Below are 42,272 nucleotides of genomic sequence, written 5' to 3'. Positions count from 1 at the left end.
GGTCGTCGTGGTCGTCGTCCCCTGGCAGTTATCCACGTTGGCGCGGATCATGGCGTTGCCCGCGTGAAAATCGTTCATCGGGCGCCATCCCTGCGTGTCTTTGAGAACCCAGCTATGGTCGTCGTCGTTGTCTTCATCGCGGCCGACATAGTTCACGCCGCCCGCGATGCGCCGAAGGCCGACGCACCAGGATCCGCTCACGATCGGATCGTCGAACTCCGGTATCCCCGAAACGGACGCGTCGTTCCACGCTCCGGCGATCGGGGTGAACGTGGACGACTCCCAGATGAAACCGTCCGGCGGGCCGTTGCCGTCCGGATCTTCGTACACAACCCAGCGCATCGTGCCGCCATTGACCTGCGTGATGTAAGCGGAAATTTCGCGCAGATAGCTGGGGTATTGCGACGGCGAAAGGCAGGCGACGATCGCGGACAGGCCGTCGTTGATCGGCGTTTCGCCTTCGGCGGTGCCGTCGTCCTCGATCATTGATTCCCAGACGACGTCACCGCAGTCGTCGAGGATCGCGCCGATCAGGTCATATTCGCCATCGAAGAACCAGACGGCGTGCAGCAAACCGTCGTCGGCAAGCTCCCAGTCCCAAACCGCCGTTTGCGCGAGGGCCGAACCATCAGCGACCGCAAGCGCGTTGTCCGGCGCGCGATCAAGATCCGCCGCAAGAAAAGCGGCCGTCAATCCCCCGGCGATCAGGCAAATTCCGAAAACGGTCAGAAGACGGTTCCCTGGCATTGTTTGCTCCTTTTTCTTGCGCAAGCGCGAATTTTTCGACGCTGCCAGAATATATATAAATTATTCAAATGAATAGACGAAAAATATACGGCATAAGTCGCACAGCATTACGAAATTACACGATTGCGAAGTTGCGGGTAACCGCACGCAAACGAATGGGAGGAGCGCGCCGCGCGAGCGGTAAGAGCGCGTCACCTTTCGCCTTATTTATTACGCACCTTGATTGGCGGATGTCAGGCGATCGGCGGGGCGGCGACGGCCGGTTCGGCACCGACCATCTCCAAATAGCGGTTTGTCATCCCGTGTGGAATGCGAAGTTCTTCGATGAGCTTCAACATGCGATACAGGCGTTTTTGACGCACTTCGTAAGTATTCATACCGTCCTCGGAATACCACTGGCACCAGTGCTCCGGCTTGGGCAAAACGATGCCGAATCGCTTCGGATCGTTTTCGAGCGGGCTTTGCGCCGTGACGATGCACGCGGACAGGGCGGAGATGCTGTCGATGAGATCGCGGTTCTCGCGCAGGAAATCCATCGTCTCGGTCAGTTCGATTTCCGTCTCGCCGGGGAAGCCGACGATGAGGTTGACGATGACCTTGATGCCGGCGCGTGTGCAGCGTTCCATGACCTCGCGCGCCTCGGCCGCGGTGAAGCCCTTTTTCATGAGGCCGAGCACCTTGTCCGAAAAGCTCTCCACGCCGAACACCAGGCTCGTGCAACCGGACTGCTGAAGCAAAAGCAGCGTTTCGTCGTCCATGCGCGTGTCGATGATCGCCTGGCCGGAGTAGTGCATTTCGACGTTGTTCTCGATGACGAGCTCCGCGAAGCGCCGCAGGTTCTTGAGGTAGCCGTTGATGAGCAGATCGTTGAACTGGAAGTCCGTCACGCCGTAGCGGTCCTGGTAGAACTTCACGATCTCCAGCATCTTTTCGGCGGAATGGTATCGGTACTTCGGCGTGATTTGCGGATCGTTGCAGAACGTGCAGCGGTTGACGCATCCCCGCCCCATCATCAGCGGCAACTGCCGCGTGCGGTAGAGGTCGAGGTTGAAATCGTCGAACAACGGCACGGGGATCTGATCGAGCGGGCGCACCGTTTCGTCGATCGTCGGTTTGCGGCAAATCTTTTCCGGATCGTCGGACATCCACTCGATGCCCGGAAGTTCCGAGAGATCCTCACCGTCGCGCAGCGCCGAAAGAAAGCGCGGAAAGTTCAACTCGCCCTCGCCGAGCATCACCGCGTCGAACGCCTCGCCGACGAGCTTTTGCCGATCGACCGGCCAGGCCGTGCCCGGCCCGCCGAGGATGATCTTGGCGTCCGGCAACACCTCGCGCACGCGGCGAGCAACGCGGCAGGAGAACGGCAGGTTCGATTCGTTGGTCGAAAGGCCGACGACGCGGGGCTTGCGCCGCTTCACCTCGCCGATGAACGCATCGACGCGCGGTTCGACCGCCTTTGCCACCGCGTCGAACTTTTCGCCCGGTTGCCAGAACTTGAGGTTCTCGGGCTCCCACCAGCGCTTGAGGCGCTCGTCGCACGACGCGTAACACTCCACATTCAGGTCGCGCGCGACGACCGCGAATCCCTTTTCGCGCGCGGCGGTCGCGATGGACGCAATGCCCATCGGCGGGAAGTTCACGCCCCACGGCGGCGCGAGCAGCAACATCGCGTCGAGCGGGCCGGCGTCCGTGTCCGAATGGCCGTTGCCGTTTGACTTGCCGTTGCCGTTTCCGGTCTTGCCGTTTGCGTCGTCCCCATGACCGATGTGCTCGGCCATCGCCATGCGACGCGGAACACGCGCGGCCTTTTCCGACAACGAACGGTTGACGTCGGTCGCCAGCGCCGCGGTGGCAAGGCCGTTGGCGAGCGCCTCGCGCGCTTCGGGCGACAATGAATCAAAGTCGATGGTCGATTCCACGGATGCCGCCTCGCCGCCGGCTTCGCGGGCCAGAGCCGCTTCGGCCTCGCGCCGAATCTTTTCCATACGCGCGCGTTCGCGGGCGGCGTTGTCGGCGACGTCGCGCTGATCGCGGTCGGCCTCGTCGTAAATGTTCACCGTGTGGATGTGCTTGTTGCGCTCGGCCAGAAGCGACGTGACGCGGATGACGCGCTCGAGGCGCTTTTCGTATGTGTTCGAGCCGTCGGCCGTGAACCATTTGACGGACCCGCCTTCGGGCGCGAAACGAATGTCGAAATCCTCGAACCGCTCAAAAAGCTCGCTGCCGAGATTCACGAGGCACGGCGAGACGGAGGCGACCTGGCCGATGATGTCGCGGTTGTCGCGGATGAAGTTGTAGGTGTCGAGGAATTCCTCCTCGCCTTCGCCCGGGAAGCCGCAGATGATGTTGATGATCGGTTCGATTCCCGCCTTCACGGTGTTGCCGAGGACTTCTTTCGCCAGCTCCTGCGTGTAGTACTTGCGCATCACGCGAAGGACCTTGTTGTTGAAACTCTCGATGCCGTACACGATGCTCATGCACCCGGCCTTGCGCATCTTGGAGAGCAGCTCGAGCGTCATCTCCTTGCGGATGATGCACTGCCCGCCCCAGGCGACCTGATAGCCCTTCTCGAGGATGAGATCGCAGAACTCCTCAAGCACCCCGACGTGGCCGTTCATCAAGAGGTCGAGGAACGTGAAGTGGTGCGCGCCGCGATGGAGCACGTGCCACTCCATATCCGCGAAGATCTCCTTCGCGGGCCGGTGGCGGTACTTCTGATAGATCTGGTGGTCGTTGCAGAACGTGCACTTGCGAACGCACCCTCGGCTGCCCAAAAGCGGAATCGCGGTGCCGGTGTATTCGTTGACGTTCAGCTCTTCCATCGTCGGCGTGGGGATCGACGTGCCCTTCTTGACGAGCGCGCGATCGACGCTGTCGTACGTGAAGCTCGTGCCGATCTTCACCAGGCCGTAGACGTCCTTCGGCGCGCGATTCTCGTTGGCCGCGCTGACGATCTCCGGAAAACCGACGTCGCCCTCGCCGAAGAACAGGTAGTCGCCGTCCGCGGGCGTGAGCGTCTGCACGTCGAAGCTGTTGGTGATCGCCGGGCCTCCGAACACGATGACCTTTTCGGGCGCCAACTTCTTGAGGCGCCGCGCGGTTTCCATCGTAAAAAGGTAGTTCGACGTGCAAACGGAGAACCCGACGAGCCTCGCGGGGTGCGCGGCGATCTGTTTCAGGTAATGTTCGGTCAGCTCCCACAGCGATTCGTAAGTCGCCGGGAAGAACTCCGGATCGGCCCACTCCTTGTAGCGGTCCATGCGCCAGAGCGAACGATCGTGGCAGCGGTTGTGGATCTTCACGTTCATATCGACCGCGACAACCTTGAACCCGGCGTCGCGGGAGACCTGCGCGAGATACGCGATCGCCAAAGGCGGCACATCGACGCCCCAAACGGGGCACTTGATGAGCATGACGTGCGCGAAATCCGCCGGCACCGTCTCCCAGCGCGGCTCACCCTTGGACGGGTCGAAATCGTCAAGCGCCGGCGCGCACGTCGCCATCGTCGAAAGCAGATTCGCGCCCACGACGGTCGTTTCTTCCTCGAAGATCTCCGGTTCCGCGACGGGCTCGGGCAGCACGTCGATATCCGCCGCGCGTTCGGCCGCGTTGGTCACCACGATCGGCAGGCCAAGCTCCTTGACCGCCGCGGTGAGCTTCGCGAGGCGCGCCATGCGCACCTCGGGCGTGTTGTCGCCGAGGCGCCAGCCGACGTCGCGCGTCGCGTAGTCGTCGAACTCGATGCCGAGCTTGTGCCAGTTCTTCTCGATCGGCGCGTCCTCGAGGAGGATGCACGAGTTCAGCGAGGTGATGCCGCAAATCCACTCGCGGTTGCGGCGGATGAAGTCGATGGTGATGTCGACGTCTTCTTCCTGCTCGCCCGGGAAGCCGACGAAGAAGTTGAGCATCGTGTTGATGCCGGCGCTTCGCGCCTGCTTGAGCGCGCGCTCCATGTCGTCGACGCGGAAGCCCTTGCCCATGCGCTTCAGAACGCGGTCCGAGCCGGACTCCACGCCCATGTTCAGGGTATAGCAGCCGGCCGTGGCCATCTTTTGCAGCAGCTCGCCCGTCATGTCGCCGCGCGGCTGGAAGAGCGCAATCCAGCGGATGCCGAGGTCCATCGCGATCAGGTCGTCGCACAGCTCCTCGAGAACCTGGAGGTCGCCGTTGATGAGCAGGTCGTTGAAGCGGAAGCTTTTGCGTCCCGTGGTTTCGACAAGGTGCCGAAGCTCGGAGGCGATGTGGCTTCCCGGCCGGGTGCGGAAGCCCGTGTTGCGATTGTTGTCGTTGCAGAACGTGCAAAACGCGACGCACCCGCGCGAAAACTGCACGGGCAGATCCTCGCCGCGATAGGCGTCGAGCGGGAACAGATCGTACGCCGGCGGCGGCAGGAGCGTCAGGTCGGACAGGCGCGGGCGCGGCGTGTATCCCGCCAGATCGCGGCCGACGAAACGATCCGTGCCGGGCAGGCCCGTGGGGTCGCCACCGCGAAAAATGCGTTCGAGAAGCGGAATGAACGTCACCTCGCCTTCGCCGATCACGAAGTGGTCGACGAGATCGTGCGGGAACAGGCGCCGCTCGTTTTCGGTCTGGATGCCGCGCCCGCCGATGATGTGGATGATCTCGGGATTCGCGCGGCGCAGCCGGCGCATCACCTCGATCGTGAACAGGCGATTGGGCGAATAGACGGTGAAGCCGACGACACGCCGGCCGGACTCGATGATGCGCGCCACGGCGGCGTCGATCGGCCGCGAAAACGCGGCGACGATGCGCCGGCACGAGTCTTCATCCGTCCAGTGGCGGAAGCTGTCTTCCTCGAAGAAGCGCCGAAGCGCCGGAGACGCGGCCTGATACAACTCGATATTGAGATCGACCACGAGCGGGTCGTAGCCCTGATTGCGCATGAAGCCCGCGACGGTCGCCATGCCGAGCGGCGGCATGTCCACGCCCCAAACCGGGCAGAGCACGAGTGCGACCTCGTTGTGGCCCGGAACCTCGCGCACCGGCTCGCCGCGCAAAACCTTGTCCACGCGGCCCATCAGCGCGATCAACTCGGCGCCGACCGCGTCGAGCCGGGATTGCGTATCCTCGATCTTCTTCGCGTAGAGCATCTCGCTTGGCATCACGTCTTCCGTGTTCTGGAACTCGATCCGTATGCCGAGCTCATGGAGCTTACGTTCGATACGAGCCACGCGTTTTGCGCGTAAATCCGGCGTATTGTCACCTGAAACCCAGTGATTGGTCCAACCATTCTCCAGTCGGTCGATCGGTTCAATGCCAAAAACGTGAGATTTCTTCTCAATCGGCGTGCCGTGGATGATGACAAGGCCGTTCAAACTGCGCACCAGCCCGATCGACTCGCGGTTTTCCTCGAGAAAACGCAGCGTCGCCTCGACGTCCTCGTCCGTCTCGCCCGGGAAGCCCGCGATGAGGTAGATGACCACGTCGATCCCCGCCGCGTGCGCGTCTTGCAGCATGCGCCCGGCCTCGGCGGCGTCGTAATATTTGTTCATCCGGCGCAGCACGCGATCGGAGCCGGACTCGACGCCGAACTCCAGGCGATAGCACCCCGCCTGCTTCATCTTGTGGAATTGTTCGGCGGTCAGCGGGCGGTTTGGCGACATGCCCGCGGACCACGTGACATCGAGGTTGGCCTCGATGATGCCGTCGCAGATCGCCTCGAGCATCGCCGGGTCGTTGTTCACCATCGGATCGACGACAGAAAAGATTTTCGTGCCGTGACGTTCGACGAGCGTCCGAAGTTCGCGGACGACGTTCGCGGCGGGCTTGTAGCGCGCGTCCTGCCAGAGGTCGGGGATGTTGCAGAACGTGCAACGCCCGACGCATCCGCGGCTCCACTCGACGACAAGCGCGGGCGAGCCGTAGGCGTTCGCGTCGAAATCGCGGAAATCCGGCGGCGGCAACGCGGCGAGGTCGGGGAAGAACGCGGGCGCGTTCAGCGTCTCCTCGCCTTCCACGCGATCCCAGCGCGCAAGTCCGGGGCAATCGAGGATGTCGCGCCCCTCGCGGATGCGCGTCAACAGCGCCTCCATGACGGCTTCGCCTTCGCCGACGAGGAATCCGTCGATGAACTCGTGCAGGAACGACGTCACGTGGCGGCGCAGGTCGATATGGCTGGCATGCGGGCCGCCGACAAAAACGAACGAATCCGGCGCAAGCTCTTTCAGGCGCTTCAGGAAGATTCGCGTCGGCACCTCCTTGCGCGAGACCATGTTGATGCCGAAGACCTTCGCGCCGGACGCGGCGGCTTCTTCCGCGAGCGTGCGCAGATCGTCACCGAACGCGGCGTCCACCTGTTCCTCGCCTTCCCAGAACGGACCGCGTTCCCAATCCCAAAGGTTGCGCTTGGGCGGATCGGACATGTTGTAAAGCCGCACGTTGCCGTCGAGCACCTTCACCCGCCAGCCCTTTTCGCGCAGGTAGCCGGTGATCGCCCCGATGCCGAGCGGCGGCGCCGATACCTGCCACGGCGGCGGAAGGAAAAAGAGCGCATCCGCGTTGCCGTCTTCCGCGGCCTCCATTTCGGTCGCCGGACCGACGGGCGCGGCCGGGTCAATCGTCACCGCGTCGCCAAGATCGTAGCTCGCCGGCGAATCGTCGCCGGCGTTAGGCGGAAGCGGGCGCGGGTTCGCGACCGACCGCTCGCTATCGCTCGCGGCACTGACATCGCAACCCGGCGTTTCGGGTTCCGCGTCGCGCGTGTCAATCGGCACGTTCGGCTTGCCGATGAAGTTGACCGCGACGAAATCCCCGGCGCCTGGATGGGGGCCGGTCGCGGCAACGGAAAGATCGCGATCCTGGGCGAGGTTGGCGCCCTCGGCGGGAATGGCGTCCTCGCAACTCACGCAAAGAAATTCGTCGGGGAGGCGCTCGCCGCTTCCGAGCGCATCGAGAAATCGCGCGCGCCCTTCGCCGCGCCACACCGCCGCCAGGCCGCCGTCGCGGGCGACGTTGCCGAACACGACCTTGCGCCGCCAGTCCATGCAGCAGGGAATGACATCGCCGTTGAACAACACGTGCGCCATTTTGTACGCCCAGATCGTCTTGCAACCGGACGTGCGCGGCGTGTACGCGCGCTCGTGTCCGTAAACCGGCACGCTGCCCGCGCGGGAGATGTAGCCGTCGTCGAGGTCCACGCGCGTCACGCCGATCTCACGCCAATGTTCGGCGGCGCGGGCGTATTCCCCGGGTGTGATGTGCGGGCGCACCTTGGTGATGTTCACCTGGATGAAATTATCGCCACGCACCGCGAGGGCGCGGTCGATGAAACGTTCGAGCCTCGGCCGCGCCGTCGCCCAGTCCTTGCGCCCGGTGATTTTTTCGTAGGTGTCCGGTTCGAGCGCGTGGATGGAGATGCCCAGCCAGGACAGACCCGAGTCGATCAGCCGCTCGCCGAAGTCGCCGTCAAGCAACAGGCCGTTCGTGATGATGTAGATCTCCGCGTGCGGCAACGCGCGGCGCATCATTTCGATTCGCGCGGGGAGCTTTTTGTCGAGCGTCGGCTCGTTCATCAGATAGAGCAGAACGCGCGACAGATCGGGGAAGCGCTTCACCTCGTCCACGAGGCGCGCGTACACCGCGTCGTCCATCTCGCCCTGGGCCTGCGTCTTTGCGGTATCGGGCCACGGGCACATGACGCACCCGCTGTTGCAGCGCGAGACCGTCTGGACCATCAAGTGTTTCGGGAACTCGATGGACTTGGCCTCGCGGGCGTTCACGACTGCGAACCCGTGGGGAACGACGCGCACATGATCGAGCTGCGCGGCTGCGCGACCTTTTGGGCGTCGGACGCGCCCTCGCCGCCGGCCCACTGGCCGTGTTCGTCGTGCGTCGCGTGTTCGGGATCCGTGATGACCTCGGTTTCGATCGGAATACCGAGATCGTGCACCTTGTCGATCACCTTGCGCACGCGCATCGCGCGGCGCAGCGGCGTGTCGTCGCCCTTGCCCTGCCAGTTGTCCTTCCACTGCACGTCGTGACGGTCGAACTCGACGCCGAACAGGTCGGCGCGCTTTTCGATGGCGGTGCCGTATTCAATCGTCAGGCTGCAAAGATTGCGGATCATATCGACCGCGCCCCCCCATCGATCGAGCCAGTCGCACGTCTCCTGCACCGTTTCGTCCGTTTCGCCGGGGAAGCCGACGATGAGGTAGAGCATCACCTGGATACCGGCGTCCTTGCAGTCGCGCATCATCTGGCCGGCCTCGTCGGGCTTGAAGCGCTTGCCCATCTTGCGAAGCATCGTGCGGCTGCCGGAATCGACGCCGAACTCAAGCTTGAAGCAGCCCGCGGCCTTCATTTTTTCGAACGTGGATTTGCCCACAATACGATTGGGCGAGATGCCCGCGGACCATTTCACATGGATGCCTGTCGCGACGATCGCGTCGCAGATCGCATCGAGCAATTCCGGATCGCCGTTGACCATCGGATCGACGATCGTGAAGCGCGAAATGCCGTGGCGCTCGTGCAGCGTACGCAACTCGTCGGCGACCTTTTCGGGCGCCTTGAAGCGGAACGCGTTCCAGTAATCGTTGATGCTGCAATACGTGCACCGCGCGACGCACCCGCGGTTCCACTCGACGACGAGCCCCTGCTCCTCGTAATCCGCGAGGCGGAAATCGGAGAAGTCGGGGATCGGAAGCTGGTTCATATCCGTGATGAAATGCCCCGGGATGACGCACTCCTCGCCGTCGGGGCGTCCGGACACGAACCCCGGCAGATTCGCGAGCGGCGCACCGTCGCGCAGGCGCCTCAGCAACTCGTCGCAGGCCAGCTCCCCCTCGCCGACGATGAAGCCGTCCACGAGATCGCCGCAAAGCTGGCGGATGTGATCGCGCGACTCGCGCCAGCCCGCTCCGGGCCCGCCGACGAAGACCTTGAGATCGGGCAAGCGCTCCTTCAGGCGTGCAAGGAAGATGGCGCTCGCCGCTTCTTTTCGCGAAACGACGTTGATGCCGAGAACGCGCGGGCGATGCGTCGCGACCTCGTCCGCCAATTCGCGCAGAAGGGGGCCGAATTTCACCTCGACCGGTTCGGGATCTTCCCAGAACGCGCTGTTGTCCCACAGCCATAGCGGGCGCAGCGACGTGTCCGTCTTGTGATAGGCGCGCGTGTTGCCGTCGATGACCGCGACATTCCAGCCGCGCCCGCGAAGCCAGGCGGACAACGCGGCAAGCCCCAGCGGCGGGCCGGTCACCAGCCACGGCGGTGGCGAGAACAAAAGGATGTCCACGGGCCGCGCGGACGCCCCTGGCTCGCGCGCGCCGTTGGCGCGGCCGTTCGCGCCGGGTCCGTTAATGAACATCGACATTCGCTGCCTTTCGCCGCGGACGAACCAGGAACGGGCCGAGCGCGAGCGCGTCGAGCCCGGCGGCGAGGAAAGCCCGGATCGCATCCCGCGGCGTGGCGACGATCGGCTCCTCGTGCATATTGAAGCTCGTGTTGAGGATGGCCGGCAAACCCGTCAGATCCTCAAAACGCGCCAGAATATCATAGTATAGCGCGTCTTCGGCCCTCTTGAACACCTGCGGGCGCGCCGTGCCGTCCACGTGGACGACGCCCGGGCACTTCGTTTTCATCTCGTCCGTGCAGTCAAAGCAGATATTCATGAAGCGCGCCGTGAATTCGGCGCCGGCGATCCCCACAAACAGGTCCGGCGCCCGCTCGGCGCGCACCGCCGGCGCGAATGGCATGAACTCGCTGCGGCGCAGTTTCTCGTTCAACCAGTCGTTGGCCGACGGGTCGTCCGGGCGAAAAAGGATCGACCGGTGTCCGAGCGCGCGGGGGCCGTATTCCATGCCGCCGTCGAAACGCGCCACGATCTTGCGATCGGCGACAAGCCGCGCCACCGCCGTCGCGAGATCGTCGGGCCGCTCGTGTTCGAGCCGGGCGTCGCGGATCGCCGCCTCCAATTCGTCCTCGCCGTACGCCATGCCGAGATAGGGCGTCTCGAGAGTCTTTCGACCGCGGCGCGAAGCGCCAAGCGCCGCGCCGGTCGCGAGGCCGCCGTCGGACATGTTCGGGAAGATGTAGATTTCCTGCACGCCCGAAAGCTCGTGCAGGCGCTGATTCAACTTGACGTTCTCGAAGATGCCGCCCGCGAGCGCGAGGCGCGACTTGCCGGTGCGCTCAAGCCATCGGGAAACGAACCTGCCCATTTGCGCCTCGAGGTTGCGCTGGCAGGCGGCCGCGATGTCCTCGCGCCTGTGGCCGCGAATTTTTCGATAAAGCCCCCACGCGCGCGGGTTCGGCATCCAGACGCGAAACGTCGAAAAACCCGGCCCGCGAAAATGCGCACTCTTTTCGAATTCGTCGAGTAGCAACGACGGATCGCCGTACGCCGCGAGGCCCGTGACCTTGCCCTCGTGCCGGTTCGGGATGAAACCGAGGTATTCGGTAATGCGCGAGTAATACGGGTTGAACGCGCAGCGGCCATCCTGGGCGAAGATGCGGGATACGCGCCCGGCGCAGGCGATCGACACGGTTGCGGACAGGCCGTCGCCCATCGCGTCCGCGGTGACGACCGCCGCGTCGTCAAATGGCGCGGTGAGGTACACGGACCAGGCGTGGCACAGGTGATGATCGAAAAGCTGGACGTCGCAGTCATAGCCGTGCGCGCGCAAGCCGCGCCCGATCCACCAGCGCGACAGGCGAATTTCGATGGAACGCAACACGGAAATGGCCCGCGCCAGCAGGTGGTACATGATGTACAGATCGAACAGGAAGCTGAACTGGCCGGCGCTTCGTTTGACGCGCCGATGCCAGCCCTTCACGAGGCGAAGGCCGAAAATCGGCGTGAACTCACTGCCGACCGCGACGAGATCGACATCGTCCGGAGTCACCCCCGCGATGGAAAGGCATGCGTCGATGGCGCCCCACGGGAAGGCCATCGAATTTTTTTCACGGTCGATGCGTTCTTCGTTGACGGCGGCGACGAGGCGCCCGTCGATGACGACGGCCGCCCCGGCTCCGTGGTTGTCGGAGATGCCGAGAACGATCATGCCGTCAAAGCTTGCAGCACCGGGCGCAGCCGGGAGTGAGTCCTTTGCGCAGGAGCGCGCGGAAGCGGCGGTAGCGTTCGCCGTTCCAGATCTCGGCGAGCGGCTTCTCCTTGATGTTCCCCATCTTCATGTAGAGGAACTGGCAGGGATAGACGTCGCCGTCGGAGTTCACGTACGTCGAACGCCAGATGAAAACGCACCGGCGGTCGAGGTCGAACTTCGGGCTGTACCAGGTCTTCATCTCGTCCGCGTTCAACACCGGCTTGGTGAAGATCTCCCGATTCTTTTCGAGGATGTCGAGGATCGGCTCGTACATGCGTTCGGGCGGCTCGTATTGGAAGTGCAGGAGCTTGTCCGGCGCCTCGCCGAAGTTTTCGATCCAGTAGTTACGGTTGGCCTCGGCTTCCGTCGGCGTCACGAAGTTCAGGTGCGACAGGCGCATGACGAGGTTGTCGCGCCCGTCGAGCTCCCGCACGAAATCCGGCAGGTGGGGCAGCGACTCCGCGGTGATGACGTAGTTGATCATCGGCCCCGGCGACGGCCACGCGGCGCGGAACAGGTCGAGCGCGTGCATCGTCTTGTCGTACGCGCCGTCCATCAGCACGGCCTTGTTGTGGGCCTCGCGCGTGCCGTGAAAACTCAGGATGACGACGTCAAGGCCGATGTCGCGAAGGCGCGTCACCTGCGGCTCTTTCAACAGCGTGCCGTTTGTGACGACGCCGACGGGCATGCCCCGCCGCTTGGCCTCGACGATGATGTCGTAAATGTCCTTGCGCGCGAAAGGCTCGCCGCCGGAGAGAAACAAACCCGCGCCGGTCTTCGAGAGTTGATCGACAAGTTCGACCATTTCCGCCGTCGAAAGTTCCGTGCGTTTGCCGAGAATGTCGTTATTGAAACAGAACGGACACTTGAGATTGCAGACCGTCGTGATGTTCAGGTTCACGATGCTCGGCATGCCGTGCACGCGCCCGTCGCCGAGGTAGTAATCGACGGGGAACGTGATCGCGTCGCGCGCGACGCGAAGCGGCGTGAAGAACGGGCGGAAGGCCCGCATGTTGATGACCTGCGACTTGATTCCGGAAAGAAGCGACATCAGACGCCCCCCCCGCTTGCGCGCGCCCACGCCATCGTGCGCGCGAGGCCTTCGGCGAACGTGACCGCGGGCGCCCATCCGAGCCGTTCCTTCGCGCGCGCGATGTCCGCCGCGCAGCGCTCCTGATCGCCCGGCCTTCGTGGCCGGCGCATGATCGGATAAACCGCCGGGTCCTTGCCCGCGGCCAGGCACACTTCGCGAACCAGGTCGTTGACCGAGCGCTCAACGCCGGAACCGAGATTCACGGCGGTGTTGTCGGCAACACCGGGACGCGACATGCGCTCCCACGCTTCGCACACGTCGTCGACGTAAACGAAATCGCGCGACTGCGTTCCGTCGCCGTCCACGGTACACGGCTCGCCGCGCAGCACCTGGCCGATGAAGATCGCAAGGACGCCCTGATAGGGGTTCGTCAGACTCTGTCCGGGTCCGTACACGTTGAACATCCGCGGCACGGTGACGGAAAATTTCGCCCCCAGGTCGACGCGATTCGCGGTCGCCATCAGAAAGTGTTCCGCCGCGGCCTTGCCGACCCCGTAATACGAGATCGGCACAAGAGGATGCGCCTCGCCCACGGGCAGGGCGCTCAGGACACCATACTCGGTCATCGAACCCGCGTACACGAGCTTCGGCACTTTTTGTTCGATACATTGCAGGGTTACGTTCACGGTCCCCAGCAAATTCGTATTCAGATCGGCGAGCGGATCGTCGAAGGACCGGATGTTGCTCGCCTGCGCCGCGCAGTGAAAAACGACGTCCGGTTGGGTCGCAAACGCCTCGCGCACGTCGGCGACGTTGCGAACGTCGCCTTTGAGGTAGTCGCACGACGGGGGCACGTCTTCCCGACGGCCGGTGGCTTCGTTGTCGATGACGGCCACCGACCACCCGCGCGTCAGCATATGCCGCGCCAGATGATGGCCAATGAAGCCCGCGCCGCCGGTAATCAGGACGCGGCTCAACGGGCCTCCCCGCGCACGACAAAACGCACCAGATGTTCCTTTTCCGTTTCCGAGAGCGCGCCGATGCGCCGGTGTTCGTCCTGGTTGTGCATCAGGTTGTCGCAGGTGCGGTGGCAGGCGATCGACCGGAAAAATGGGTGCGTCTTCTTTTCGACAAGCGCCATTTGGCGGAAGTGGTCGTACACCTTTCCCCGCCAGATGTCCGTGAACGTCTGCTTGTGCAAGTTGCCCATCGGCATCTCCACGCCCCGGCAACACGGCACCACCGTGCCGTCGGTCAGGATGCGGCAGAAAATCCAGCCGATGTAGCAGGGCACCTCGTCCACCGCGACGCGATCGTAGTCGCCCGTTATGGCGCCCGTGGCGTTCACGCGGCGCAGCGTGCCCTCAAAATTGTCCAGGATGAACGGGCGTGGCCGCGTGCGGTTGATCTTTTCCACGCGCTCGGCGACCTCCACAAGATGCGCGCGCACGACGCCAAGGTGATTCGCGTTGAGCAAAAGGCCGTTCATCGGATCGGCGACCGGATCGACCACCGCGTAATAAACGCCGTCCGCGCCTACGCGAAGCGCGAAATCGAGCATCTCGCGCGCCTCCATGTAATTCATCGAAAACAGTACGTTCGCGACGATCACTTGCGCGTGCGGCGCCTTGTTCGCGCAGAACAGGCGCAAAAGCTGCTCGATTTTCTCGAAGGTCTTTTGCGTCTTGGCGGGATGGCTGCGCGCGTACATGTCCGCGGTGCCGGCCCAAATCGACGCGGTCACCTCGTCAACGCCGATCCCGGCCATGCGCTCGACTTTCTTTTCGGTCAGCGCGGTGAAATTCGTCGTCAACGCGGCGATCATCCCGCGCGCCTTCACGTGTTCCAGAAACTCGATCATCTGCGGATGCACGAACGGTTCGCCGCCGCCGGTGAAGCGGATGCGCTTCGTGCCAAGGTCCGCCAGTTCGTCGATGGTGCGGTGCATGACATCCGCGGGCATCTGTTCACGATGCCACTCCTCGGGCGGGGAGAAGCGGCCGAGCAGCGGCGATTTCGTCCAGCACGCGAGGCAGTTGTTGTCGCAGCGGTTGGTCGGATCGATAACGACCTGCTCCGGACCCACGAACGCGCGGCGCCCGTCGAGAATGCCGGCCACATCGCGGTGATCGTAAAGGAACATCTCGAACGGATCGGCCGGCCGACGCGGATCGGCGGCCAGGTCAGGTTCGGGATGCTTCAGCACCAAATCCCCGTTGCCGCTCCCCTGCCCGTGCCCGTGCCCGTCCCCGGATGCGACGATCTCGATATTCCCGATCGCTCCGGAAAAATCGATATCGTCGTTGGCGGCGCGTTTGCGCTCCACCGCCGCCTCCATCGCCGGCACCGGTTTCGCGTACTCCATCGGATTTTTCGCGCGGACCTCGAAATAGTATTCCACGCCGCCCGCGCGGCCGATCGGCAATTCCGCGAAGTGCCGGTGCGGCGAGATGCGCTCCATCGCGACGCGTCTGTATTCGGCGTCGCCCTCGCCTTTCCAGAGCACATCCACGCCATCGACATACGGCAGCGAATCGACGTACTCCACCGGCAGTTTCCCCTCGGCGATCGCGTCGACGAACGCGTCCGCCTCGTCCTCGCGATCCGGGCCGAGCGCGGCGTCGCCCATGTCGAAAAAGCGCGCGCGCGGCAGATTCTCGAGTACGTAGTGCCCAAAGAGCGCGTTGCCAAGCGCAAGGCCGTCGTCCGAGGCGGCGGGCTGAATGAAGATCCGATCGAACGGTGTCTTTTGCAGCACAAGGCCGTTTGCGACCGAATTCAGCGCGACGCCGCCCGCCAGCACGAGATTCTTTCGGCCCGTCTCGCGCGCGAGGTGCGTCGCGACGTGGACCATCGCGTCCTCGAGGCGCTTTTGCGCGGCGTACGCGAAGTCCATGTGGCGCGGCGTGATCGCCTCGAAGAACTTGCGCCCCGGGCCGAACGTCTTGCAAAAGCGCGTGGACAGCCGCGAGAGCGCGGTCGGATTTTCGAGCACGTACGCTTCGTGCCAGAAGTCCATCGCCGACTTGTCGATGCGAATCCGCCCTTCGGGCTGAAGGCGCAGAACGTCGCGCATCGCCTCGACCATCGGCCCCGGCCGGCCGTAGCTCGCCAGGCCCATGAAGCTGCCCTCTTCCATGTCGAGAAGGTGCGAGCAAAGGGCGTAGAAGTAGCCGAGCGACGATTCCGCGAATGCGTCGAACAGTTCCACCATCGGCTTGCCGCGCACGGCGTATCCCGCCGTCAGGCTTTCGGCGGGGTAGTTGCGCGCCTCGCCGCCAGGAAGCCGCGTGAGCAACTCGTCGAGTTTCGGGTGCGTGTGCGCCGCGCGAAAACCCCGCCCGATGAAATCGAGCTCGCGCGGCGAAAAACTCCAGTAGCGCTTGTCGTTCTCGTCGGCGATGACCGGCGCGATGCCGCCCGAGGCGTCCACAGTCAGGAACGCCGCGTCGTCAAACGGCGACGCCAGAAACGCGCTCGCGGCGTGGCCGACGTGGTGCGTGATCTGAAAAATGCGCTCCGGGCGCGGGTAATCCGGAAAGACGGGCACGGGAGCGCCGCCCGGCGCAAAGTAGTGGTCCGTGTCGCAGAAGATCGCATCCACGCCGGCAAGTTCGATGCCCGCCGCGTCGAGCACCGCGCCCATCGCCCGGCGGATCGAATTGCGCCGATCCCCGCGACGCACGCGGCAGATGCGCTCCTCGTTCACCGCGGCCACGAGCTTGCCGTCGGCGAGCAGGCACGCGGCGCTGTCGTGGTCGGAGACGACCGTGCCAAGAACAAATCGCGGCATCACGCGGTCTCTTTCAAAAGCAGGTTGCCGCCGATGGCGATCGCGTCGAGCTCCGTCCCCGCGAAGCACTGAAACGCGTCGAGCGGCGTTTCCACGATCGGCTCGCCGTGATCGTTGAAGCTCGTGTTCAATACGATCGGCACGCCGGTGATGCGATGAAATGCCTCGACGACGCCGCGCAAGCGTGACCCGTCTTCCGGCACCGTCTGCGGGCGCGCGGTGGCATCGACGTGTGTGATCGCCGGGACGATTTCGCGCTTGTCCGCGCGCACCGTGGCGACCAGCAGCATGTGCGGGCTTTCGTGATCGAGTTCGAACCAGTCGCGCGCGTGTTCGGCGAGAACGGCCGGTGCATACGGACGAAACCACTGGCGGTGCTTGACGCGATCGTTCAGGTGATCGCGCATGCCGTCCCACCGGGGATCGGCCAGGATACTGCGCCGACCGAGCGCACGGGGTCCGAATTCCGATCGCCCCCACACGACGCCGACGACAAGGCGCCCGGCGAGAAGACGAGCGACCTCATCCTCGATGCGCCCGGGGCGCTCGATGCGAAAGTTCGGCCAGCGGACGCGAAACATCCGCCCGCCGCGGTCATCCCGATAAACGTGCCCGGACATCGGCCCGCCGCTTTTCGATCCGCGGCTGCATCTTTTCGGACCCGATGTACTGGCCGGTGGCGCGCAGCCACACTTGCGCCGCGCGGAGCACGGCGAGCTGCGTGCGCGAAAGGCCGCGAACGCGGTTGTACATATGCTTGATGCGGCCCAGATCGTCGCACGACTTGTAGCATCCGCATTTCGCGTTCGGGTCGTTTCCGATATTGGAGAACCAGGGGTCCGCCTTGGTGTAGACGTTCGTCTTCTCGCGGAACTCCTCCTGCTTCTCGTTCGTCCAGATATCCATGAACCGCTTTTGGTACAGCGATCCGGTGGGAATGCGATGGCTCTTGAGACAGCTATTGATGTTGCCGTTGGCGAGCACGCGCGCGAACTGCCAGCCGACCGTGCACGGCATGGAGTCGATCACGAGGCGATCGTGCTCCCCGCGCGTCGTGTGATCGCCGGAGATGCGGTTCAGGAACTGATCGAACATGAACAGGTGAACGCGCGCCTCCTTTTCGTCGCCGACAATCCATTGCTTGATGCGAAGCGCCTCCTCGTAAAGCCATTTCGACTGCTCCGCGGAAAGCAGCAGCGAGTCGGTGCGGTCGGGCATCGTGTCGACGAGCGTCCACTCGATCGACTCCGACCGCGTGTCGATGGCGAAGTCCACCATCTTTTTCATCTCGTGGAAGTTCAGATTCGACAGCACGTGGTAGGTCTTGATGTACGGAACGACGTCCTTGACCTCGTTCAGGTACGTCAGCGCCTCCTTGAGATCCCAGAACGCCTCTTCGGTCTTGCTCGGGTGCGTCAGGACATAGGTCTCCGGCGTGCCGGCCCATACGCTGACGGTCATGTAGTCGACCTTCATGCGGGCCAGCTCGTGCGCCACGTCCTTGGTGACGTTGATGAAGCTCGTGTTGATGTTGCAGATCAGCCCGCGCTTTTTGATCGATTCGCAAAGCTGGAGGATCTTCGGGTACGCCATCGGCTCGCCGCCGCCGGCGATGTAGATCTCCTTCGTTCCCGTGGCGACGAGGTCGTCGAGCACATCCTCCAGGATCGACAGGTCGAGCCGCTGCTTCTGCTCCTCCCACGGCATCAGCTTGTCGAGCAGGAGCGGCGAGCGGCACCAGCACGCGATGCAGTCGTTCGGGCACATGTCCGTCGGATCGAACTGCACGGTATGCGGGCCGATATACGCGAAGCGCCCGTCGAGCACGCCCACAACGTCGAGGTTCGCCTCGATGAATCCACGCAACGGCGCAAACGGGCCCAGGTTGTAATCGAGCGGTTTTGGCGGATTTGCGATCTTCGGAAGCGGCGGCCGCGCGCCCTTGTTCGCGAACGGATCGACGCGTTTTTTCGCCGCGTTGCCGTTCGTGCCGGGATCGTTTTCGCCACCGCCGTTTGGGTCATTTCCGTTCGCGGAACCGTTGGACGTGGACTTGCCGTTGGCCGCACCGTTTCCATTCGGGACGCGGGCCGACCCGTTGCCGTTCGACTTGCCGTTGCCATTGGCCAGGCGACTCGGACGCGGTTTTTCCTCGTCGTGAACCGACGGCGCATCCGGCGTGGTCTCGCGCGCGGGAATCGCGGTCGTCTCGCTTGTCGCCACCGCAAGGCCGCCCGCGTCGGACGTCTTGATTTTCGTCGTCACGAATTGAACCGGGACGAAGCCTTCGGGAACCTTTTCGCCATCGCCGGGCGCATCCGAGGCGGATTTCGCATCGACCTTTTCGGGTCTTGCCGCCGGCGCGCTTGCCACGAATTCGCGCGAACCGTTGCCGTTACCGTTGCCGCCTGTCGAGCCTCGCGGCACGCCGTTTCCGCCGCCGGACTTTTTCGGGTCCGCCTTCGCGGCCGGGATCGGCGCCGTCTCCGTTTTCGCCGCCGGCGGCTTGACCCATTTGGAGGTCGGAATTCCGCGCGGCGCGCCCGACGGGGTGACGAGGAACGGCGAGCGCGAGCGCGCATCCTTGCCCGTCTTCCAGTAGAGCAGCCGCGTTTCGTGCAAAATCATGTCGTACGCACGCAGCAGGTTTTCCGCGGTGACGCCCCAGTTGAACTCGGTTTCGGCGCGCTGCCGGGCTTTCGCGGACAGGCGAACGCGCAACTCCTTATTCGCCAGAAGTTGCACGATGCCGTCGGCCAGCGCCGGCGCGTCACCCGCGGGAACGAGGACGCCCGCGTCGCCGATCATACGCGGCACCTCGCCGACGTTGCTTGCCACGATCGCCTTGCCGCTTGCGAGATACTCGCAGACCTTCAGGGGTGACTTGGTTGCAACCTGCGGCGTATCCGCGAAGCACGCGACCGCGACGTCCGCCGCCGCGACGTATTCGGGAATGACTTCGTGATCGACGCTGCCGGTGAAGATGACGCGGTGGCCGACACCGTAGTTTTCCGCGAGTTGGAAAAGCTCGCCGAAACGCTCGCCCCCGCCGACCACGAGGAACGTCGGATTCTCGCCGCGGTCGAGCACGAGCTTGGCCGCCTGCAGGAACAGTTCGGCGTATTGCGCGCCGTGAAGCTGCCCGAGATAGAGCACGATCGGCCCTTCGATGTGGTGCTCCTCGCGCACGCGCGATCCGTCGATATCCGGCCGGAAGCGGTCGATGTCCGCGCCGACGTGGCCGTCGAAGATACGCGCCTCGGGCACGCCGCGCTCGATCGCCATCTTGCGCAGCGCCTCCGACGCGACAGAGACGGAATCGGCCATGCGCGGCAGGACGCGCTCGAACGTTTCGATGGACGCGCCGACGAGGCGGTTCATGGGATTGTAATTGTAGATGCCGAATTCCCAGTCGTCCCAGTCGTAGTGGACCGGCTTGCCGAGGCGATAGCCCGCCCAGAGCGCCGGCACGGACACGTGCGGGAAACACTTCTGGAAATGGATCACGTCCGCCCAGCGCGCGAATTCCATGACCGAACGCATCTTGCCGATAAGCGCCATCTGGTGGCGATAGCAGGGAATCGTGACGAACGGATATTCCTGGCGCGCGGTCGCGTCCTTAAGGTCAAGGCGCGGGTCGATGAGGTGATACATCAGACGCACGTTGTGGCCGCGCTTCACGAATTCCGTCGCGAGATACGTGATGCGGACGGTCCACGGCTCGGAATTCGAGTAGATGTCGTGCGGATGAAGCATCAGAATGTTCATCGAAACGAGTCTCCCGTTCCCGCGCGCGTGCCGCGGCCTCGGCGGGCCGCGCGCTCGTCCGTTCGGACATTAGCCAAAAAATATAGCGAAATTGCGCCCGTTTTCCTAGCGTGCGGACCGTGGGACCGCCGATCTGTGTCCCGCCTCACGCTCCCGGAGCCTCCCGCTCGCCTTGAGCGTCCGGATCGGCCGTCGCGGGCAAGAATCCGTATTCCTCAAGCAGGCGCTGCGTCGCCGCCTGCGCCCCGCGATTCTGTTCAACGACGACGCGTCCGCCGTCCCCGCGCCGCCGGGCGAGGTCGGGGTCCGCGAGGATGCCCGCGATGGCGCTGGCCAGCTCGCCGGCATCCCCAACGACGGCCAGGGCTCCAGCGTCCGAAAGCAGCGCCACCTCGTCGCGAAAGTTTCGGGTGTTCGGGCCGACCACGACCGGCAGCCCCGCACGCGCCGGCTCCAGAACGTTGTGCCCGCCGACCTTCGCGAGCGATCCGCCGACAAATGCGGCGACCCCTTCGCGCCAGACGCCGGCCAGCTCGCCATGCGTGTCGAGAAGCATCAATGCGGAAGGCGAGCGATGGCCGTTGGCCGCCGCCGCGTCGAAGTTCGACCGGCGCACGTAATCCTCCCCGCTCGCCTCGAATAGCCGCGCCACCTCGCCGAATCGCTCGGCGTGGCGCGGCGCGACGAGCGCGCACGCGGCGACGCCTTCGGCTCGCCACCCGCGCACCACGGCAAGCGCGGCCTGCTCTTCCGGAGCGTGCGTGCTCGCAAAAATGATGAGCGGCCGATGCGCGCGAAACGCCCGAACCGCCGCGCGCGCGGGCCCGTCGTCGGCCGCGTCGGAGACGTCGAATTTGAGGTTGCCGGAGATGTGCGCGCGCCCGGTCGGCACGCCAAGACGCACCAGCCGATCGCGATGGATCTCCGATTGCGCGGCGACGAGGGTCAGGTCGCGAAGCCATCGCGAAAGCAGGAAGCGGAAGATGCGAAAGCGCGGGTAGCTCCGATCGGAGATGCGCGCGTTCACAATCGCGACGGGAATCCGCCGCGCGCGGCATGTCATCATGAATAGCGGCCAGAGCTCCGTTTCCGCCAGAACCACACGGTCGACGCGAAGACGCGAGAGCCACACGCCGGGCGCCCACCCCGCGTCCGCCGGAAAATATTCGACGCGGATACCGGGAAAGCGGCGCGACGCCTCGGCATGGCCCGTGGGCGTCGTCGTGGAGACGACAAGGCCGTCGGCGCCGGCACGATCGAGCGCCGCGCGGATGAGGCGATCCGCCATCGCCACCTCGCCGACGCTCGCGGCGTGGATCAGAAGGCGCGGCGACGCCGACGGCGTGACGCGTCCCAGGCGGCTTTCGAGCCCGGTGCGCCAATGCGGGCGAAAGATCGAGACGAAAAGCGCAACGGGCAGCGCCACGAGCGACAACAGCGCGGTGACGATGGCCCAAGCCACGCGGATCAACGCCCGCTCCCCTCGTCGATGCGCGCGCGAAGATTCACAAGCGCGGCGTCGAATGGCGCGCGGAAGTAGTCCGCGTAGGGGCCGTCTTTCCTGAAGCCGCGCAGAAAAAATACGTTCAGGCGTTTACCCGCCGCGCCGCGCGCCCCCAGAACGTGCGGCGGCAATTCCTCCCACGCATCAAAGTGCAAAAAGAGCTTTCGCGAGCGGCCCTGATAATCGACGTACACCACGTCGCGCCCGACAAGGTCGTCGTAGTCTTGCCGGATATCGAACTGGCTTCCGCGCGAGACGTGCGACGCGCAAAAGACGTCGGCCTCCGGGACGTAAAACGCAAGCTCCGAGGCGATCTGGTAACGCCGCGCGAGGATCGCCGCGCCGGGGTGCTCGTCGAGGATCGTCTCGACGCGATCGGCCAGTTCCGACCACCCGTGCGCCTGCGTCGCCGGGTCCATGCCGGCGGGGACAAAAGGCAGCGGGTGCACGGCGTGCACGAAACCGGCGACGGTCACGAATGCCGCAAGCGCGATTCCGCCAAGCGCCCATTTGCGCACGCGCGCGCGATCAAGCCGCGCGATGGCGTAATCCGTCGCGAGGATGAAGCCCGGAATGTACATCGGCGCGGCCCAATTGCCCTGCACCTTCGCGGCAAACGACTGCGCGGCGAAATACAGCGCGAAACCGGCCGTCAATGCCGCCAGGAACACGCGCCCCTCGCCCGCTACATCCGGTCGGCGAAGCACGCGCCACGTCGCGAGGGCGACGAAGGCGAACACGATCGGCGTCGCCACGAGCGCCTGCGCGCCGGCGAAGTCGAGAAACGACACGACGCGGGATAGTCCCGACAGGCTCGCGTCGGAAGCGAGTTTCTTGACGGCAAGAAGCGTCACGGATTCGTGCGCGCGGATCCAAAGATACGCGGGGGCGAAAAACGCGGCGACCATCAATGCGGCGACAAACGGCTCCACGCGTGCAAGCGATCGCCGGGCGTGGCGCGAGAGCACGAAAAACGCGAGCAGCCCGCCGCCGAGGATCGCCGCGGAAAGCTTGGCGTACAGCGCGACGGACCCCGCGAGCGCGGCGGCGTACCACGCGGCCGGCTGGTTGCGCAAAATCGCGCGCGCGAAAAACGCTATTGTCGCGGCAAGCGCCGCGCCGAGCAGCGCGTCGTGCAGCATCAGGACGGAGCCCGCGGCGAAGACCGGCACCACGTTTGCGAGAATCGCGGCGGCCGCCGCGCGGCGGTCATCGCCAAGGGTCGTGCGGCCGAGGTCGTACACGAACGCGGTCGTGATGGCGGCCAGGATCACCGCCCCAAGGCGCACGGTGAATGTCGATGCGCCGAAGATCGCGGCGATCAGAAAATTCGCGAACGCGATCCCGCCAGGTTGATCCCAGTAGGCGGGCGCAACCGTGCGCGACCAGAAAAAGTAATACGCCTCGTCGGGAATGAGGTCGGTGGCGCCGACAAGCGCAAGGCGCACGCCGGTCAACAGCGCGACCGCGCCCGCGACCGCGAGCGTCGGGCGAATCTTCATGCGCCGGTCTCGGCGAACTGCATTTTGTAAAGGCGCGCGTATTCGCCGTCACGCACAATCAGTTCGTCGTGCGTCCCGTCCTCGACAACCCGGCCGTCGCGCAGAACGAGGATGCGGTCGGCACGGCGGATCGTCGAGAGGCGATGCGCGATGACAAACGACGTGCGCCCGACAAGCAGTTGTTCGAGCGCCGCCTGCACCTCGCGCTCGCTTTCCGCGTCGAGCGAGCTTGTCGCCTCGTCGAGAATCAGGATCGGCGCGTCTTTGTAGAGCGCGCGCGCGATCGCCAGGCGTTGCCGCTGGCCGCCGGAGATTTTGACGCCCATCTCGCCGATCACCGTGTCGTAGCCGTTCGGCATCTGCTCGATGAAGCCGTCCGCGTGCGCCGTGCGCGCGCACGCGCGGGCGCGCTCCCTGTCCGCGTTTTCGTCGCCGTAGGCGATGTTGGCGAGCACCGTGTCGTTAAACAGGAAGGTGTCTTGCGTGACCATGCCGATCTGCCGGCGCAGCGATTTGACCGTCACGCCGCGGATGTCGGCGCCGTCGATGCGAATCGCGCCTTCCGTGACGTCCCAGAAGCGCGGTAGAAGGTTGCCGAACGTCGTCTTGCCCGCGCCGGAGCTTCCGACAAGCGCGACGACCTGGCCGGTGCGGACGGTGACGTCGATGCCGTCGAGCACGAACGGGCCGTCGTCTCGATAGCGAAAACGCACGTTGTCGAAATGGATTTTGTTTTCGATGGGCGAAAGTTCCGTCGCGCCGGGCGCGTCGTCGATCGAGGGCGGCGTGTCGAGAACGCTGAACACGCGGCGCGCGGCGGCGAGCGCGGCCTGGAAATTGACGTTCATCTTGTTGATTTTCTTCAGCGGCTCGTACATCAGGCCGAACGCCGCCATGAAGGAAAAGAACGCGCCGGTCGTCAGGCGGCCGTTCATCACCATGAGGCCGCCGCTGACGACGACGACCGCTCCGCCGAGCGCGGCGAGAAACTCGATGAGCGGGCTCGACAGCTCGTCCAGGAACATGGTGCGCAAATTGGCCTCGAACACGCGTTTGTTTTCCCGGTCAAAACGGCGGATCTCGTATTCCTCCATGCCGAACGCCTTGATGACGCGCACGCCGGAAAACGTCTCCTTGAGGATGGAGCTCATCTCGCCCATGCGTTCCTGTCCGCGGCGCACCCACTTGCGGATCTTGCGTCCGAAGATGACGATCGGCACCGCCGTCACGGGAATGACGACAAGGATCGCGAGCGCGCCCTGCCAGAACTGCCAGAACGCGACGATCGCCAGGCCGAGCATCGTCACCGGCTCGCGCACGAGCGATTCGAGCGACGGAATCGCGCGCTGCATCATGTTCACGTCATTGGTGATGCGGCTCATCATCACGCCGACGTTGTTTTCCGCGTAATACGCCGGGTCGAGATACTGGTAGTGGTGATACAGTTCGCCGCGCACCCGGCGGATGACGCGCTCGCCCACCGAACGCAGGATGTAGTTTTGCAAAAAGCGGAACACGCCCTTGAGCCCGAACAGTCCGATGATGAGCCAAGGGACGAGGTAGAGAAATCCGCGATCCTTGTTCACGAAAATCTCGTTCATCACCGGTTCGAGCAGCTTGGCGGTCGCGGCCGTTGTGCCCGCGACGATGAGCGCGCACGCCAGCGAAATCGCCAGCCGCGCGATGTAAGGACGGAAATAGCCCCACAGGCGCCGGAAGTCGGCAAGGCTTTCCGGATCCTTGGCGAAATAGCGGGCGAGATATTCGCGCATGAGCTTCATCGGGTGCGGGCCAGTTCGAGGACTTCGCGCGCCACGTTTTGACTTGTCTCGCCGGCGCGAAGAGCCTGGCGGACGCGGCGGCAGGCGGCGCGGAGTCTTTCACACTCGTTTTCGTCCTTCAAGATCGCAAGCACGCGCGCGGCAAGCGGGCCGGCTGTCGCGTCCTCCTGCACGAGTTCCGGAAACGTCGGCGTGTCGCCGCCAAGGACGATATTCGGGAGTCCGATCCGGTCGATGTTCACGAGCGTGCGCGCGATCAAGATGTTCAGCGGATGCCCGCGATAGACGATGACCTGCGGCAATTCGGCAACCGCGGCCTCGAGCGTCGCGGTGCCCGAACACATGATGCCGAAATCCGCCGCCGCGAACAGATCGAAATTGTCGCCGCGCGTGAACGTCGCCGACAACCCCGCCGCGTTTGCCGCGGCGCGCATTTCGTCCTCATCCGCGCGCGGCGCGATCGGCACGGCGGCCTGCCAATCCGGCATCTCGCGCAGAATTCGCGTGCCCGCCTCGAACATCGCGGCGCGCACGTATTTGAATTCGTTGCGCCGCGAACCCGGCGCGAGCACGAGCGTGCGCCTTCGCGGATCGAGGCCGAAATGCGATAGCGCTTCTTCGCGCGTCGCGTGCCGCCGGCGCAGCACCTCGAGAATCGGATGCCCGTGAAACGACACCGGCACGCGCGCGTCGCGGTAATACGGCTCCTCAAAACCGAACGCGACGATCATCCTGGTGACGCTCTCGCGCATCCCGTGCACGCGCCCGCTCCGCCACGCCCAGAACTGCGGGCTGATGTAGAACACCACGGGAATCGAGCGGCGGCGCGCCTGCGTCGCGAGCATGAGGTTGAAGTCCGGCAGGTCGATGCACACCAGCGCATCCGGCGGGCGCGCTACAAGCTCGCGCACAAGTCGCATGTAGATGCGCACGATCGCGCCAAGCGACGTCAATACGGCGGTGAACCCGACGATCGACAGTTCGTGCGCGTCCGCGATCACGTCGAAACCCGCACGGCGCATGGCATCGCCGCCGACTCCGAAAGCTCTCACGTCCGGCGCGGCCTTTTTCATTTCCTCGACAACGCGCGCGCCGTACACGTCCGCGCTCGCTTCGCCGGCGACCATCATCACGCGGGGCGGCGCGCCGGACGCGCGCGCGGGAAGCGGATAAGTCTCCGGGCGGCTGCCAAGCCCGTGGAATATCTCGAACGCGCGCAATCCCGCGCCTGCCGTACCGAATCCCACGAACGCGCCGAAGATCACATCGAGCGGAAAATGCGCGCCGACCGCCACGCGCGTCAACCCGACAAACGCCGCGGGAACGAGCCAGAGCCAGCGGCGGCGCGAGCGGAACGCGTAAATCAACCCCGCCGCCACGGCGAAGGACGCGGCGGTGTGGCCGGAGGGAAAACTGCGTCGCTTATAGGCGTCTCCGATCACGCGCAGGCGGCGATCGGCAAAGGCCTCGTCGTCGGAATCGAGCGCGTAGCTGCGCACGTCGATACCGAAATTGAACGCCTGTTCTTTTATGTCCGTGGGCAACGCGCGGAACGTCGCGTCGCCGAGCGGCCGCGCGCGGCTGACAGTCGACTTGACGCCCGCGTTGACGATCCCCGCCATCGCAATCGCAAGGCCGAGCACGATGAAGTTTTTCGGAAAACGATAGGGATCAAACACGCGCAAACCGGCAAGAAGCAGCAGCGTCAGGACGAGGCCGAGGCCAAGATCCGTGCCGATCCCGGCGATGTAAACCCAACCGGGAAAGTCGATCGCGTTAATCAAAAGAAACCAGCGCCGGTCCCAGGCGAGGATCGCGTCAAGAACGCCGGTCATGGCGTCACCAGGAGAGCTTCCAGTCGCCGCGCAGGATCGCGGCGTCGTGATTGTCCTTTTGGAAATACTCGTCGAACAGGAACAAATGCCCGCCGTAGAGCGAGAACGTCACGTTGTTGGAGAAGATGTAGTCCATCCACATGTCGTTCTCGATGCCGATGAAGCGTGCGTCCGTATCCGGGTTCGCGCGGCTTGCGGAGATCGCACCGACGGAGACGTAGAAATGGTGGTTGCGTAGAAAACGCCAGGTGTCCCAGGCGAGGTTGACGAACTGCGTGTTGTCGAGTCCGCCCGCGCCGAGGTTGTCGCGATAGCGCCCCGGCACGCCCGCACCCGGCGCGGTGTGGTCGTACACGCCGAAAAACGCGTGGCGGATCGGCTCTTCGGGCACCTCGTCGTACCAGCCGAAGCGGTGATCGGGCGCGAAGTAGCCCTCGAACGCGCGCGTGTCCGGATCGTCGCCCGTGCCGTATCCGCCGGCAAGCGCGATCTGGTCGCGATCGTTGTAATGGTACGACAATTTCCCGTACGCCGCGGCGCCCGAAAATTCGATCGCTTCCACATCCGCGCGATCCGCCGCCGGCTTGATTTCGCCGAACTGCTTGTCGATCTCGATGTCGATCGCGAACCCGGCGCCAAGCTCACCGCGCCAGTTTGCGCCGACGTTCCACAACTCGCTGCCCTGCGAGGCGTATCGCGCTTGCGTGTATCCGGGCAGGCGAAACAGTGGGCTGTCCGGATTCATGCGCGCGGGAAGTTCGGGCGTTTCGAAAAGATTGAGCCAGCCGAACAGCTCGATCTCATGCCCCCGGCCCGGGCGCGGCGTCGCCCAGAAGACGAACGTGTCCTCGTCGTCGTTGAAGCGCTGCGACATCTCGATGTTTTCGCCCTCGTACTGTCGAAACGCGCCGAATCCGACGTCGATCCATTTGTTAAACCAGTACAGCCGCGCGCCGTCCTGTTCGTTGCCCTGGATGATGCCGTTGCCGAGCACCCAGGGCATGCGCCCGAACTCCATCGCGACGGGGATGAACTCGAGTTCGTAGCGCGCCCACGCCTCGCGCGCCTGCAAGCCCGCCGAATCGAACTTGCCCCTTCCCGTGCCGCCGAAAGCGGGCGACTGCGTTCCCCAGACCCAATCCCCGAGTTGCAGCCACAGCACGATCTCCGCGGTGTCGCCGAAATTGACGATCGTCTTCGACGACAGGCGCGTATCCCACCAGCCGTAGTCGTTCTTGAACGTCGAGCGCGGATCGTAGGCGAAAATCTCCTCGCCCGCCGCGTTCGTATAACCGTTGACCGTGTTGGCCTCGAGCACCGCGCGCGTGCGCAGATAGCCGTGCGTCGTGACGAACCAGCGGTTTTGCGTGACGAGGTAATCGCGATCCGCGTCCCATTCGAGCGAGCCGATGTGATCGCGCGAGAAGGCGTCGCGCGCCTCAAGTTCAAGGATGCGCTTCTCGAGAGCCTCGACGCGCGCCTCCGAAGCGTCCGCATCGTCGGATTCGGTTTCTTCTTCACCATCATCCGCACTCTCGTCCGCAAGCGCGCCAAACGGCGTCTGGAGAACGAGCGTCGCGAGCGCAAGCGCAATCAGGAGGCGGCCGGCTCGCACGGCGCGATCTCCTCGTCGTCGCGCGCAACGCCGACGACCGCGATGCCAAGCCTTTCGGCAAGACGCGCAAAACGCGGCTTGTCGAGCACCAGCGTCTTGCCGGCCTCGATCGCAAGCGCGTCGGCGCCGGCATCGGCCATGACGCGCAGTGTCTTCACGCCGACGGCCGGCACGTCAAAACGCATGTCCTGATCGGGCCGCGCGAGTTTCACGACCACGAGATCGCCGTGCGCAAGGCGCCCCGCGCGGCGGATCGTCGCATCGGTGTGCTCGAACGCCTCCACCGCGATGACCGCGCCCGCGCGCACGACAACCGTCTGTCCCACATCGAGTTCGGTGAGAGCGCGCGCAACCCGCAAACCGGCGACGACATCCGTTCCGCGCTCGTTCGCGAGCGTGCCTGCGATGGCGCCCTTCGGTGCGACAAGCGTGTCGAGAAAATCGGTCTGCGCGCGCACGGCGAAACCCTGATCGGTCAGCTCGTCGATGAGCGCATGGCCGATAGCCATGTCCGCGCGAGAAGCCAGACGCGAAAGGATCGCGAGCGCCGCTTCGTCGAACTCCAGATTCGCGAAATTCAGAGACTTGTCGACCTTGCCGACGATGACCACATCCGTGACGCCCTCGCCGCGAAACAGGTCGATGAGCGCGCCGGCCTTGCCGATCGACAGCGTTTCGACGCGGTCGGCCAGGGTCGCGGCGATGCGCGCGTTTGCCTCCGCAAGCGCGGCGGCGATGACGCGATAGCCTTGCCGGCGCGCCGAACGCGCGGCCTCCGACGGCAGATCGCCCGCCCCGGCAATGAGCCCCAGCGTCGGCCGCGCCTTTTTCACGAAGGCGCGCCCTCCGACTTGCGCGTCAGCGCCAGAACGTCGAGCGCGACGCGCAGGCTGCGCAGCTCCTGCTCCGGCGTCGTCATGCGCGGCGTCACGCCCGCGACGCACTCCAGAAAATGTTGCAGCTCCAGGCGCAGCGGATTCTGCTTGTGCACGAAGATGCGCTCGATGAAGCTTTCCTGCTTGTATTTGAGCTGCGTCGTCGAAAGGACATAGCTCGACGCCGCCTGATGGTGGATGTCGATTTCCTGGTTCGTGTAGTCGAGCGCGATGTACGCGCCCTTCTGGCTGACCGACAACGTGCGGCTTTTGAACTCCGACACGCGGCTCGCGGTGAGATTCGCGATGGCGCCGCCCTCGAACTCCAAAAGCACGCTCACGAGATCCTCGCGTTCCGAAACGATCGGGCGCCCCAGCGCCAGCACGCGCGTCACCGGCCGGTCCACGAGATTCATGACGATATCCACGTCGTGGATCAGCAAATCAAGCACGACGCCCATATCGGTGGAGCGCCCGGTGAACGGCCCGATGCGGCGGCTTTCGATGAGGTACGGCGCGTCGATGATTTTCTTGATCTCGAGCACCGCCGCGTTGAATCGCTCGACGTGCCCGATTTGCAGTTGAAGATTCCTTTGACCGGCGATCTCGAAAAGCGCGCGCGCCTCGTCCATCGACGGCGCGATGGGCTTTTCGACGAGCACGTGGATGCCTTGTTCGAGCAGATCCTTCACCACGCCGAAATGCAGGCTGGTCGGAACGGCGACGGATACCGCGTCCACCTTGCCGTAGAGATCCCGGTAATCCTCGAAGACGTCGATGCCGAGCGATCCCGCCAACTCGCGGATGCCCTCGGCGCGCGGATCGGCGACGCCCGCGATCTGGGCGTTCGCGATTTCGCTGTACGCGCCCACGTGATATTGCCCCATGTGCCCCACGCCCACGACGCCGACGCGCATGGGCGGAATCCGTACCTTCTGAAGCATGTCGTCCTCCGCGCGGCTAAAACGCGATGCCGCGCCTGGTCGTCTCGATGAATTCGATGATGTGATCCCGCTCCGGCGACGCCGGGATGTCCTCGCGCAGGCGCACCGCCGCCTGGTCGGGCTCAAGGCCGCTTTTGAACAGGATGCGGTACGCCTGGCGGATCGCCGTGCGCGTTTCCTCGGAGATTCCCGCGCGGCGAAGGCCGACGAGATTGACGGAGATCGGGTGCGCGGGCGCTCCGAGATAAGTCATGTACGGCACCGCGTCACGGGCGGTCTTCGCGTCGCCGCCGAGCATGGCCAGCGTGCCGATGCGACAGAACTGGTGCGCCGCCGCGTATCCGCCGAGGATCGCGCGATCCTCCATCACGCAATGCCCGGCGAGCGCGGCGAAGTTCGTCATCACGCATCCGTCACCGACGGCGCAATCGTGCCCGATGTGCGAAAGCGCCATGAGGTAGCAGCCGTTGCCGACGCGCGTCGCCTCGCCCGCGCGATAGGCGCGATGGATGGTGACGCCTTCGCCGATCATGTTGCGATCGCCGATGACCAGGTACGTCGGCTCGCCGCGGTATCCCGTGTGTTGCGGATCGCCGCCAAGCACCGCGTGTTCCTTCACGACATTGCCGGCGCCAAGCGAAGTTCCCGTCTTGATGACCGCGCCGGCGAAAACGCGGGTGCCCTCGCCGATCGATACGCCGTCCTCGATGACCGCATGCGGGCCGATTTCGACGCCGTCCGCGAGGTGCGCGGAATCCGCCACGACGGCGGTGGGATGAACGCGCGCCGTCAAGATTTGTCCTCCTTCGACGCGATTTTCGCTTCGAGTTCCTCGACGCGCTCCGACAGGCGTTGCACCAGGCGCACCGTGCGGTGCAGATCCGGCATGATGGCGACGTTGCGCCGCCAATCCACGCCGGAATACGCGGGCGCCCCCGCGACCTGGGCGCCCTCCGGAACGTCACGCGCCACGCCGCTCATGCCTCCGACCACCGCGTGCGCGCCGACCGCGACGTTGTCCGCGACGCCGGCGCGCGCCGCGAGGATCGCGCCGTCGCCGATGCGCACGGAACCGGCGAGCCCGACCTGCGACACGAGGATGCAGTTTTTCCCGATCAAGCAGTTGTGGCCGACCTGTACGAGGTTGTCGATCTTCGTCCCCGCGCCAATCACCGTGCGCCCGATCGTTGCACGATCGACGCACGAGTGAGCGCCAATCTCCACGTCGTCCTCGACGATGACCGTGCCGAGTTGCGGGATCTTCACGCGACGGCCGCCTTCCTCGAAATAGCCGAAGCCGTCCGCGCCTATCACGACGCCCGCATGCAGGATGACGCGATCGCCCAGCATGCATCGTTCCTTCACGGTGACATTCGGATGCAGCACGCACGCGGCGCCGACACGCGCGTCTTCTTCCACGACCGCGCCGGGCATCAGCACCGAACCCGCGCCGATCGATGCGCCCGCGCCGACGTACGCGCCGGGCATGATCGTGGCGGACGGATCGACAAGCGCGTCCGCATCGACGTGCGCATCGGGCACACGGCCCGCGGCGCGCTCGCGCGGGGGATGCAGCAGCATGGCGGTCATGATCGCGGCGAGCCTCGCTTCGGCGACCACGACGCGCGGCAGGGGCGCTTCGAATTCGGCGGGGACGAGCACGGCCGCCGCGCCTCGCTCGATAGCGCGCGCGAGAAAACCGGCGTTCACCGCGAACGTGATTTCGCCAGGGCGCACGTCATCGACCTGCGCGATGTCGGCGATCGGCGTTTCGGGATCACCGGCGACGCGTCCGCCGACGTGTTCGGCGATGTCGCCCAATCGGATCATGGTTCCGTGCGTTTTCGGGTCAGGACCCCGAGTTGAGCTTCTTGACGATCTTGTCGGTAAGGTCCGCGGACGCATCGCCGTAGAGGACGACCGAGCTCATCGTCGCGTAATCGCGCGCCTTGAGCATGACGACGGACTTCCCCTCGGCCTTGGCGACGTCCTGCGTCACCGCCTCGAGATCGCCGATGAACGAGCGCAGCAGCTTGACGCGGTACTCCTCGAACTTCTGCGGGAGCTCCACCGTCATCTTCTGATACTCCATCATGCCCTTCTGGAATTCTTCTTCCTTCGTCTTGCGGACGTCCTCGGCCAGCACGTCCTTTTGCGTGGCCAGCTCTTCGTACGCCTTCTTGAGGTCCATCTCCTTCTGGCGCACCTTTAGCTCGAGGTCGTCTTTCATCGCCGCGAGCTTTTGCATCGTCTCCTTGCCCTTGGCCGTCAGTTCCATGACCTTGTCCAGGTCGACCCAGGCCACGCCCTCGGCCAGGGCCGGCGTCGCGGCGAGCGCCAGGGCCATCGCCAATCCGATCATCGTCTTTCGCATCGCTTGCTCCTTAAACGCTTCTCGCGACGTTTTCGCGATCAGAAGAAGGTTCCGATACCGAATTCAAACACCTGCCGCCGTTCGCCCTGCTGCTTGTAGAGCGGATAGCCCCACTCGAAACGCAGCGGTCCGATCGGGCTGATCCATCGCAATCCGAAACCCCACGCCTGACGGAATCCGTCGTTCGAGAACCATACGTCCTCCGGCAGGGCGTTTCCGATGTCGTAGAAGATCAAACCCTTGATCTTCAATTCCTTCACGATGGGGATAAGCAGCTCGACGTTGCCCTGAAGATACTTGTCGCCGCCGATGTTGGAAACCACGTCGGTGAGCGTCGTCGCCGGGTCGTTCGGATCGGTCGGGATCGTGGATTCCTCCGTCGGCCCGAGCGACAACAACCGGAAACCGCGCACGGAGTTCAGGCCGCCGAGGAAATAGCGCTCGGTGATCGGCAGCCGTCCGCCGTCGAGCGGATACCCGTAGGCGCCCTCGCCGTTCAGCATCACCGAGATATCCCAGACGATCGGCACGTAGCGGCGACCCTGCAACGAATATTTCATGAACTCCAGGTCGCCGCCGAAATTCCTGCTCGCCCACTCCACCGACGCCGACACCCGCGAGCCGTCGGTGGGATCGAACGGCGAGTTCACCGTGTTGCGCTGCAGCGTATAGATCGTGCTGGTCGAAAGCGTCTTGCCTTCCTGCGTGATGAGGAAGTTCGCCGCCTGGTTTTGCACGTTGCGGATTTCGATCGACTCGTACCGGTATCCGACCAGCCACTCGATATCCCAATACAGGGGATGGCCGAGCGCCATCTGCGCCGCGCGATCGACGCGGTCGTACTGGAAGAAATCGCGCTCGGAGTGCGTCAGGCCGAATGTTCCGATCCAGTCGGTGTCGAACAGGTGCTGTTCGCGCACGTCGAACTGGAAGTTCTTGCGCAGGCGGCTGACCTCGGCGTTAAGCTGGATCTTCGTGCCGTAACCGAAAAGGTTGTTGTGGCTGATCGACGCGGTGCCGATGAAATCCTCGATCGAGCTGAAGCCGACGCCGATCGCGAAGTTGCCCTGCATCCGCTCCTTGACGCGAATGACGAGGTTGACGGCCTCCGGGTGCGAGCCGCGTTCGGTCGACATGGCCACCTCGTCGAAGTAGCCCTGCCGCATCAGGCGTTCCTTGCTCTTGCGGATGCCAGGACCGGAATAGAGATCGCCTTCGGTGATGAACAGCTCGCGGCGGATGACCTTGTCGCGCGTGGAGAGGTTGCCCTCGATCGAGATCTTTTCGAAATACGCGAGCTTGCCCTTGTTCACCTTGAAGATCACGTCGATGACGCGCGTCTCGGCGTTGGTCGGCGTGTCGGCGGTGACCTCGGCGAACGCGTAGCCGATGTCGGTGTAGCGCGAGCGAAGCGCGGTCGTGCTCTGCTCGAATTTGGAGCGCGAAAAGACCTCGCCGGTCTTCATCGTCACAAGCTCCATCAGCGTTTCCTTCTTGAACAGAAGGTCCCCTTCGATATCCACCTTGCCGACGTAGTACTGATCGCCCTCCTCGATCGGGACGGTGAGGAACATCGAGCGCCGGTCGGGCGACAGCGAGACCTGCGGATCCCCGACCTTCACGCCGATATAACCGTGGTCGAGATAGTGCGCGCGCAGGATCTGCACGTCATTCATGAACATCTCCGGCCGATAAACGCCGGAACTCCCCAGGAACGACCACGTGCCGCCTTCCTTGGTGAGCAGCTTTTTCTTCAGCTCTTCGTCGGAAAACGCGCGGTTGCCGATGAAATTAATCCGCTTGACGTAGACCTTCTTGTATTCGGTGATCTCGATGATGACGCGCACGCGGTTTTGCGGCAGCTCCTCCGTGCGGTAATCGATGTCCACCATGAAAAAGCCCTCGTCCTCGTACATCTTGCGGATCTTGAAGATGTTGTCCTTGATCTTCGCGTCCGAGAGGATCGTGTTGGGCTTGAATTCCGTATTTTCGCCGATCTTTTCCTCGTCGAATTTCTTGTTGCCGACGAAGACGAATTCCTTGACCGACGGCTTTTCGACGACGACGAAAATCAGGGCGACGCCGCCTTCGGACTCGACCTGCTCGACGCGCACGTCGTCGAAATACCCGGTCTTGTAAATGGCGCGAACGTCCTCGTCGATAACGGCGGGGTTGAATTCGTCGCCGACCTGCGTTCGCAGCTTGACGAGCACCGCGTCGACCTCGATGCGCCGCGTGCCCTCGACGTCAATGCGCGTCACCGCCGGCGCGGCCATCGCCGGCGCCGCCGCAGCGAACAGAATCGCAAGCGCCCAAAGCGCGATGACGGCACGCATCCTCATCGCTCCCTCACGAGCCGGCCGTCCGAAAGCCGCACGACCGTGCGCATGCGCTCCGCAAGCGCCATGTTGTGCGTCACGACGATGAACGTCGTGCCGAGGCGCTCGTTGAGCGCCACGAACTCGTCGTGCATCTGGGACGCGGTGTGCGCGTCGAGGTTGCCGGTCGGCTCGTCGGCGAGCACGACCTTCGGCCGCATCACGAGCGCGCGGGCGACGGCCGCGCGCTGCTGCTCGCCGCCAGAGATCTCGCCTGGCTTGTGATCCGCGCGATGCGCGATGCCAAGATCGGACAGCGCGCTCATCGCGGCCTCACGGGCCTTTTCGCGTGTCCATCCGGCGATGACGGCCGGCATCATCACGTTTTCGACCACGGTGAAATCGAGGATGAGGTGATGGAACTGAAAGACAAACCCGATCTCGGTGTTGCGAAAGCGAGAGAGGTTCTCGTCGGAGTGATCCTCGAAAACGTCGCGTCCGCGAAAGAGCACGAGGCCGTCGGTCGGCCGTTCGAGGAGGCCGAGGATGTAGAGCAGCGTCGTCTTGCCGACGCCCGAAACGCCGACAACACCGAGCATTTCGCCCTCGCTAACGGAAAGGTCGAGCCCGCGAAAGACCTCGACCGGCACGACGGTGTCCTCGTACACCTTGCCGAGCTCCCGGCACTCGATGAGCGGCGCGTCACTCATAGCGCAGCACCTTCACCGGGTCGACGCGCGAGGCGATCGACGCGGGGATCCACGTCGCCAGAACCGCCATCAGCATCGCAGCGGTCGCGATCCAGATGTAGTTGGCCAGTTCGAATTTCATCGGCAGCGTGTTCGTGAAATACAGCTCGGGGTCGAGACGCACGATGCGCAGCTTGATCTGGGCCTGGCAAACCGCCGTGCCGACGAGAAGCCCCAGCGTCGAGCCCACCGCGCCGATGAAGGTGCCTTCCACGAGGAAGATGCGCCGGATCGAGCGCGCGGTGGCGCCCATGCTGCGCAAAATCGCGATCGGGCGTTTCTTGTCGAGCACCATCATGTAAAGCACGGTGAAGATGTTGAGCGAGGCGACCAGCACGATCATGCACAGGATCATCGAAATGACGAGCTTTTCAAGCTTGAGCGCCGAGAAAATCTTCTCGTTCATCCGCGTCCAGTCGAGGAACTTGTACGGCCACCCGAAGTCCTGGCTCATCCGCAGCGCCACGTCGCGCGCCGACCAGATATCCGCAAGCGCGATCTCGACGCCCGTCACGCGATCGCCGATGCCGAAAAAATCCTGCGCCTCGGTCTTGGGGATGAACGCGAATTTCGAGTCGTATTCCTGAAAGCCCAGGTTGAAAAGCCCGGTCACGACGAACTTGCGCACCTTGGGCACGCTGCCCATCGGCGTTTCCTCGCCAAGCGGCGTGATGACGTTGATGACGTCGCCGGGAAATACGTGGAGCTGCCCGGCCAGCTCCGAGCCAAGGATGATCGCCGGATACGTGCGCGGCTCCTCGCCTTCGGCCACCGGCGCCGCGTGGCGCTCAACGAGATCCTCCATGCGGCCGATCTCCATTTGACGGCCGATCGACGAAACGCGCCCGAACGAATCGGCGTCCACCCCGCGCAACACCGCGCCGGTGACGCTGTCGCGAAAGCTCATCATCACTTCCTGATACACGAAAGGCGCCGCCGCCCGCACCTCCGGGTACTCCTTTTCGAGCCGTTCGACGAGCCCGCCGTATTCCTCGATCATCCCCGTGAACGACAGCACGACGATGTGCGAATACGCCTCGAGCGTCTTTTTGTGCAGGTAGTCCTGAAAGCCCGAAAACGTGCTGATGACGATGATGAGCGTCGCCACGCCGATCATGACGCCGACGATGGCGATGATCGTGGTGACGGAAAGGAAAAGCTGCTTGCGGCGCGGACGCAGGAAACGCAGTCCGACGAAGCTTTCAAAACTCCGCAGGCGCACCTATTGCTCCGGCCTCAAATGCGGGAACAGGATGACATCGCGGATCGACGGCTGGTTGGCCAACAGCATGACCAGGCGGTCGACGCCGATGCCGCAGCCGGCCGCGGGCGGCATGCCATATTCGAGCGCGCGGATGTAGTCGGCGTCGAAGGGCTGCGCCTCCTCGTCGCCGGCGAGCCGCGCCTTCATCTGATCCTCGAAACGCGAGCGTTGATCGTCCGGGTCGTTCAACTCCGAAAACGCGTTCGCCAACTCGCGTCCGCCGATCAAAAGCTCCCAGCGGTCGGCCAGTTCCGGGTCGTCCGCGTTGCGCCTGGCCAGCGGCGAAACCTCGATGGGGTAGTGATAGACGAATGTCGGATCGACAAGCGTGCGTTCCACCGTCTTCTCGTAAATCTCCACGAGAATTTTTCCCCATCCCCAGGAGGCGTGCACGTCGAGGTCTTTGGCTTTGGCGAACGCGCGCAGATAGTCCGCGTCGCGCCCGCGCGAGGCATCAAAGTCGGCGTTGCCTTCGATCACGGCGCTTAGAACCGTCACGCGGCGGAAAGGTTTGCCGAAATCGACCGCCAACTCGCCGTATTCGACCACCGTCTTGCCGAGCACGGTTTCGGCGAGCCCCCGGAACATCTCTTCCACCAGATCCATCAGGTCCGTATAGACGGCATAAGCCTGGTAGAACTCGAGCATCGTGAACTCGGGGTTGTGCTGCGTGCTGATGCCTTCATTCCGGAAATTGCGGTTAATCTCAAAAACGCGGTCGTATCCGCCGACCAGGAGCCGCTTCAGGTACAGCTCCGGCGCGATGCGCAGATACAGCGCCATGTCGAGCGCGTTGTGGTGCGTCACGAAGGGACGCGCCGCCGCGCCGCCGGCGATGGGATGCATCATCGGCGTCTCGACCTCGACAAATTCGCGCTTCGCGAAAAAATCGCGCAAATAACGCGTCGTCGCCTGCCGCAGCAGAAAGACCTCGCGGACCTCCGGATTCATCAGCAGATCGACGTAACGCTGCCGGTAGCGCGTTTCCACGTCGGTCAGTCCGTGCCACTTTTCGGGCAGGGGGCGCAGCGATTTGGTCAGAAGGCCGAGATGCGTCATCAATAGCGACATCTCGCCCGTTCGCGTCTTGTAGGGCTTGCCGTCGGCGTAAACGATGTCGCCGATATCCAGCGATTTCGCGAGCTTGTGCGCCTCGAGCCCCAGCACCTTCTTGTTGGCGACAAGTTGCAGGCGCCCGGCGACATCGGCCAGATCGAAAAACACCATGTTGCCGAAATCGCGCACCGCCATGATTCGCCCGGCCAGGCGGAACGTGCCCTCGACGGTCTCGAGCTCCTCGGCGCTCATCTCGCCGAAACGCTCACGAATCCGGCTTGAGGTGGCGTCGGGCGCAATGCCGTTGCCATACGGATTCCCGCCGTTTTGGCGGATATCCGCGCACTTTGACCGACGCAGCTCGATCAGCCGGTTGGTATCCAGTTCCATGGGCGGGGCTCGCAAGGTCGGGCGGGGGCAAAAATGCGCCTGCGACGCGTCCGCCCCCGGAAAAGTCCGGCATGTTTTACGGGGATGCCGCGAAAGGGTCAAGGCGGCGGGAAGGATCGAAAATTGTGGGAAACGCACCGGCGCGATCGCGCGCCCGCGGCCGGCGACGCGAATGGACACGATGGACATCATGGACCGAATGGAAATGGAGGCCGGGTTGGACGATTTGCCGATTCGGCTCTGACGGCGCGCCGCTCAAGTCGGAGTCGCGGTTTGCTCCGAATACCCCGATGACCTCCGCGCAAAAATATTGGATAATTCCCCCATAACACTGCGGGGGTTCATGATGCGTTTCGCGATCGTGGCGTTTATCGTTCTGGCGTTCTGCTTGCCGCTCCCCGCCGCCGCAGCGGACGCGAAAGGATACAAGCTCATCGTCCAGCCGCCGCCCGGCGGGCTTAAGCTGAACGCCGAAGAACTCGCCGAATTGACGCGCCGCATCGAGGAGGAGTTTCCGAAGGCGATGGATCGCGTGGTGGCGTACGTTGGGGACGAGGGAGCACGGAAATATTTTCAAACGACTTACGTCCAGATTGTCGACACACCCGACGACGGTTACTGGGGTCTCAGCCGGCACTGGTACGCGAATACGCTCAAAGGCGTGGAATCGATCCGCGTCGACGCGCAAGCCGCCTTCACCGGCATGATCGAGCTGCAAAACCTACTCGCGCACGAACTGACGCACGCCACCTTCGAGCACCGGATCAGCTTTCGCCAAGCCGTTGATTGGCCATCATACGTCTCCGAAGGCCTGGCCTACGATGTCGGCAACAACGGCGTGGAGCGCGCGTATCTCACCATCAACCGCCGGGACGGCGATCTGAGAAAACTCGATATCAACTATCTCATGGGCGTGCGCCACGAGCGTCGTTATCTTCGCGAACGACTTTTCGTTCGTTGCATCAAGTCCGTTTACGGCGAGGACGTCCACGCGGACTTCATCAAACGCCTCTACAAGGGCAAGGACTGGAAATCGTCGCTGGCCTCGGCCACGCGCGAAAAATTGAATGCAACGAAAAAGAAGACCGACGCGTGCATCCGCGTCGTCATGCAAAACGCGGTGGACCAATCCGGTCCGTATTGGGAAGTCCGCAAGGCGGATCGACGAAAGGACTGGCAGGCGGTGGTCGACGCGGCAAGCGCCGGTCTTACGCAAACGCCCGCATCGCCCTTCGCCCAATCCTACAAATATTATTTGGCCAAGGCGTTGCGCAAATTGAAGCGCTACGACGAATCCGCCACCCATTACGATACGTTACGTCGCGGCGATTTCGGTGACACGATCTATTCCGAATGGGCCGCCTGGGGCGTTTTCTGGTCAACTGTGCGTTCGGGAAAGTGCGACGAAACGCGAAACCTGTGGACCACTTACCGCCGCTGGTACCCGGAATTCTGGAACGAGAACCCCGCCCGCATCGACACGATCATCGCGGAAAAGTGCAAGTTGCCCGAAGACGCGGCGCCGACCATTGTCGCCGGCCCGGCGGACGCGGTCGTAAACGCCGAAGCGGCGGCTTCGACGGTCACCGCGGATGCGCCGGAAGCTGAACCGACCAGCAGCGAAACGAATGCGAACGAACCGCCGCCCTCAGGCGAGCCCGAACCGGCTCCCGAAAACGGCGATCCGGCGTCTTGAACGATCGGGAATAGCGATGACGAACCCGGGTCGCGGACCCGTATCGGCCGCCTGCTAAATCGCAGCCAGGCGCTTGCGCGGCGTCAGCGACGCAACCGCCGCGGATTCGTGCTCTTCCTCGTCCGCCGGCGCTCCAAGAAGCTCCCACAGTACGACGCGGTTGCGCCCGCCGTGTTTGGCCTCGTACAACGCCATGTCCGCGGATTTGACGAGCCCCAGCATCTCGCTGCCGTGGTCCGGATAGACCGAAACGCCCGCGGAAATCGTCAGCGATCGGCCGATGTCGGAGACGTGCGTCTGCTCGACCGTCTTCCGGATCCGCTCGGCCACCATCGTCGCGCCCTTGCCGTTGGTCTCCGGCAAAAGGATTACGAATTCCTCGCCGCCGAATCGCGCCGGCAAATCGGTGGTGCGCGCCGCCGCCTTCAGCGTGTTCGCGACGGTCACCAGCGCCTGATCGCCGGCGTGATGGCCGAAAGTGTCGTTGACGCTTTTGAAGTGATCGATATCGAACATGATGACGGAGAACTTCGTGCCGAAACGGTCGGCTCGCTTGATCTCCTCTTGCAGGCGGTGCGCGAAATACCGGCGCACATAAAGCCCCGTCAGCTCGTCCATGATCGCGAGGTTGTAAAGCCGCGAACGATGGATGGAGATCGCGGCCTGGTTCGCGAGCGCGCTGATGAGTTGCGCGTCCTCGCCGGAAAATCCCGCGCCGTCGTTTTTGTTCGTGATGTTGATAACGCCGATCGCTTCGTCGTTCGCGATCAGCGGAACGCACAGGATCGACTTCACGTGTTTGCTCTGGGTCTTGAACTTGGGGTCGTTTTGAACGTCGTTGACGATCATCGGCTTGCATTCCATGAACGCCGTCCCGGCGACGCCCTCGCCGATCGAAAGGCTCGTGCACTCCGTCTCGCCGTTGTTGATGCGATCCTCGGCGTCCTTGTCGGGAAGGCCCCGTACGACGCGCACGACCAGGCGCTGGTGTTCCTCGTCAAGCAACATCAGCGAGCCTTTTTCCGCGTCGGTCGTCTTGCAGGCCTCGTCGAGAATGAAGCGCAACAGCTCCTTCAGCTCCGTGATATGCGCCATCATCTGGCCGATGTTGTAGAGCATCTTCAGGTTCTTCAGCGTGCGGTTCAAAGCGGCCTTATCGTCCTGGTTCGCGGAATAGAGCATGGCGGTCTTGATGGACGACGCCGCCTGCGTCGCGAACCGGCGCACGTACGCTTCGTTCTCGTGAACGGACGACAGATCGGGTCGAAACGCGGCGAAGCCGATCGGGGTTCCGCCGAAGGTCAGCGGCACGATCGACGTGATATCCCACCCGAGCAGGCCCGCGTTCGTGAAAACGTCTTCGAAGCGATGCCGTCCGCCGGGCGCGTGGACGGGAAAAATCTCGCCCTGGCAGACAAGTTCCCAGAAAAGCCCGTCGGTGCGCGCGAATGTGTGCCCCACCCGGCTGTTCGCGCAACGCCCCTGGCAATCGGTCAGCCGCACCTTGCGGTCGGCGTCGGCGCCGACGCAGTTTCCGGTGCATTCGACCAGCTCGAAGGCGTCGCGATCCGGCCAGTATAGATAAAAAATGGAGATCGGCGAGCCGGTACGCTCGCGGACGATCGTATTGAAAATCTTGACCTTTTCGGTCAGTTCGGAAACGCGATCCAGGGCCTTGACGCCCGCGATGATCTCCCGCGTTTCGAAAAGCTCGGTCTCAAGGCGAGCCGCCTCGCGTTCGAGGCGCCGTTTTTCCCTTTCGAGGGTTTCGACGGACGCCTTGCAGCGGGCCGCCGACTTGGCCGTGGGATTGACCGCCGTTTTTCCGCGAGGTTTCGCCATCAATGCGTGCCTCCCCCCTTACGTTCCCGCACCTGACGAAGGCACGGAAATGCTCGCATTCCTTGTACTTATCGGATGTTCTTGTCAGAGCGTTAACGAATTGCGCGCGAAGGCCGCCGGCGC

At 64.0% G+C, this 42,272-nt stretch carries 25 protein-coding genes; 1 reads left to right on the top strand and 24 read right to left on the bottom strand.

What is annotated here, in order from left to right:
* The 23 genes from K8I61_19400 to lysS form a co-directional block, all read right to left on the bottom strand.
* On the bottom strand, window positions 1–747 hold a 747-nt coding region (locus K8I61_19400), incomplete at its 3' end, for a hypothetical protein (protein ID MBZ0274214.1).
* A gap of 233 nt (window positions 748–980) precedes the next feature.
* Window positions 981–8,486 carry a radical SAM protein gene (locus tag K8I61_19395; GenBank protein ID MBZ0274213.1) on the bottom strand — a complete coding sequence of 2,502 codons (7,506 nt, stop codon included), beginning with the start codon at window positions 8,484–8,486 and terminating at the stop codon, window positions 981–983.
* Window positions 8,483–10,078, bottom strand: coding sequence for a B12-binding domain-containing radical SAM protein (locus tag K8I61_19390; protein MBZ0274212.1), 1,596 nt, complete (start codon window positions 10,076–10,078; stop codon window positions 8,483–8,485). Before K8I61_19390 ends, K8I61_19395 begins: the two co-directional genes overlap by 4 nt.
* Complete coding sequence (locus K8I61_19385; GenBank protein ID MBZ0274211.1) at window positions 10,062–11,768, bottom strand: carbamoyltransferase; 1,707 nt, start codon at window positions 11,766–11,768, stop codon at window positions 10,062–10,064. Before K8I61_19385 ends, K8I61_19390 begins: the two co-directional genes overlap by 17 nt.
* A 4-nt stretch (window positions 11,769–11,772) precedes the next feature.
* A complete protein-coding gene (locus K8I61_19380) occupies window positions 11,773–12,861 on the bottom strand; it encodes a radical SAM protein (GenBank protein MBZ0274210.1) in 1,089 nt (362 codons plus the stop codon).
* Window positions 12,861–13,820: a GDP-mannose 4,6-dehydratase gene (locus K8I61_19375; protein ID MBZ0274209.1), complete on the bottom strand. Its 960-nt coding sequence runs from the start codon at window positions 13,818–13,820 to the stop codon at window positions 12,861–12,863. The genes K8I61_19380 and K8I61_19375 overlap by 1 nt, the downstream gene beginning before the upstream one ends.
* On the bottom strand, window positions 13,817–16,636 hold the full coding sequence (locus K8I61_19370; protein MBZ0274208.1) for a radical SAM protein: 2,820 nt from the start codon (window positions 16,634–16,636) through the stop codon (window positions 13,817–13,819). Before K8I61_19370 ends, K8I61_19375 begins: the two co-directional genes overlap by 4 nt.
* Window positions 16,636–17,256, bottom strand: a complete 621-nt coding sequence (locus K8I61_19365) for a hypothetical protein (protein ID MBZ0274207.1) — start codon at window positions 17,254–17,256, stop codon at window positions 16,636–16,638. The genes K8I61_19370 and K8I61_19365 overlap by 1 nt, the downstream gene beginning before the upstream one ends.
* The gene (locus tag K8I61_19360; protein ID MBZ0274206.1) at window positions 17,231–20,404 is read right to left on the bottom strand and encodes a glycosyltransferase; all 3,174 of its coding nucleotides are present in this window, start codon (window positions 20,402–20,404) and stop codon (window positions 17,231–17,233) included. Before K8I61_19360 ends, K8I61_19365 begins: the two co-directional genes overlap by 26 nt.
* A 145-nt stretch (window positions 20,405–20,549) precedes the next feature.
* Window positions 20,550–21,875, bottom strand: a complete 1,326-nt coding sequence (locus K8I61_19355) for a hypothetical protein (protein MBZ0274205.1) — start codon at window positions 21,873–21,875, stop codon at window positions 20,550–20,552.
* Window positions 21,872–23,410: a glycosyltransferase family 39 protein gene (locus K8I61_19350; GenBank protein MBZ0274204.1), complete on the bottom strand. Its 1,539-nt coding sequence runs from the start codon at window positions 23,408–23,410 to the stop codon at window positions 21,872–21,874. Before K8I61_19350 ends, K8I61_19355 begins: the two co-directional genes overlap by 4 nt.
* On the bottom strand, window positions 23,407–25,182 hold the full coding sequence (msbA, locus tag K8I61_19345; protein MBZ0274203.1) for a lipid A export permease/ATP-binding protein MsbA: 1,776 nt from the start codon (window positions 25,180–25,182) through the stop codon (window positions 23,407–23,409). The genes K8I61_19350 and msbA overlap by 4 nt, the downstream gene beginning before the upstream one ends.
* Window positions 25,183–25,187: 5 nt before the next feature.
* Window positions 25,188–27,026, bottom strand: coding sequence for a lipid-A-disaccharide synthase (gene lpxB / locus K8I61_19340; protein ID MBZ0274202.1), 1,839 nt, complete (start codon window positions 27,024–27,026; stop codon window positions 25,188–25,190).
* 4 nt (window positions 27,027–27,030) lie between these two features.
* Window positions 27,031–28,641 (bottom strand): hypothetical protein, encoded by a 1,611-nt coding sequence (locus K8I61_19335; protein ID MBZ0274201.1) that lies wholly within the window; start codon window positions 28,639–28,641, stop codon window positions 27,031–27,033.
* Window positions 28,620–29,474, bottom strand: coding sequence for a UDP-2,3-diacylglucosamine diphosphatase LpxI (lpxI, locus tag K8I61_19330; protein MBZ0274200.1), 855 nt, complete (start codon window positions 29,472–29,474; stop codon window positions 28,620–28,622). The genes K8I61_19335 and lpxI overlap by 22 nt, the downstream gene beginning before the upstream one ends.
* Window positions 29,471–30,442, bottom strand: coding sequence for a Gfo/Idh/MocA family oxidoreductase (locus K8I61_19325; GenBank protein MBZ0274199.1), 972 nt, complete (start codon window positions 30,440–30,442; stop codon window positions 29,471–29,473). Before K8I61_19325 ends, lpxI begins: the two co-directional genes overlap by 4 nt.
* 34 nt (window positions 30,443–30,476) lie before the next feature.
* The gene (lpxA, locus tag K8I61_19320; GenBank protein ID MBZ0274198.1) at window positions 30,477–31,253 is read right to left on the bottom strand and encodes an acyl-ACP--UDP-N-acetylglucosamine O-acyltransferase; all 777 of its coding nucleotides are present in this window, start codon (window positions 31,251–31,253) and stop codon (window positions 30,477–30,479) included.
* Window positions 31,250–32,290, bottom strand: coding sequence for a UDP-3-O-(3-hydroxymyristoyl)glucosamine N-acyltransferase (gene lpxD, locus K8I61_19315; GenBank protein MBZ0274197.1), 1,041 nt, complete (start codon window positions 32,288–32,290; stop codon window positions 31,250–31,252). Before lpxD ends, lpxA begins: the two co-directional genes overlap by 4 nt.
* A 19-nt stretch (window positions 32,291–32,309) precedes the next feature.
* Window positions 32,310–32,834 carry an OmpH family outer membrane protein gene (locus K8I61_19310; protein ID MBZ0274196.1) on the bottom strand — a complete coding sequence of 175 codons (525 nt, stop codon included), beginning with the start codon at window positions 32,832–32,834 and terminating at the stop codon, window positions 32,310–32,312.
* 38 nt (window positions 32,835–32,872) lie between these two features.
* The gene (bamA, locus tag K8I61_19305) at window positions 32,873–35,170 is read right to left on the bottom strand and encodes an outer membrane protein assembly factor BamA (protein MBZ0274195.1); all 2,298 of its coding nucleotides are present in this window, start codon (window positions 35,168–35,170) and stop codon (window positions 32,873–32,875) included.
* Between the two features lie 2 nt (window positions 35,171–35,172).
* Complete coding sequence (locus tag K8I61_19300; GenBank protein ID MBZ0274194.1) at window positions 35,173–35,862, bottom strand: ABC transporter ATP-binding protein; 690 nt, start codon at window positions 35,860–35,862, stop codon at window positions 35,173–35,175.
* Window positions 35,855–37,123, bottom strand: coding sequence for an ABC transporter permease (locus K8I61_19295; protein MBZ0274193.1), 1,269 nt, complete (start codon window positions 37,121–37,123; stop codon window positions 35,855–35,857). Before K8I61_19295 ends, K8I61_19300 begins: the two co-directional genes overlap by 8 nt.
* Window positions 37,124–38,611 (bottom strand): lysine--tRNA ligase, encoded by a 1,488-nt coding sequence (lysS, locus tag K8I61_19290; protein ID MBZ0274192.1) that lies wholly within the window; start codon window positions 38,609–38,611, stop codon window positions 37,124–37,126.
* 346 nt (window positions 38,612–38,957) lie between these two features.
* Between lysS and K8I61_19285 the strand changes: the two genes are divergently transcribed.
* Window positions 38,958–40,307, top strand: a complete 1,350-nt coding sequence (locus K8I61_19285; protein MBZ0274191.1) for a hypothetical protein — start codon at window positions 38,958–38,960, stop codon at window positions 40,305–40,307.
* 54 nt (window positions 40,308–40,361) lie between these two features.
* Here the strand turns inward: K8I61_19285 and K8I61_19280 are convergent, their stop codons facing one another.
* A complete protein-coding gene (locus K8I61_19280; protein ID MBZ0274190.1) occupies window positions 40,362–42,149 on the bottom strand; it encodes a sensor domain-containing diguanylate cyclase in 1,788 nt (595 codons plus the stop codon).
* Between the last annotated feature and the right edge of the window lie 123 nt (window positions 42,150–42,272).

It is taken from the genome of bacterium (assembly GCA_019912885.1).
Classification (GTDB): domain Bacteria; phylum Lernaellota; class Lernaellaia; order JACKCT01; family JACKCT01; genus JAIOHV01.
Note: the sequence above shows the minus strand (reverse complement) of the source record. Positions and strands in the feature narration are given on the sequence as shown.

What these genes read in the sequence shown, in the direction of transcription:
- bamA (MBZ0274195.1), bottom strand. Translation starts at nt 35,170, where the DNA reads ATGCGTGCCGTCATCGCGCTTTGGGCGCTTGCGATTCTGTTCGCTGCG.
- K8I61_19350 (MBZ0274204.1), bottom strand. Translation starts at nt 23,410, where the DNA reads ATGAAGATTCGCCCGACGCTCGCGGTCGCGGGCGCGGTCGCGCTGTTG.
- K8I61_19300 (MBZ0274194.1), bottom strand. Translation starts at nt 35,862, where the DNA reads ATGAGTGACGCGCCGCTCATCGAGTGCCGGGAGCTCGGCAAGGTGTAC.
- K8I61_19385 (MBZ0274211.1), bottom strand. Translation starts at nt 11,768, where the DNA reads ATGATCGTTCTCGGCATCTCCGACAACCACGGAGCCGGGGCGGCCGTC.
- K8I61_19370 (MBZ0274208.1), bottom strand. Translation starts at nt 16,636, where the DNA reads ATGCCGCGATTTGTTCTTGGCACGGTCGTCTCCGACCACGACAGCGCC.
- K8I61_19285 (MBZ0274191.1), top strand. Translation starts at nt 38,958, where the DNA reads ATGCGTTTCGCGATCGTGGCGTTTATCGTTCTGGCGTTCTGCTTGCCG.
- K8I61_19310 (MBZ0274196.1), bottom strand. Translation starts at nt 32,834, where the DNA reads ATGCGAAAGACGATGATCGGATTGGCGATGGCCCTGGCGCTCGCCGCG.
- lpxD (MBZ0274197.1), bottom strand. Translation starts at nt 32,290, where the DNA reads ATGATCCGATTGGGCGACATCGCCGAACACGTCGGCGGACGCGTCGCC.
- lysS (MBZ0274192.1), bottom strand. Translation starts at nt 38,611, where the DNA reads ATGGAACTGGATACCAACCGGCTGATCGAGCTGCGTCGGTCAAAGTGC.
- K8I61_19280 (MBZ0274190.1), bottom strand. Translation starts at nt 42,149, where the DNA reads ATGGCGAAACCTCGCGGAAAAACGGCGGTCAATCCCACGGCCAAGTCG.
- K8I61_19360 (MBZ0274206.1), bottom strand. Translation starts at nt 20,404, where the DNA reads ATGAACATTCTGATGCTTCATCCGCACGACATCTACTCGAATTCCGAG.
- lpxB (MBZ0274202.1), bottom strand. Translation starts at nt 27,026, where the DNA reads ATGACCGGCGTTCTTGACGCGATCCTCGCCTGGGACCGGCGCTGGTTT.
- msbA (MBZ0274203.1), bottom strand. Translation starts at nt 25,182, where the DNA reads ATGCGCGAATATCTCGCCCGCTATTTCGCCAAGGATCCGGAAAGCCTT.
- K8I61_19390 (MBZ0274212.1), bottom strand. Translation starts at nt 10,078, where the DNA reads ATGTCGATGTTCATTAACGGACCCGGCGCGAACGGCCGCGCCAACGGC.
- K8I61_19380 (MBZ0274210.1), bottom strand. Translation starts at nt 12,861, where the DNA reads ATGTCGCTTCTTTCCGGAATCAAGTCGCAGGTCATCAACATGCGGGCC.
- K8I61_19365 (MBZ0274207.1), bottom strand. Translation starts at nt 17,256, where the DNA reads ATGTCCGGGCACGTTTATCGGGATGACCGCGGCGGGCGGATGTTTCGC.